Consider the following 57671-nt stretch of genomic DNA (forward strand, 5'->3'; position numbering starts at 1 on the left):
GCCGAGGGTGCCTACCCGATCGTCCTGGTGACGTACGAAGTCGTCTGCGACAAGGGCAACAAGGCCGAGACGCTCCCGACCGTCAAGTCCTTCCTGAACTACACCGCCTCGGACGCGGGCCAGAAGGTCCTCTCCGAGAACGGCTACGCGCCGATCCCGGCCGAGATCAACTCCAAGGTCCGCGAAGTCATCAACTCGCTGTCCTGATCGATGAGCCTCGGAGCCGGGCCGATCCCGTCCGATCGGCCCGGCTCCCAGGACCCTTCCCCTCCACCCGGGGGAATCCGGTGCACCGCCGCCAGGGGGCCTGACCCCCCACCCAGACCGGAAAGAACATGGCTTCCACCACACCCACCCAGATAGACCAGGCTCCGCCTGTCTCCAAGAGCGCGAGGTCCACCGGCCGAGCCGGTGACAAGATCTTCGCCGGGCTCTCCAAGGGCTCCGGAATCCTGCTCCTGGTGATCATGGCGTCGATCGCCGGCTTCCTCACCTACCGCGCCTCGATCGCACTGTCGAAGAACGAGGGAAACTTCCTCACCACCTTCGACTGGAACGCGTCGGCCAACCCGCCCGTCTTCGGCATCGCCGTCCTGCTCTTCGGCACCGTCGTCAGCTCGATCATCGCGATGGCCATCGCGGTTCCGATCGCCGTCGGCATCGCCCTCTTCATCTCGCACTACGCGCCGCGCAAGCTGGCCGCCCCCCTCGCGTACGTGGTCGACCTGCTGGCCGCCGTGCCGTCGATCATCTACGGCATCTGGGGCGCGCTCTTCCTCGTCCCGCAGCTCGGTGGCCTCAACCTCTGGCTCGACGAGTACATGGGTTGGACCTACGTCTTCGACAAGACCCAGGTCGGCGTCGCCCGCTCGCTCTTCACCGTCGGCATCCTGCTCGCGATCATGATCCTGCCGATCGTGACCAGCGTCAGCCGCGAGGTCTTCCTCCAGGTCCCGCGCATGAACGAGGAGGCCGCCCTGGCCCTCGGCGCGACCCGCTGGGAGGTCATCCGCATGTCGGTGCTGCCCTTCGGCCGCTCCGGCGTCATCTCCGCCTCGATGCTCGGCCTCGGCCGCGCCCTCGGCGAGACCATGGCCGTCGCGACCGTCCTCTCCCCGAGCTTCCTGATCTCCGGCCACATCCTGGACCCGGGCGGCGGAACGTTCGCGCAGAACATCGCCGCGAAGTTCGACGAGGCCAACGAGTTCGGGCGTGACGCCCTGATCGCCTCCGGTCTCGTGCTCTTCCTCCTCACCCTGCTGGTCAACGGCGCAGCCCGGCTGATCATCGCCCGTCGCAAGGACTTCTCGGGGGCGAACGCCTGATGAGCCACGCACTCCAGGACCAGCGGCCCGCCCGGGCCCCGAAGTCCGCCGCCCCCGCCGCCCTGACCCGCGGCGGCCTGCCCCGCTGGGCCCCGGCCGCCATCGCGGTCCTCTCAATCGCCCTCGGCTGCGGCATCGGCGTCGTCGCCGGCCTCGAAAGCAAGATCCAGTGGGGCCTGATCGCCTCGATCCTGTTCATCGCGATCACGTACACCGCCAGCTCGGTCGTCGAGAACCGCCGCCAGGCCAAGGACCGGATCGCGACCTCCCTCGTGTGGGTCTCCTTCGTCCTCGCGGTCATCCCGCTGCTCTCGCTGATCTGGACCACGGTCAGCCGCGGTCTGAAGGCCCTCGACGCGAACTTCCTCAGCCACTCGATGAACGGCGTGACCAGCTTCGAGGAGGGCGGCGGCGTCTACCACGCGCTGCTCGGCACCATCGAGCAGGTCGCCCTCGCCGCCGCGATCGCCGCGCCGATCGGCCTGCTGACCGCCGTCTACCTCGTCGAGTACGGCAAGGGCAGCCTCGCCAAGGCCGTGACCTTCTTCGTCGACGTCATGACCGGCATCCCCTCGATCGTCGCGGGCCTGTTCATCCTGACGACCTGGAACCTGGCGCTCGGCTTCGGCCCCTCCGGCTTCGCCGGCTCGATGGCCCTGTCGATCCTGATGATGCCCGTCGTGGTCCGCTCCACCGAGGAGATGCTCAAGCTCGTCCCGAACGAGCTGCGCGAGGCCGCCCTCGCCCTCGGTGTGCCGAAGTGGCGCGTGATCCTCAAGGTCGTGCTCCCCACCGCCATCGGCGGCATCGCCACCGGCCTCATGCTGGCCGTCGCCCGCATCGCCGGTGAGACCGCCCCGATCATGCTGCTGGTCTTCGGCACCCAGCTGATCAACGGCAACCCCTTCGAAGGTGCCCAGTCCTCGCTCCCGCTGTACATCTGGGAGCAGTACAAGGTCGGCAGTGACGCCTCCTACGACCGGGCCTGGGCCGCAGCGCTCGTCCTGATCGCCTTCGTCATGATCCTCAATCTGGTGGCCCGCGGCATCGCCCGCTGGAAGGCCCCGAAGACCGGTCGCTGACGCGACTGTATGAAAGCGAAGTGACCCCTCATGGCCAAGCGAATCGACGTCAGCGGCCTTTCCGCCTTCTACGGCAGCCACAAGGCCATCGATGACATCTCGATGACCGTGGAGCCGCGCTCCGTGACCGCCTTCATCGGCCCGTCCGGCTGCGGCAAGTCCACCTTCCTGCGCACCCTGAACCGCATGCACGAGGTCACCCCCGGCGGCCGCGTCGAGGGCAAGGTGCTCCTGGACGACGAGAACCTGTACGGCGCCGGCGTGGACCCGGTCGCGGTCCGCCGCACCGTCGGCATGGTGTTCCAGCGCCCGAACCCCTTCCCCACCATGTCGATCTTCGACAACGTGGCGGCGGGCCTGCGCCTGAACGGCAAGTTCAGGAAGTCCGAGCTGGCCGACATCGTGGAGCGCTCCCTCAAGGGCGCCAACCTGTGGAACGAGGTCAAGGACCGCCTGAACAAGCCCGGCTCCGGCCTCTCCGGCGGCCAGCAGCAGCGTCTGTGCATCGCCCGCGCCATCGCGGTCGAGCCGGAGGTCCTGCTGATGGACGAGCCCTGCTCGGCCCTGGACCCGATCTCCACCCTGGCGATCGAGGACCTGATCGGTGAGCTGAAGGAGCGCTTCACGATCGTCATCGTGACGCACAACATGCAGCAGGCCGCCCGCGTCTCCGACCGCACCGCCTTCTTCAACCTGGCGGCGGTCGGCCAGCCCGGAAAGCTCGTCGAGATCGACGACACGGACCGGATCTTCTCGAACCCGTCCGTCCAGGCGACCGAGGACTACATCTCGGGCCGCTTCGGCTAGGCCGAAGCCCGACGGGACATCATGCGGCTGAGCCGCGTGACGCAAACGTCCTGCGGTGCTGCATGGCGGTGCCACCGCAAGGCGAAAGGGCCGGCTCCCCCTGGGTGGGGGGAGCCGGCCCGCTTTCGTTCCGCTGCGTACGGACGGCTAGCCGACGAAGGCCAGGTCGACGATCCAGAAGCAGAGCGCGGCGACCAGGGCCGCGGCCGGCATGGTGATGAACCAGCCCATGACGATGTTCTTGGCGACGCCCCAGCGGACCGCGTTGACCCGCTTGGTCGCGCCCACGCCCATGATCGCCGAGGTGATCACGTGGGTGGTGGAGATCGGCGCGTGGAACAGGAACGCCGAGCCGAACATGATCGATGCACCGGTGGTCTCGGCCGCGAAGCCCTGCGGCGGGTCCAGCTCGATGATCTTGCGGCCGAGCGTGCGCATGATGCGCCAGCCGCCCGCGTACGTGCCCAGCGACAGCATCACGGCGCACACGAGCTTGACCCAGACCGGGATCGCGTCGCCGTTCTGCTGCACGTCGGCGATGACCAGGGCCATCATCACGACGCCCATCGTCTTCTGCGCGTCCTGGAGACCGTGGCCGAGCGCCATGCCGGCCGCGGACACCGTCTGCGCGATGCGGAAGCCGCGCTTGGCCTTGTGCGGGTTGGCCCGGCGGAACATCCACAGGATGACGACCATCACCAGGTAACCGACGACCAGGCCGACCACCGGCGAGACGAACATCGGGATGACGACCTTGTCGATCACTCCCGACCAGATGACTTCGGTGCCGCCGGCCAGCGCCGCGCCCACCATGCCGCCGAACAGCGCGTGCGAGGAGGACGAGGGAAGCCCGAAGTACCAGGTGACCAAGTTCCAGACGATCGCGCCGACCAGGGCCGCGAAGAGGATCCACATGCCCGTCTTGCCCGTGGGCGTCTCGATCAGGCCCTCACTGACCGTCTTGGCGACGCCGCTGCCCAGGAAGGCACCGGCGAGGTTCATCACCGCGGCCATCGCGAGGGCGGCGCGCGGGGTCAGCGCGCGGGTCGAGACCGAGGTCGCGATCGCGTTCGCCGAGTCGTGGAAACCGTTGGTGTACGTGAAACCGAGCGCGACACCGATGGTCACGATCAGAGCGAAGGTGTCCACGAGGTTCAGGACTCCTTGACCGCGATGGTCTCCACCGTGTTCGCGACGTGCTCGAACGCGTCGGCCGCCTCTTCGAGCACGTCGACGATCTGCTTGAGCTTCAGCACCTCGATGGCGTCGTACTTGCCGTTGAAGAGCTGGGCGAGCAGCTTGCGGTGGATCTGGTCGGCCTGGTTCTCAAGGCGGTTGACCTCGATCCAGTACTCGGTCAGGTTGTCCATCGTCCGCAGGTGCGGCATGGCCTCGGCGGTCAGCTCCGCCGCCCGCGCCAGCACCTCGATCTGCTGCTCGACACCCTTGGGGAGCTCCTCCACCTGGTAAAGGACGACCAGGTCGACGGCCTCCTCCATGAAGTCCATGATGTCGTCGAGCGACGAGGCCAGGTTGTAGATGTCCTCGCGGTCGAACGGCGTGATGAAGGAGGAGTTCAGCTGGTGGAAGATCGCGTGGGTGGCGTCGTCCCCCGCGTGCTCGGCTGCCCGCATCCGCTCCGCGATCTCGGCCCGGGCGGAGGAGTCCGCTCCGAGCAGTTCCATCAGGAGCTTGGAGCCCGTGACGATGTTGTCCGCGGATGCGGCGAACATGTCGTAGAAGCTCGTCTCCCTGGGGGTCAGACGAAATCGCACGTGAGGTCCTCGGGGTGCATTGGATTCGGTCAGGCTGATGCTAGGCGCATCCCCCGGCCACGGCTAACCGGCGGTTCCGGGCGGTTCCCCAGTGTCCTCCATCAGGCAGAGTGAGGAGCACGGGCCCCTGCCGCTCCGACAAGAGCCCGGTAACCTATACCCATGAGGGGTATGCGCCCCTCGATCCGGACCACGGGAGGACGCATGACTGCCATCGAGGCGGAGGGCTCCGGAGCCGACGTCGCCACCGGTACCGGCACGGTGCACGGCTACCACCACCAGAAGGACGAGCACCTCAAGCGGCTGCGCCGGATCGAGGGCCAGATCCGGGGTCTGCAGCGACTCGTCGACGAAGACGTCTACTGCATCGACATACTCACGCAGGTCTCGGCGAGCACGAAGGCCCTCCAGTCGTTCGCGCTCCAGCTGCTCGAAGAGCACCTGCGGCACTGCGTCGCCGATGCGGCCGTCAAGGGCGGCGCCGAGATCGACGCCAAGGTGGAGGAAGCGACGAAGGCGATCGCGCGCCTGCTGCGTACCTGAGCACCCGAGCACGGCGACCCCCGGTCATCGGCAACGGATGCGGCTACAGCCCGAGACCCATCAGGACCTCGTCGATCCGGTCCTGGCTGAGCCGCTCCTCGTCCGCAGTGGACGCCGCGATGATCAGCTCGCCGCACAGCTCGATCTCGGCGAGCGCCACGTGGTCCTGCACCGTCGTACCGCCTGCGGGAGTCACGCGTGTCACCTCAATCTGCCGTCATCGGTCATCGGTCGTAGGCGCTCTGTCCCAGCGTAGGGAGGGCGGGGCGCTGTGCGCATGACACGGATGGACCATTTCCGGATACCGGGCCATGGCCCGATCGCGCCGCCCCGGGACCGTCCGGCCGGCTACCCGGCGATCTTCCCGGCGTAAATGTCCCCGCTTGCGGGCAATACGACGGTCACCGGCGTCCCGAACCCGTAGAGCAGCGTGGTGGAGGAGACATCGATCACGCCATTGTTGACGTAGCTGAAGCGGTGCCGGACCTTCCGCAGCCGGCCCTCCTCGTCGAGGTACACGTCGAAGGGGACCGTGCCCTTGCTGAACCCTTTCGCCGCCGCCTCCAGCGCCCCCTTGACCGCCGGTGAGGCGTTCTTCGCGGCCTCGCCGATGTCGGTCGTCCCGCGGTAGTGCCGGACCTTGGTGCCCGCCACCTCGGTCTCACCCACGTACGTCGCCTCCTGCACGCCGCGCAGCAGCTCGGCGGCGGCCAGCGGGTCCGTGGCCCCGCCCGTGACCAGGTTCCCGTCCGCGAGGGTCGTCGTGTCGACGCGGACCCACTTGTCGGCGGGCACGCCCGCGCCCCGGTTCTTCATGTACAGGGCCCCGGGGACGAGCAGTTCGGTGATGGGCCGGTGCTCGTCCTTGCCCGCCGCGTCGGCCGGGAGCATCACCAGGAGCTGGCCCATCCGGTTCTTGAAGTCGACGCCGCCCTCGCCGCGGATCGTGACCCGGGTCCCGCCGGTGGCCATCTCCATCGCCGTACGGGCCTGCGCACTGCCGGTCCTGACCAGCAGGTCGGCGGCCGCCCGCACGGTCGCGGCCGGATCGGCGGGGGGCCGGTCGTCGTCCTTGTCCGCGGCCGCGCACCCACCTGTCGCGGACAAGGTCACGGCCATCCCGAGGGCGAGCACCGCCTCGCCCGCACGCCCGCGCCGCCGCCTGAGCTGGTGCTCCACCATCGCCTGCCAACCCCCAACGCATGACCGCTGTTTGCCCGAGGCCCCCACCCGCTCCGCTTAACGAGGTCCCGGGTTTCCCGTCACGGGCCACCGCGGCCCGGACCCCTTGCCGGACGCAGGTACCTTGGTGGTGTGGATTCGCACACCAAAGCGTCGCTGGTCCCTCCGCTTGAAGCCGTGCCGTTCCCCCGTCCCACGGAGCGGCCCCCCGCCGAGCACGACACGAGCACCACCGAGCGCGGCTCGTTCTGCCTGGCCCTGTGCACCTGCGGCTGGAGAGGTCCGGCCCGCCGCTCCCGCGACCTGGCCCGGAAGGACGCCACCCGGCACACCTCACCCTGAGGCCGTGTCCGCGTAGTCCCGGGGGCTCTTGATCGCCCGTTCGGACGGCCCGGCTGGCCGACGCCCCCGGGAGCGGATGCCCTGGATGCATGCCAGGACCCGCACCCCGCGTCGCCGCCCTCCTCTGGGCCCTGCTCATCGCCCTCACGCCCGCCGCCGTGGCCTCGGCGCGCCCGACGGGCTCGGCGGACGGCCCGGCCGACGTGGCCCTGGCCATCGGGGCGACCGTCATCGCGTCCGTGGCCACCGGCCTGTGGCTGCGTTCCCGGTACCGCCGCGAGGACGACTCGCAGGACCACGGCACGGAGCACGGCACGGAGCACGGCGAACCGTGAACCCGCGCCCGCGCCCCCGCCCGGCGGCGGTCCGCGTGTGCTTCGTCGTGGCCTGCCTGTGCCTGGTGGCGGCGGTCCTGCTCTCCGTATGGGACGCGTACGCAAGGACCTAGGCGGCGAGGTCGCTCTCGTGGGGGCGGCAGGCGGGCGGCGGGGTCTGGGGCTGCGCGAGGTCCACCGGGCGGGGCAGGGCGCGGCGCTTGGCGCGGACCAGTCGGCCGGCGCGCGGAGAACGGGCCACCGCCCGCACCACCGGGGTCAGGAGCGCCATCGCGAGCGGGGCGAGCACCAGGACGACGGCGGTGCCGAGGGCGAAGCCGCCGATGACGTCGGTCGGGTAGTGGACCCCGAGGTACACGCGGCAGACGCCCTCGGCGAGGGCCAGCCCGATCCCGATGAGCCCGAGCTTGCGGTTCGCGAGGAACAGGCCGACGCCCAGGGCCATCGCGAGCGTCGCGTGGCCGCTGACGAAGGAGAAGTCGCCGGGGCCGGAGTGCGGTGCGAGCACGTCGAGGCCGTCGTGTTCCATGTACGGCCGCGGCCGCGCGACGAGCGCGCGCAGCGGGACGTTCAACAGGAGGGCGAGCGCGGCCGCGAGGGGAGCCCATACGAGCGCGGCGAACGACTCGGAGGCGGTGGGCTCCTCCTGCCTGCGCATCCCGTGCCAGCACCACAAGAAGAGCAGGACCAGGGCCAGCGGGATTCCGTACGCTCCGACGAGGCCGACGGCCCGGTCGACCGCGGCCGGGGCGTGCCGGGCCAGCCCGTTGACGTCGTACAGCAGGCTTACGTCCACGTTCGGCCCACCACTTGTGAGTCCAGCCATGGCGATACGGCCCCTTAGCCTTGCTTGGTTCCCCTCGGGCGCACCCCTGTGTGCGCCCCTGAACCCCCCCGGTTGATCAAGCCTGTGTCCATGGAACGCCCGTTCTGAAGCCCACGTTCCACTCTCCACCGAATGATCACGGCAACGTTATCGAAGAGTGACTCATCGTCGCAGCTCAGGGCCCTCGGTTAACGCAGCGTCGCCAACCGTGCGGCTAAGGGGACTTGGCGTCGGCCGTACGGTCGGGCAGGGCCTCGGCCCCGTCCTTGGTGACGCGGGTCGCGCCGAAGTAGTCCGGGGTGTCGATCTTGTCGAAGCGGATCACCGCGCCGGTGTACGGGGCGTTGATCATGTACCCGCCGCCCACGTAGAGGCCGACGTGATGGATCGCCCGGGAGTTCGTCAGATCATCGGAGAAGAACACCAGGTCACCGGGGAGCAGTTCACCGCGCGAGGGATGCGGACCCGCGTTGTACTGGTCGTTGGCGACGCGGGGCAGCTCGATCCCCACCGACTCGTACGCCGCCTTGGTCAGCCCCGAACAGTCGAACCGCCCGTCCTGGTCCGGCGTCCCGTTGCCGCCCCACAGGTACGGGGTCCCCAACTGCTTCTGCGCGAAGTAGATCGCCCCGGCGGCCTGCTGCGAGGGCGCAACCCTCCCGACGGGCCGCTCGAAGCTCTTGGCGAGGGTCGTGATGGTCTTCACGTACCCCTGGGTCTCGCGGTACGGCGGCACGCCCTGGTTCTTGAGCACCGCCCCGGGGCCGGCGTTGTAGGCGGCCAGCATGTTGCTGATGGCGTCTCCGGGAACGTTCCGCACCGAGCTCGCCAGCTCGCAGTCGTACGAAGCCGCCGAGGGAATGGCGTCGTTCGGGTCCCAGATGTCGCGATCGCCGTCCCCGTCCCCGTCGATCCCGTGGGTGGCCCATGTGCCGGGGATGAACTGGGCGATGCCGCGCGCGTCCGCCGGACTCACGATGTCCGGGTCCCAGCCGCTCTCCGAGTAGAGCTGGGCGGCGAGGATGGCCGGACTCAGGGTCGGGCAGAGCACGCCCCACTTCTGTACCAGGGCCTGGTACTTCCCGGGAACGGCACCCTTGGCGAGGCCGACGGCGCGGCCGCCACCGGTCGCGATGCCCGCGGCGGCGGAGTACGTGCCGACCACGAGCAGAGCCACGAAGCACAGACACGCCCCGAAGCTGATCCCGCTGATCACCCAGAATCTGCGCACCCGTCAACCCTCCCCCATCGACCGTTTTTTCACCGGCATTCGCCGTGACGTGTCGGATTTACCCCTTTTGCGGCCCGCTGTCGAATCCGACGCAGTCGAAACTCTTGTGATCCGTATCCGAGGTGGCGTGGCGGAACACCACCGTCCACCCACCGGGATCCTGCGAGAGCGGCGGCGCCTTGACCGTCTTGCCGTTCAGCTGCATGGAGAAGTCGTCCGGGTACGTGACGTACTTCCACTCCAACTCATCACCCTCGTACAGGTCCCGGGCTTTGGCAACGAAGCCGAGCTGCCGGTTGTCGGTCACCGCCGTGGACCGGCCGTTCTCGTCGACCTCGTGCTGCGGCTTCACGACGACGGCCACGTAGTACGGCGGTACGTTGGGCAGCGCGTTCTTGACCCGGTAGCCGATCTGCACCTTGCCCGACTTCAGCTGGGGGTCGTCCAGGGTCCTGGGCAATGAGCTCTGGAAGCCCAGGATGGCGTCCTCCTCCACGGGCCGGGCGCACCGGTTGTTGACGGGGTCGAAGTCGTCCAGATTGGGCGCGGTCTGCCGGATGAACGTGGGTGGCCCGGCCGGCGCTTGCGCCGCAGGACTGCCGGTGGCCTGCCCGTCGGGACTCGGGTTCCCCTTTTGGCTCTGACTCGGGCTCGGATTCCGCCCCTGTGCGCCCGCCCGGTCGTCGGCGCCGCCACCCTGGCCGCCCAGCGGCAGCTTCCACACCGCCACGGCCCCCACCGCCGCCAGCGCGACACCGGCCGCCACCCGGACTCCCCTGCGCCCACGCCTCGGCGGAGGCGAGGCCGCGTGCTGCGTCGGCGTGTAGCCGGGTGGTGTGCCCGGGCCCTGGGTGCGCATTTCGTGGAGCGGGACCGCCTCGCCCAGCGCCCCCAGCCCCGGGTACACCGGATCGTCGATCAGCGCGTCCCGCACCCCGCACCGGCCGATCACCTCGGCCGGTGTCGGCCGCGCCGCCGGGTCCTTCGCCACGCACGCCTCGATCAGCGCCGCCAGCCCCCGCTCCACCCCGGCCACGTCGATCGGCTCGTGCACCGCCCGGTAGCCCACGGTCGCCGCCACGCCCGTACCGAACGGCGGCCGCCCCGTCGCCGCGTACGCGAGCGTGGCACCCAGCGCGAACACGTCCGCCGCGGCCCCCGCCTCCGCACCGAGCAGCACCTCGGGCGCCGTGTACCCCGGCGTCCCCGGTGCCTGGCCGTCCTGGGTGAGGGCCGTCTCGCCCACGCCGCGCGCGATGCCGAAGTCGATGAGCTGCGGCCCCTGCCCGCCGAGGATGACGTTCTGCGGCTTGAGGTCCCGGTGCGTCACCCCGTACGCGTGGACGCTGGCCAGCCCCTCCGCCAGCGCCGCGAACAACCGCCGGCAGGTGTCCGCGGGCAAGGCGCCGCGCTCCGCCACCGCACGGGCGAGCGTCGGTCCCGCCACGTACTCCGTGGCCAGCCAGAACGGCGGAGCCGCCAGCGAGGCGTCGATCAGGTTCGCCGTGTACGCCGACCGCACCGCACGTACGGTCTCGGCCTCGCGCCGGAACCGGGCGAGGGCCTCCGGGTGCCCGGTGATCTCGTCCCGGATCACCTTCACGGCCACCAGGCGCCCACCGGGCGAGCGCCCGAGGTACACCTGCCCCATTCCACCGGCACCGAGCCGGGCCAGCAGCGCGTATGCCCCGATCCGGGCGGGGTCGACGTCTCTCAGGGCCTCCACCGGCACGAGCCTGCCACACCGACTCCCGCGCCGGACAGGCGGGTTGACCACCCCCGTCGGCTAACCCCGCGGCGCGACGAACAGGCTCTGCGCGCTGCGCCCGATCGGCCCCTTCTCGTCGTGCAGCCGGGAGTCCGCGAGCCCGATCCCGGCCGCGTCGACGCTCGTACGGGCCTCCACGCACGCCCATTCGCCGACCGGGTGGCGGTGCAGGTGCACGGTCAGGTCGCTGTTGATGAAGACGTACCGGCCGAAGTCCATGACCGAGCTGATCCCGTTGCCCGAGTCCGCGGCGACCAGGACCCGGTCCAGCGGCCTGGCCTCCTCGCCGGCGATGAGCGGCACCTTCATCCGCATCCAGCAGGTGCCGGGCCCCTGCTCCACGAACGCGCCCTCGGTGAACCGGGTCTCCATCGCCGAGTGGTAGCCGGTCTCCCACGGCACCGGGAAGAACGGCGTCACCCCCACCTCCCCGGGCGGCGGCAGCTGCGGCCCCGGCGCCACGCCCGGCACGGCTTCCCCGGCCACCCGGATCCGCAGCGCCCGCGCGAGCATCACCGGCGCGGCCCCGGCCGGGGCGAGGGCGGCCTCCACCACCTCCGTGCTGCGGCCGGCCCGCAGCACGGAGGTGGTGACCTCCAGCGCGCCGATCGGCACCGGCCGCAGGATCTCGTACGTGATCCTCGCGATCCGCATGTCCGCGCGGGCTCCGTCCCGCTCCTCCACGGCCCGCCCGAGCAGCGCGGCCGGCGGCCCGGCGTGCTGCGAGCCCGGGTCCCACGGCCCGCGCGTGTACTCGGTGGCCAGGAACCGCCCGGCATCGACCCGCTCGTAGAACGCCTCGGAGATCGCCATGCCCGGCACGCTACCGACAGGTAACCCGTCTCGCCAGGCCTTCACGGAACAACCGCACCTCAGCGCGGCGCCGGCTCAATGGGCGAAGCCCAGCCCGACGCCCAGCCCCACCAACACCGAGCCGATCGCCCGGTTCAGCGTCTTCTGCGCCTTGAGCATCCGGTCGCGCAGCCGGGAGTTCGAGAAGAACAGCGCGACCGCGCCGAACCAGCCCAGGTGCGCCGCCGACATGAACAGCCCGTACCCGGCCTGCTGCCACACCGGGGTCTGCGGATCCACGACCTGCGTGAACGTCGACACGACGAACAGCGTGGTCTTCGGGTTGAGCACATTGGTCAGGAACCCGGACCGCATCGCGCCCAGCATGGTCAGCTGCGGCTTGGACTCCAGGTCGACGGTCACCTCGGCCCGCGCCCGGAAGGTCCGGATCCCGATCCACACCAGGTACGCGGCGCCCGCCAGTTTGATCGCCGTGAACAGGGTGGTCGAGGAGGCGATGAGCAGCCCGACCCCGAGCATCGTGTACGAGACGTGCACCAGCACGCCGGCGGCGACACCGGCCGCCGCGAACAGCCCGGTGGGCCGCCCGTACAGATAGCTGTTGCGGACGACCATGGCGAAATCGGCGCCGGGACTGATCACGGCGAGGAGGGTGATGACGGCAACTGCGATCACTTCTGTCATGTACGGATGCTCACCGCGCCCGCCCCGGCGATCAACCCGGTTCCGTACACCAATACTTGAGGGATGAACTCGATGCCGTCACCGCTCGCCCTGCGCCCGTTCCGCCCCGAAGCCGACGCCCCAGCCCTGCGCCGCTGGATCACCACCCGGGCCGAGCTCGTCACCTGGGCGGGACCCGCCTTCACCTGGCCCCTGGACGACGCCCAGCTCACCACATACGCCGCCGAGCCGGACCGCCACACCTGGACCGCGGCCTCCCCCGACGGAACCCCCCTCGGCCACGTCTCCGTACGCGGCACCCGCCTGGGCCGCGTACTGATCGCCCCCGAGGCACGCGGCCGGGGCCTCGGCGAGAGCCTCCTCACACTCGCCGTCGCCCGCGCCTTCGGCGAGCTCGGCCTGTCCGCGCTCGACCTCGGCGTCTACACCCACAACACCGCGGCCGTGCGCCTCTACGAGAAGCTCGGCTTCCGCGCCGGGCGCGTACTGGAGGACGTGGAGGAGGTCGACGGCGTCCGCTGGTCGGCCCTCCAGATGCACCTCACCGCCCCGGACCGTTGACAATGGACGGGTGTCTGCCACTCCCGCCGCGCCCGGCAACCCCGCTCGCCCTGCCCGCCCCGCTCGCCCTGCCCGCCCTGCCCGCCCCGCCCTGCCGGTCCTGCAGGCGGACTGCTCGAACTGCTTCGCGCTGTGCTGCGTCGCCCTGCCCTTCGCCAAGTCCAACGACTTCGCTGTGAACAAGGCCGCCGGAACCCCCTGCACGAACCTCCAGCAGGACTTCCGCTGCGGCATCCACACCCGGCTGCGCGACAAGGGCTTCCAGGGCTGCACCGTCTTCGACTGCTTCGGCGCGGGCCAGCAGGTCTCCCAGGTGACCTTCGGCGGCCGAGACTGGCGCGCGCACCCCGGCACGGCCGGTTCGATGTACGAGGCCTTCCCGGTGATGCGGCAGCTGCACGAGCTGCTCTTCTACGTCACCGAGGCACTCACCCTCACGGCGGCCGCCCCGGTCCACGCCGAGCTGCGCCGCGCGCAGACCGAGACCTCGCAGTGGACCGCGGCCGAGGCGGACGCCCTCGCCACCCTGGACGTCGGCGCCCTCCGCGGCCGCATCAACACGCTCCTGCTGCGCGCCAGCGAACTGGCCCGCGCCGGGGCCCCGGCCCGCAAGAAGAACCACCGCGGCGCCGACCTGATGGGCGCCCGCCTCGCCGGCGCGGACCTGCGCGGCGCCAACCTCCGCGGCGCCTACCTGATCGCCGCCGACCTCAGCGGCGCGGACCTCCGCCTGGCGGACCTGATCGGTGCGGACTTCCGCGACGCGGACCTGCGCGGGGCGGACCTGCGCGACGCCGTCTTCCTGACCCAGGCGCAGCTCAACGCGGCCAGGGGCGACACCGCGACCAAGATCCCCGCGACCTTGGCCCGGCCCGCCCACTGGTCCGCGTAACGCCTCAGGGCCTGATGATCGCGGTCCAGCCGGACGGGCAGGTCAGCGCACCCGTCGGCGCGTAGGTGCACTGGTTCTCGTACACCTCGCCCGTCGTCGTCAGCACCTTCACGTACACCGTGTAGATGGCGACGGCGGCGGCCGCGGTCGTGGAGGTGGCGGTACTGACCGACACCCCGCACGCGTTGCGCGGATGCCCCGGGTTCAGCTGAGTGGTGAGGTCCCTCCAGACGTACGGGCCTGCGACCGGCACCACCGGGCGTACGCCCAGGAACGTCCGGCCCCGGTGCAGCGCGGCGCTGAACTCCAGGGCGTTCTGCCCCAGCGTCGTGTCGATGTCCTCGCACGGCCCGTGCGGCCCGTGCTCACCCTTCTGACCCCGGTCGCCCTTGGGCCCCTTGTCGCCCTTGTCGCCCTTGGGTCCCTTGTCGCCCTTCGGCCCCTTGGGCCCATGCGGCCCGCGATCACCCCTGGGGCCCTGGGGTCCCCGGTCACCCTTCGGCCCGCACGGATTCGCAGGCACCGCCTTGCCGGCCTTCTTGACCTTGGCGGCCCCGGCGGCCCCGGCGGCCTTCCCGGTCTTGGCCTCCTTCGTCTTGGCCGCCTTCGGCGCCGTGGCCGGCAGCGTCCTCACATCCGGCTCCGGACATCTGCTGCTCCCGCCGGCCGCCTCGGCCGCGGTCGTGCCCTGGACTGCGGCCACCGCCGGAACCGAGGCACAGGTGAGCGCAAGCGCCAACGGAACTGCGAAACCACCAGCCAGCCGGGCCCGCCGGCCGACCTTCGATGCGGAACCCTTCGAACCCATCCGTCCACTCCTCGCGTCGTCATGCCCGAACGGTCTGGAGCATCTCCCGCAACCCGCCCTACGGATGGAACGACTGACGGAATGTCGGACGAACGTCAGCAGCTCGGCCCAACGACACGCCCACCCACTGCGCCGAACGGCCCCGCCCCGAACAGCCCCCCGCACGGCGAGAGGCCAATCATTGCCCGGGGTCACACCCCGTGATACACAGAGTGACCATACGTTCTTTCGCATACCCCACCGCCCGTGCCCAGGTCAGAGCGCGCGAGCGGGCCAAAGGGCGGGAGATCGGGTAAAGAGAGCCGTCAAGTCGACGTACGACGGCGGTTTCATCAGCGAAGATAGTACGTGACCCCTGCCGTCGGGCACGGGATACCAGAACTACCCATACAGGGGCGGTGAGTTACATGATCCTGGCAGCCGAAAAGGGCGACATCACCACCATCATCGGCGGAATCGCCCCGAACTGGGGGCCGTTCGGCAGTCTCGGCAACGAAGCGAAGGTCATGGTCGAGGTGGTCATGGCCGTCGCGATCCTCCTCTGCCTAGGCATCGCCATCTGGGGCGCGGCCAAGCAGCGCATCGGCGCGACGGCCCTGCGCGACACCTTCAGCGCGGAACAAGGCAAGGGCCTGATCGTCGCCGGCCTCACCGGCGTCTTCATCATCGGCTCCCTCGGGACCCTCTTCACCATCGTCTACGGAATGGCCGTCTAGCCGGGCCGCCCACCGGCAGCCGGACCTGATGAGGACTCACCACACCACCGTCGTACGACGCAGAGGGGGCGGACACGGAATGAGCAACGACGACCAGTACGGCGGTGGCACCGGCGGCGGCTACGGCGAGATCGGCGGCACGGGCCAGACCCGCACCCGCCTCCCGGAGTCCCCCTCGGACCCGTACGGCGCGCCCCGCCGCACCCCGCGCACCTCGCGGAGCCTGGTCACGGTGGTCGGCGTGGTGGTGCTCCTGATCGCCGCGATCGCGTTCGCGAACCAGTCGGGAGACACCCCGACCACCCCCTCGGCGGACACCCCCCCTTCCCCGTCCACCACCCAAGCCACGGGCACCCACCCGGTGGACGGCAAGAACGGCACCATCCCGAAGGGCTTCGCGCACGACGAACAAGGAGCCCAATCGGCGGCCGCCAATTACGCGGTCGCGCTTGTTTCCGCGGACATCCTGAAGCCACAGATGCGGCGCCAGATCGTCCGCCAGGTCTTCGTCGCGGACAAGGTGTCCGAGCTTGAGGCCCGGCTCGACCAGGCATACGGCAAGTCCTTCCTGGACCAAGCCGGCCTGGACGCAAACGGCAATGCGGCGCAAGGCCTCACGTACATCTCGCGGACCGTGCCGGTCGGCACGAAGCCGACCAAGTACTCCGAGGCCTCTACAACTGTCGACGTGTGGTGCACAGGCGTGTTCGGCACCGCGGGTGTCGGCTCGACCAACCCTGTCAGCAACGACTGGTTCACCATGACGCTGACCCTCCGCTGGGTGGAGAACGACTGGAAGGTCGAAAGCTTCGCCCAGAAGGACGGGCCGGCCCCTGTCCACACGGACCGCACGGCCTCCACGGCCGAGGAGATCGCAAAGGCTGCAACGGAGTTCGGAGGGTTCACCTATGCCCGGTAGCCGCACCCTCCGTGTCACTGGTGCCCTGGCCGCGCTCCAGACGGCAGCCGTGCTGCTGTCGGCCCGCGCCTTCGCTGCACCCACTCCATCGCCGTCCCCGTCGGCCTCACAGCCCAACGACAACCGGTGCGACCTGATCGTGGGCCCGGCCAAGGACTACTGCGAGCGCGGCAGTGGCGCCGCCGGGGCTCCCAAGACGGGGCTCGCGCCCAGCGACCCCGCCGACGCCCTCAACCCCCTGGCCTCGCTCGCCAAGGGCTGCGCCGACGCCGCAGCCTGGATCGTCACCGAGCTCAGCAAAGCGGTCAACGGCACGGCCAACGTCGACTTCACCAACGGCGCCTTCCTCAAGCAGTACGCCATCGTCTTCGCCGCCTCCACCATCCTCACGCTCGTCCTCTGGCTCTTCGCCGTGGCCAAGCGCGCCATCCGCGGCGTCCCCCTCACCACCGCCATCTCCGAAGCCGTCGGCTTCCTCTGGCTCACCGTCCTGGCCTCCGCCTTCACCCCCCTGATCCTCTACACCGTCGTCTCCGCCACCGACGGCGTCACCGAGGTCATCGCCTCGGCGTCCGGCGGCCAGACCGACGTGTTCTTCGGTTCCTTCACCGAGGCCCTGAAGAAGGGCGACTCCATCGGCGGCGGCCCGATCATGCTGATCGTCGTCTCGCTCGTCACGGTCCTCGCCGCCGGCGTCCTGTTCCTCGAACTGTTCATCCGGGCCGCCCTGCTCTACGTCGGCGCCCTCCTCGGCGTCGTCGTCTACGCCGGGCTCGTCGACCGGAACCTGTGGGGCCACGTCCGCCGCTGGGCCGGCATCATGATCGCCGTCATCCTCGTGAAGCCGGTCATCGTCATCGTCCTGGGCCTCGCCGGGGCCCTCGCCGGCGAGAAGGGCCCGAACGCCTTCTCCGCCGTCGTCTCCGGCCTCGCGATCATCCTCCTGGCGATCTTCGCCTCCGCGATGATCTACCGCTTCGTACCCGGCTTCGGCGACGAAATCGCCTCCGCCCGCTCGAACCGCAGCAAGGCCACCGACGGCGCCCAGGCCGCCGCCGTCATCAGCTCCCCGGCCTCCCTCGTATCCCAGGGCATCAAGACGCACAGCAGCCGCGGCGCCCACCGCGGAGGCGGTGACGGCGGCGCCTCCAGCGCCCCCCGCCCCGCCAACCCCATCTCCGGAGGCGTGGCCGCCCACAGCAGCCGCCCCACCTCCGGCGGCGGAGGCGGCGGATCTGTCCCCTCCGCCGCACCCGCGCCCCGCTCCGGATCGAGTACGAGGAACACAGGAGGTGACGGGCGTTGACGACCCAGTCCCACCAGCTGCACCCGGTCGCGCCCCGCCGCACGTATCTCATCGGCCGGGCCCGGCCGAACGCGGTCGTCGGCAAGAACCGCGAGAGCGGCGAGATCGCCCTGATCATCGTCGGCGCGTTCTTCGGCATGATGAGCGGCCTGCTCGTCCCCGACCTCACCCTGCGCATCGTCAGCCTCGCAGGCTTCCCCATGCTCGCGCTCGCCGCGGTGTACGTCCCGTACAAGGGCCGCACCTTCTACAAGTGGTTCGAGATCAACCGCAGCTACAAGCGCACCCTGCGCCGCGGTACGACGTACCGCTCCGGCTCCATGGAGGCCGGCGTACGCGCCGCCGACGGCCGCGAGGTCGAGGTCGGCCCGCCCCCCGGCATCGGCCGGATCAACTGGCTCGCCGCCCCCTTCGGCCCCGACGAGATCGCCGTCCTCCTGCACGCCGACCGCAGAACCGTCACCGCCGCCATCGAGATCGAGGGCCCCGGCGTCGGCCTGCGCGACAGCGAGGACCAGGAAGCCCTCGTCGACCGCTTCGGCACCCTCCTCAAGCACGTGGCGAACGGCGACGGGTTCGTCACCCGCCTCCAGATGCTCGCCCGCACGCTCCCCGCCGACCCGGACGCCCACGCCAAGGACGTCGCCCAGCGCGGCGACACCCGCGCCCCCGTCTGGCTGCGCGACTCCTACGACCAGCTCCAGTCGATGGTCTCCACCTCCTCCGAGCAGCACCGCGCGTACCTCGTCGCCTGTATGCACTACACGCGCGAACTCGCCGCCGAGGCCCACACCATCGCCCGCGCCGGCACCCCCCACAAGGGCCGCAAGCTCGACCGCGACGCCGGCCTCGCCATCGTGATGGCCCGCGAGCTCACCGACATCTGCGCCCGCCTCGCCGAGGCCGACATCCGCGTCCGCCAGCCCCTCGGCCAGGGCCGCCTCGCCTCCCTCGTGCACTCCATGTACGACCCGGACCACCCCATCGACCACATCCAGGCCATGACCAAGCGCAACGCCTGGCCGGCCGAACTCGACGCAGTGGAACCCACGTACCTCCAGGCCAAGACCCGCGAGTCCTCCACCCGCGCCCCCTGGTGCCACGCCACGGCCTGGGTGAAGGAGTGGCCGATGACCCCGGTCGGCGTGAACTTCCTCGCACCCCTCCTCGTCCACACCCCGGACGTGATCCGCACCGTCGCCGTCACCATGGATCTGGAGCCCACCGAGGTGGCCATCGAGCGCATGCTCACGGAGAAGACCAACGACGAGGCCGACGCCAGCCGCGCCGCCAAGATGAACCGGACCGTCGACCCCCGCGACATCGCCGCCCACGGCCGACTCGACCAAAGAGGTGAAGATCTCGCCAGCGGTGCGGCAGGAGTCAACCTGGTCGGGTACATCACGGTGTCGTCGCGATCCCCGGAAGCCCTGGCTCGGGACAAGCGCACCATCCGCGCCTCGGCCGGCAAGTCGTACCTGAAGCTCGAATGGTGTGACCGCGAGCACCACCGTGCCTTCGTCAACACCCTGCCGTTCGCCACCGGCATCCGACGCTAGCTGGAGGGAAGTGCCGCCCATGCGAGATCCCATGTCCGCTCTGACGGACGCCTTCACCAGCTTCCTGTTCGGCAAGGTCGAAACCACGCGCCTGCCCGTACGCACCTCCACCGGGCAGGCGCAGGCCGTCTACCTGCCCACCGCCGCCCCCGGGCTCGGCGACTCCGGCGTCATCATCGGCCGCGAGGTCTACAGCGGCAAGGGCTACATCTACGACCCGTTCCAGCTGTACGGCCAGCAGCTCCCGGCCCCGCACTGGTTGGTCCTCGGCGAGTCCGGCAACGGCAAGTCGGCCCTGGAGAAGACGTACGTACTGCGCCAGCTCCGCTTCCGCGACCGCCAGGTCGTCGTCCTCGACGCCCAGGGCGAGGACGGTGTCGGCGAGTGGAACCTCATCGCCCAGCAGCTGGGGATAACCCCCATCCGCCTGGATCCCATCGCCGCCAACGACGACGGGATCCGCCTCAACCCCCTCGACCCGGCGATCACGACGACCGGCCAGCTCGCGCTGCTCCGGACCATCATCGAAGTCGCCATGGGCCACGGCCTCGACGAGCGCTCCGGCTTCGCGCTCAAGGTCGCGCACGCGTACGTCGTCGACACCATCCGCGACCGCCAGCCGGTGCTGACCGACATCGTGGAGCAATTGCGCCACCCGGAGCCCGAGTCCGCCCACGCGATGAACGTCGACATAGACGATGTCCGGGCCTGGGGCCTCGACGTGGCGCTGGTCATCGACCGCCTCGTCGACGGCGACCTGCGCGGCATGTTCGACGGCCCCACGACCGTCGGCATCGACCTCGACGCCCCGCTGATCGTCTTCGACCTCTCCCACATCGACCGCAACTCCATCGCCATGCCGATCCTGATGGCGATCGTCGGCGTGTGGCTGGAACACACCTGGATCCGCCCGGACCGCAAGAAGCGCATCTTCCTGGTCGAAGAGGCCTGGCACATCATCAACAGCCCCTTCGTGGCCCAGCTGTTCCAGCGCCTCCTGAAGTTCGGCCGCCGCCTGGGCCTGTCCTTCGTCGCCGTCGTCCACCACCTCTCGGACGTCGTCGACGGAGCGGCGGCCCGCGAGGCCGCGGCCATCCTCAAGATGGCCTCGACCCGCACGATCTACGCCCAGAAGGCGGACGAGGCCAGGGCGACGGGCCGGGTCCTCGGTCTGCCCCGCTGGGCCGTGGAGATCATCCCGACCCTGACTCCGGGCATCGCCGTCTGGGACGTCAACGGCAACGTCCAGGTGGTCAAACACCTGATCACCGAGGCGGAACGGCCCCTCGTCTACACCGACCGTGCGATGACCGAGTCCTCCGCCGCCCACCAGCTCCCGGACGACTTGCTGGCCGCCGAGATCGAAGCGGAGGAGAGGGCCCTCCTCATGGAACGCCACCGCAACGGCGGCCCGGGCTCGGCGACCACGGTGGCATGACCGTGCACGAGAGCGACCCCAGACGCCAGGGCGGCATCCCGGACGGAGTCCTCGTCGGCCTCCTGGCCTTCCTCCTCGGCCTGGCGGCCCTGGTCTGGACGTCGACGGGCCTGGCCGCCCTCTTCGCCAAGGGATCCTGGCCGGCCACGGTGACCTTCACCCGCACCCCGGGGGCGGTCCGCGCCCTGATAACTCAACCGCACGACGTCCCGGGAGCCTGGCCGAACACGGACCCGGCGGCCCTCTCGGGCTGGGGCCTGTTCTGGGGCCTGTTCATCAGCCAACTCCTGGTCCTGTTCGTCCTGACGGTCTTCGTGATGGGCGTGATCGCCCGCACCAAATCCCGCCGCAAATCCCCCCACCCACCAGCCATCCCAGCCGCTCCAGCCCCGCCTGCGTTTGAGGCGCGGGCGTCCGGGGCGGGAGCCCCCGGCGGCTCCCGCCCGGCACCGCCCACCCCGAACCCGGCAACGCTGCCCTACCCGACCTCGGAAGCGGCAGCCCCCCTGCCCATCCCAGCCGCTCCAGCCCCGCCGGCGTTTGAGGCGCGGGCGTCCGGGGACGAAGCCCCCAGCGGCCCAGGCCGGATGGCGTACGGCAGCCCCGCCCTACGCCACCCCCTGGCCGCCCAAGCCCTGGCGGCAGCAGAAGGTCCGGCCCTCGTCCTCACTTCCTCCCCCGCCCTCTGGGCGGAGACGAAGGACGCCCGCGCCAAACTCGGCCCGGTCCTCCTCTACGACCCCTCGCACCTGTGCGACACCCCGGCCCGCATGCACTGGAACCCCGCCGACGCCTGCGCCGACCGCGACACCGCCGCCGCCCGCGCGATCGCGCTCCTGGCCCCCGTACGCCCGCAGGCCCGGATGGACGCCGCCATCGCCGACACGGCGGAAACGCTCCTGCGCAGCTGGCTCCAGGCCGCCGCCCTCGACGGCCGCCCGTTCAAACAGCTGCACCGCTGGGCCCAGGGCAACAGCGCCCAGGACCCGGTACGCATCCTCCGTACGCACCGCCACGCCGCCCCCGGCGCCGCCGGCGAGCTGGAGAGCGCCCTCACCGCCCACCCCGAACGCCGCGAACAGGCCCAGTACCTGACGGCCCGTGCCCTGTCGTGCCTGACGTCGATCCACATCCGTGAGGCCTGCAACCCGAACCGAACAGATGCACTGACGTTGGCTTCGTTCGTGACGGAAGGGGGCACCCTCTACGTGGTGGGCGAACCGCTGGAGGACCCCCGCACCCACCCGGGTGCGATGCCCCTGCTGACCGCACTCACCGCGAGCGTGGTCGAGCACGGCCGCCGCATGGCCGCACGGTCATCCCACGGCCGGCTCGACCCACCACTCACGCTGGTCCTGGAGGACGTCGCGGCCGTGGCCCCGATCCCCCAACTCCCGGAGCTCCTGCAGCAGGATTCCCTCCCGCTGCTCGCCCTGTGCCGCAGCCGCGAGCAGGCCCGCGCCCGCTGGCCCGAGGCGGCGTTCGAGCCCACCCACAGCTGAGCGGCGCGGACTACGGCCGCGGAAGCACGAGTTCGAGCTCCTTGGCATCCGGGTCGCTCGGTACCGGCAGGACCTGCCCGGTGGCCCGGAAACCGAAACGCCGGTAAAAGGCCCCGGCCCGCCCGTTGTCCTCGTGCACGAAGAGCCGTACTCGTTCCAGCGCCGGCCCTTCCAGCGACCAGGCCCAGTCCAGCGCGGCCTTGAAGAGGGCTTCGGTGAGTCCGATGCCCCGCTGTTCGGCCTGCACGTAGACACCCACCAGGTGTCCCTGGCTCTGCGCGACGGGCCGCTCGAAGAAGTCGGTCGTCCCGCCCTCCTCGACCAGCACGGTCACCGACCCGACCCACTGCCCGTCGGGTGCTTCGGCCACGAACTGCCGCGCGTGCCGGCCCTGCGAGGCCCGCAGCGCCCGGTCCTGCCAGAACTCGTCCGACCTGGCCCCTGCCTGCGCCAGGGTTTCGAGGAAGGCCACCGGCGCGGCCGGGTCCTTGAGCGCGGCGATCCGCAGCTGTTTGACCTTCTCCCATTCGTCCGCACGCACCGGACGCATCACATGATCGTTCATGAGCCCGGATCCAATCACAGCCTGGTGCACACTGCATCCATGAATCCCCACACGCGGGCTCTGCGCCACGTCTCCGATCTCTCCTCGGGGCCCCCGCTGGACCCGGACCTCTCGGTGACGCTCAACTTCCATCCGGACCGCCTGTTCGGTGACGGCCACATCCTGACCGCCCTGGTCGAAGAGGGCGTGTACCGCTCCCAGTTCGTCACGGGAACCAGCAACGGAGGCCTCACCGCACGTGCGGGTGGAGCACGCTGGCTCTGGGAAAGCCGCATCTTCGGTGGCGCCTACGACGATGCACCGGCCGAAACCCGCCCGGTGTACGGGGCCCTGAACTTCCGCCGCCGCCAGGTCGGGGCCGCGCCCCGCTTCGGCTCCGCGCACTTCCGTCTCACCGCGGACGCGTTGTCCCGGACGACGTTCTGCTACCCGGACAGCTACCTCGAACCGGAGTCCTTCGGCGTCGCCGACCGCATGTCCCTGATCGAGCTCGCGGAGGCCGACGACCAGGACGTCTTGGACGACTACATCGAGGCCCAGGTCCACGCCCCCGTCCGGATCGACCGCGATGTCGACGCGCTCGTACTCGACCCCAGCCATCGGGACACCGATGTCGAGGCGGCAGCGGAAAAGCTTCCCTGCGCGGTCGAATGGCACGCCGGTTTCCGCCTCACCGTCGACGAACTCCGACGGCACCCCGACTACCGGGGGCAGGCGTACGTCGACCTCGGTGAGGCGATCGCCGTCGCGGGTCTGCTGACCCCCCGCATCCTCGGCGCTGCGGCCCGCTCCGGCCGGTACGACGAACAGGCCCTCAAGCGGGTATGGCACTACCTGGCCCGTTTCGGACAGTGCCCCTGAAACGCAGAAAAGCCCCGCACCAGAAGGTGCGGGGCTTTCCCACAATGATTGTTCGGCGGCGTCCTACTCTCCCACAGGGTCCCCCCTGCAGTACCATCGGCGCTGAAAGGCTTAGCTTCCGGGTTCGGAATGTAACCGGGCGTTTCCCTAACGCTATGACCACCGAAACACTATGAAATTTGAACGCTGGCTAAAATCACAGCTGTTCGTTATTTCAGAACTAACACAGTGGACGCGAGCAACTGAGGACAAGCCCTCGGCCTATTAGTACCAGTCAGCTCCACCCGTTACCGGGCTTCCACATCTGGCCTATCAACCCAGTCGTCTACTGGGAGCCTTACCCTCTCAAGGAGGTGGGAATACTCATCTTGAAGCAGGCTTCCCGCTTAGATGCTTTCAGCGGTTATCCCTCCCGAACGTAGCCAACCAGCCATGCCCTTGGCAGGACAACTGGCACACCAGAGGTTCGTCCGTCCCGGTCCTCTCGTACTAGGGACAGCCCTTCTCAATATTCCTACGCGCACAGCGGATAGGGACCGAACTGTCTCACGACGTTCTAAACCCAGCTCGCGTACCGCTTTAATGGGCGAACAGCCCAACCCTTGGGACCGACTCCAGCCCCAGGATGCGACGAGCCGACATCGAGGTGCCAAACCATCCCGTCGATATGGACTCTTGGGGAAGATCAGCCTGTTATCCCCGGGGTACCTTTTATCCGTTGAGCGACGGCGCTTCCACAAGCCACCGCCGGATCACTAGTCCCGACTTTCGTCCCTGCTCGACCCGTCGGTCTCACAGTCAAGCTCCCTTGTGCACTTACACTCAACACCTGATTGCCAACCAGGCTGAGGGAACCTTTGGGCGCCTCCGTTACCCTTTGGGAGGCAACCGCCCCAGTTAAACTACCCATCAGACACTGTCCCTGATCCGGATCACGGACCGAGGTTAGACATCCAGCACGACCAGAGTGGTATTTCAACGGCGACTCCACAACCACTGGCGTGGCTGCTTCAAAGTCTCCCACCTATCCTACACAAGCCGAACCGAACACCAATATCAAACTGTAGTAAAGGTCCCGGGGTCTTTCCGTCCTGCTGCGCGAAACGAGCATCTTTACTCGTAGTGCAATTTCACCGGGCCTATGGTTGAGACAGTCGAGAAGTCGTTACGCCATTCGTGCAGGTCGGAACTTACCCGACAAGGAATTTCGCTACCTTAGGATGGTTATAGTTACCACCGCCGTTTACTGGCGCTTAAGTTCTCAGCTTCGCACACCCGAAAGTGCACTAACCGGTCCCCTTAACGTTCCAGCACCGGGCAGGCGTCAGTCCGTATACATCGCCTTACGGCTTCGCACGGACCTGTGTTTTTAGTAAACAGTCGCTTCTCGCTGGTCTCTGCGGCCACCCCCAGCTCACGGAGCAAGTCCGATCACCAGTGATGGCCCCCCTTCTCCCGAAGTTACGGGGGCATTTTGCCGAGTTCCTTAACCATAGTTCACCCGAACGCCTCGGTATTCTCTACCTGACCACCTGAGTCGGTTTAGGGTACGGGCCGCCATGAAACTCGCTAGAGGCTTTTCTCGACAGCATAGGATCATCCACTTCACCACAATCGGCTCGGCATCAGGTCTCAGCCTTAATGAGGGACGGATTTGCCTACCCCTCGGCCTACACCCTTACCCCGGGACAACCACCGCCCGGGCTGGACTACCTTCCTGCGTCACCCCATCGCTTACCTACTACAAGTCTGGTTCGTCGGCTCCACCACTTTCCTTTCCCCGAAGGGTCCGGAACGGCTTCACGGACTTAGCATCGCCTGATTCGATATTGGGCGTTTCAAAGCGGGTACCGGAATATCAACCGGTTGTCCATCGACTACGCCTGTCGGCCTCGCCTTAGGTCCCGACTTACCCTGGGCAGATCAGCTTGACCCAGGAACCCTTAGTCAATCGGCGCACACGTTTCTCACGTGTGTATCGCTACTCATGCCTGCATTCTCACTCGTGAACCGTCCACAACTAGCTTCCGCTGCTGCTTCACCCGGCACACGACGCTCCCCTACCCATCACAGCGGGCGTTGGCCCTATTGCTGCAATGACACGACTTCGGCGGTACGCTTGAGCCCCGCTACATTGTCGGCGCGGAATCACTTGACCAGTGAGCTATTACGCACTCTTTCAAGGGTGGCTGCTTCTAAGCCAACCTCCTGGTTGTCTCTGCGACTCCACATCCTTTCCCACTTAGCGTACGCTTAGGGGCCTTAGTCGATGCTCTGGGCTGTTTCCCTCTCGACCATGGAGCTTATCCCCCACAGTCTCACTGCCGTGCTCTCACTTACCGGCATTCGGAGTTTGGCTAAGGTCAGTAACCCGGTAGGGCCCATCGCCTATCCAGTGCTCTACCTCCGGCAAGAAACACACGACGCTGCACCTAAATGCATTTCGGGGAGAACCAGCTATCACGGAGTTTGATTGGCCTTTCACCCCTAACCACAGGTCATCCCCCAGGTTTTCAACCCTGGTGGGTTCGGTCCTCCACGAAGTCTTACCTCCGCTTCAACCTGCCCATGGCTAGATCACTCCGCTTCGGGTCTAGAGCGTGCAACTCAATCGCCCTATTCGGACTCGCTTTCGCTACGGCTTCCCCACACGGGTTAACCTCGCTACACACCGCTAACTCGCAGGCTCATTCTTCAAAAGGCACGCAGTCACGACTGTATGTGCAAGCACATACAGCGACGCTCCCACGGCTTGTAGGCACACGGTTTCAGGTACTATTTCACTCCGCTCCCGCGGTACTTTTCACCATTCCCTCACGGTACTATCCGCTATCGGTCACCAGGGAATATTTAGGCTTAGCGGGTGGTCCCGCCAGATTCACACGGGATTTCTCGGGCCCCGTGCTACTTGGGAGATTCTTAAGCAAGCCGCTGATGTTTCGTCTACGGGGGTCTTACCCTCTACGCCGGACCTTTCGCATGTCCTTCGACTACATCAACGGTTTCTGACTCGCCGACCGGCCGGCAGACCGATCAAAAGAATTCCCACAACCCCGCATGCGCAACCCCTGCCGGGTATCACACGCATACGGTTTGGCCTCATCCGGTTTCGCTCGCCACTACTCCCGGAATCACGGTTGTTTTCTCTTCCTGAGGGTACTGAGATGTTTCACTTCCCCTCGTTCCCTCCACACTGCCTATGTGTTCAGCAGTGGGTGACAGCCCATGACGACTGCCGGGTTTCCCCATTCGGACACCCCCGGATCAAAGCTCAGTTGGCAGCTCCCCGGGGCCTATCGCGGCCTCTCACGTCCTTCATCGGTTCCTGGTGCCAAGGCATCCACCGTGCGCCCTTAAAAACTTGGCCACAGATGCTCGCGTCCACTGTGTAGTTCTCAAACAACGACCAGCCACCCATCACCCCACCAGACAAGCTGGCGAGTTCACTGGGGCCGGCACTGAAGACATGACCTTACGGCCGTACCTTCAGGACCCAACAACGTGCCAAGCACGATCCCCTCCACTTCACTGTGTTCCACGCCGAAGCAGTACTTACAGAGAGTTTTGGAAACCGTGCCAACTAATCAACGTTCCACCCATGAGCTGACCGTGCAGAACATTTGTCTGCAATCGGTACTGTGCTCCTTAGAAAGGAGGTGATCCAGCCGCACCTTCCGGTACGGCTACCTTGTTACGACTTCGTCCCAATCGCCAGTCCCACCTTCGACAGCTCCCTCCCTTACGGGTTGGGCCACCGGCTTCGGGTGTTACCGACTTTCGTGACGTGACGGGCGGTGTGTACAAGGCCCGGGAACGTATTCACCGCAGCAATGCTGATCTGCGATTACTAGCAACTCCGACTTCATGGGGTCGAGTTGCAGACCCCAATCCGAACTGAGACCGGCTTTTTGAGATTCGCTCCACCTCACGGTATCGCAGCTCATTGTACCGGCCATTGTAGCACGTGTGCAGCCCAAGACATAAGGGGCATGATGACTTGACGTCGTCCCCACCTTCCTCCGAGTTGACCCCGGCGGTCTCCTGTGAGTCCCCATCACCCCGAAGGGCATGCTGGCAACACAGGACAAGGGTTGCGCTCGTTGCGGGACTTAACCCAACATCTCACGACACGAGCTGACGACAGCCATGCACCACCTGTATACCGACCACAAGGGGGGCACTATCTCTAATGCTTTCCGGTATATGTCAAGCCTTGGTAAGGTTCTTCGCGTTGCGTCGAATTAAGCCACATGCTCCGCTGCTTGTGCGGGCCCCCGTCAATTCCTTTGAGTTTTAGCCTTGCGGCCGTACTCCCCAGGCGGGGAACTTAATGCGTTAGCTGCGGCACCGACGACGTGGAATGTCGCCAACACCTAGTTCCCAACGTTTACGGCGTGGACTACCAGGGTATCTAATCCTGTTCGCTCCCCACGCTTTCGCTCCTCAGCGTCAGTAATGGCCCAGAGATCCGCCTTCGCCACCGGTGTTCCTCCTGATATCTGCGCATTTCACCGCTACACCAGGAATTCCGATCTCCCCTACCACACTCTAGCTAGCCCGTATCGAATGCAGACCCGAGGTTAAGCCTCGGGCTTTCACATCCGACGTGACAAGCCGCCTACGAGCTCTTTACGCCCAATAATTCCGGACAACGCTTGCGCCCTACGTATTACCGCGGCTGCTGGCACGTAGTTAGCCGGCGCTTCTTCTGCAGGTACCGTCACTTTCGCTTCTTCCCTGCTGAAAGAGGTTTACAACCCGAAGGCCGTCATCCCTCACGCGGCGTCGCTGCATCAGGCTTTCGCCCATTGTGCAATATTCCCCACTGCTGCCTCCCGTAGGAGTCTGGGCCGTGTCTCAGTCCCAGTGTGGCCGGTCGCCCTCTCAGGCCGGCTACCCGTCGTCGCCTTGGTGGGCCATTACCCCACCAACAAGCTGATAGGCCGCGGGCTCATCCTTCACCGCCGGAGCTTTTAACCCCCACCCATGCAGGCAGGAGTATTATCCGGTATTAGACCCCGTTTCCAGGGCTTGTCCCAGAGTGAAGGGCAGATTGCCCACGTGTTACTCACCCGTTCGCCACTAATCCACCCCGAAGGGCTTCATCGTTCGACTTGCATGTGTTAAGCACGCCGCCAGCGTTCGTCCTGAGCCAGGATCAAACTCTCCATGAATGTTTACCCGTAATCGGGTGCACACACACTTAGAGCGGGACGATCATGTCGGAATAAGACCGACCGTCCACTGCGTCCTCGCTGTGTTGTTGCCTGCCCCGAAAGACAGGACTTTTTCAAAGGAACCTCATCCACCGAAATGGACGGGGTATCAACTTCTGGCGTTGATTTTTGGCACGCTGTTGAGTTCTCAAGGGACGGACGCTTCCTTTGTACTCACCCTCTCGGGCTTTCCTCCGGGCTTTCGTTCTTCGTTTCCGACTCTATCAGACTCTTTCGTGTCCGATTCCCGGTCGAAGCGGGGTTCGCTTTCCAGGTCTTCGCTTTCGCGTTTCCCTTTCCGGCGAGTCCGACTCTATCAGAAGTTTTCCACCGGATTTCCCGGCTTCAGATTCCTGGATGAGGAGTCGAGTGCGTGCCCGAGGAATTCGATTCCGTGGGCACGCGAGGGGGGGTCTTGCGGTTGGCTGCCGAACTTGGTCGGTTCCAGGCAACCGTTCAACTCTACAACTGGCCCCCGGGGGTGTCAAAACGAGGGCAGCCCCAGGTCAGAGGGCTACGACCGCTGAGTTTTGGGGGCCACGGCGGCGAGCTCAACGGACGCGAGGGCGGCGACCTGGTGGCCATGGGCAAGCCCCGCGCTCGTACGCAGCCTGCTCGACGAGCTCCGCCCTCGCCGGGCCGCGCTCACCTGCATCGTGCCGGCCGAGTCCGAGGAAACCCTCACCGGCATCGGAGCCTGCATCCACGAGCTGGCGAACGAAGCCGGCTCCCGGAAGCAGGTCGTAAGCCCTTGGGTGACCCACCCCTTCGTCCGAGCCACGTGCCCCGCATGCGAAACCCCCTTCCCCATCGTTCGGAGGCCCTGGGCAGCGTCTTGTCGAAGTGCCCCGGCTGCTCCCGGCGCCGGACTCGGCCCGCAAGTCGGTCGACCCGCTCGGGGGACCGTGGCTTTGATCCCGCGCCTTCGAGGCGGGTGCGGAAGGCTCGGGACGAGTAGCCCTCATCCGCGATGACCCGCTCGGGCCGCAGTCGGCGCCGTGTGCTGGTGGGCCCGAACAATCGTGGAGTCGATGGCGACGAGGCAATCCACCTGCCGTCGGCCTGGGCGGCGGCCAGGAGCCGGTCGAAAGTGCCGTCGACGGCCCAACAGGCGACGCCACCGGCCACGGGCCCGGCCCACCAGCGGCAACAACGGCCCGATCACTGCCCACGCGGCATCAGACAACTCGGCATCCCTCACCACCACCCCAACGATCTGGTGATCGGAAACCCTCCTCCCTGTGCTGAGACCGGGAAGGTTCACCGCTATGGGAAGTGATGGATTTTCCGGTCCCGTTCGGGCCGTGGTGCCGCCGTCAGTTCAACGTTGAGTGCCAGCGATGAGAGCGTCGATCTCTTGCACAGCTCGACCTTGTTCTTGGCCGCCCACCGTTTCATCCGCCAGTTCGTATGGGCGGAGAGGTTGTCGAGGATCACGCCCTTGCGTCTGTGGTTGACGCCCCACATCTGGTCGTCCCCGACGGAGTAGCAGCCGTGGAAGTAGGTGATCCCGTGGGTGCGACGGAACGTTGCCGGCAGCCTGTCGGGGCGGCCTCGCTCGGCCCAGTAGGAGCCGGCGGTCGGGCGGATGCCCAGCGGGCCGAACTCGTCGAAGGCGAAGGTGCGGTCGGGCCGCTCGTTGATTGCGTACTCGATGCGGGCAAGTTCATCGAGCATGTCCGGGGCGAGCCGCCACTTGGGGCGATGGTGTTCGCCGTCGGGGATCCGGCAGGCCCACCCGCGGGCCTCGGCGTCCGGCCCGTCTCAGGCGGCGGGCAAGAACAGGCGCCAGGACAGCGGGCACGAGGCGGTGTCGGAGGCGGCGTGGACACTGACACCGATCCCGCAGTTACCCACCTTGCCCAGCGTGCCGGAGTACTGCCGAGCCACCCCCGGCGAGGAACGGCCGTCCTCAGGGAAACCTGTGTCGTCCGCGACCCACACCTCGGGCCGCACCGCAGCCACCGCCCGCCACGCCAGCATGGCCCGCAGATACAAGGCGCCTTTCTCACGCTGATCCCGCCGCACCAACGGCGCGAACACCCCAGAGGCGAACTCCTCCAACCGGACCCGACACGCCGCAAGTTCCCCAGCCCCCATGCCACCAGCGAACTACCGGACACCCACCGTGACAAGACCAGCTAACAAAGCCCTACTAGTGTCCTGCGCCGGAGATCCGTCGTTAGTTTATGTATGACTGCTTCTGCGGATGTGCCGGTGCCTCGTCGTGGTCCGAAGTTGGAACCGTTGTTGTTGTCTTCCGATGAGCGTGTGGTGTTGGAGCGTTGGGTCCGCAGGGCGTCATCTGCGCAGGCGGTGGCCTTGCGGGCCCGCATCGTGTTGGCGTGTGCCGGTGCTGATGTGCCGCCGATTGTCGTGGTGGCACGGGAGTTGCATATCGCGGCCGACACGGTCCGCAAGTGGCGTCGCCGGTTCCTGGCGGCCCGGCTGGACGGGCTGGTCGACGAGCCCCGGCCTGGCCGGCCACCCACCATCAGCGTTGATCAGGTGGAGGCGGTAGTGGTCGGCACGCTGGAGGAGATCCCGAAGAACGCCACTCACTGGTCGCGTTCATCGATGGCCGCCCGCAGTGGCCTGTCGAAGTCGACAGTGGGCCGGATCTGGCGGAAGTTCCAGCTCAAGCCCCATTTGAGCGACACGTTCAAGCTGTCGACGGACCCGCTGTTCGTGGAGAAGCTCTACGACGTGGTGGGGCTGTATTTCAACCCGCCCGAAGGAGCGGTGGTGCTGTCGGTGGACGAGAAGTCCCAGATCCAGGCTCTTGACCGCTCTCAGCCAGTGCTGCCGATGATGCCCGGCATGCCCGAGCGCCGCACTCACGACTATGTTCGCAACGGGCTGACCACCTTGTTCGCGGCCTTCGACGTCGCGACCGGTGAAGTCATCACCTCACTGCACCGTCGCCACCGGGCCGCGGAGTTCAAGAAGTTCCTCATCAAGATCGACAAAGAGGTCCCCGAACACCTTCAGGTCCACCTGATCTGCGACAACTACGGCACCCACAAAACCCCGGCCATCAAGACGTGGCTGGCCAAACACCCACGGTTCCACCTGCACTTCACACCCACCGGCTCCTCCTGGATCAACCAGGTTGAGCGATGGTTCGGCTTCCTCGCGGACCAGAAGATCCGCCGTGGCGCCCACAAGAGTGTGCGCTCCCTGGAAGCCGACATCCGAGCCTGGGTCAAGCAGTGGAACGAAAACCCGACCCCGTTCACCTGGACCAAGACAGCCGAAGAGATCCTCGACTCACTCGCCCGCTTCTGCCAACGGATCTCCGGCGCAGGACACTAGGCAGCGTTTTGTCGATCACTTGTCGAGCCAGACGAGGGTGCTGGCGAGGCTGATCGCTGCCTGGTAGCGGTCGGGGTGCTTGTCGTAGCGGGTGGCGATGCCGCGCCACTGCTTGAGGCGGTGGAAGCAGTCGTTCGACGATGTTGCGGCGCCGGTAGACGGCCTGATCGAAGCGGCAGGCCGGTTCCCGGCGCAGGGCTTGGCCCGCGAGTTGGTCGGCCCGCTCCGGGATGGTCGCTTTGATCCCACGCCTGCGGAGGTGGGCGCGGAAGCCCCAGGACCAGTAGCCCTAGTCGGCGAAGACCTGCTCGGGCCTCACACGAGGTCGTCCCGGCCCGCCGACGGCGACGCGGATGAGGCCGATGACGGGTCTCGGCCCGGGTGCAGCCGTTGCGGGTGCCCGCGGTCAGCACGAACGCCAGGGGCCGGCCGCGGCCGTCGCGGGCAAGGTGAATCTTGTTGGTCAGCCCACCGCGGGAACGTCCAAGAGGTCGTTCTTCGAGCCCCCTATGGCGGCGTATCGTCGTGGAGCCGATCGCGACCGGCCAAGCCACCGGCCACGGGCCCGGCCCACCGTCGGCAACAACGGTGCGATCACCGGCCACGCGGCATCAGACAACTCACGGCATCCCTCACCGCCACCCCAACGATCTGGTGATCGGAAACCCTCCCTAGGAACTAGAAGGGGGGGGCCAGGCCGAACCGGGGGGGGGAGGCGGGGGATTGATCCGCCTGCTGCCTCGCATCTCCAGCGGCCAACGCCGGTCGATGACGGCCGCGGCCTCCTTACAGGCCTGGCAGTCGTTGGACCATTCCGGCACCCAAGGGTGGGCGGAAGCCGACAGACCCCGCGGCTCCATGCCGCACAGGGCCGAACCGAAGCACCCGTAGCCATGGGTCACGTCCTCGGGCAACTCCGGTGATTCCGCCCGTTCCCAGCGCTGGTTCACCGGCGCGTACTGCGGTCGTGAGACCTCCAGCGGCATGTGCCCCAGCGCGGTCCATGCGCAGCACCAGGGACAGAACCACCGCTCCCTGACCCGCATGCTCCGTTCCGCCTGGGGTTCCGTCACCGGCACCCACCGCAGCTCATGGCCACACACGTCACAGGTCATGTGGTCTGTGCCCGATGACACCGCCGAGCGGAGCGGCGCTGGCGGGTCAGAGGTTCACGCGTTTGAGGTAGACGCGGTGGCGGTGGGGGATGGTCTGGTACCAGAGCATCAGGTGTTCGTCCTCGTACGTGCGCAACCGCATGGGGCTGGGATCCTCGTAGAGGCTGCCGTCCTTCGGGTCGATGGCCATCGACGCCAGGTCGACCAGCCCCTCCATGACGGCGGCGACGAGGCCTTGCTGCTCCGCCGGCATGTCGCCCAGCACCCACAGCCGGCTGGGGTCGCACTCCCACGCCCAGCCGCCGTCGTTCTCCACTGCTTCGCCCCGCGGGCTCACTGACCGATCTCGCGCTGGGCCTCGGCCAGGATGCGGCTGCTCGTCTCCATCGCTGCCTGGAACTGCTCTTCCGTGGCGGCCGGGTCACCGGCGGTGGCCTCGGCCTGGAGGAGGGCCGCCGAGCGGGCCGGCCAGCGGTGGATGGCCACGTGGGTGGCCCACTTGATCAGGAAGAAGCGGAGCGGGTTGATGGCTCCCGTCTCGGCGGCTCGGTCGAACGCCGCATGGCACTCCCTGTCGAACTCGGCGAGGTGCGGCATGTCGATCCGGCGCACGGCGTCCCGCAGGGCTTCGCGCGTCATGGCCGGCTGGGGGATGAGCGGACCCACGTCTTCGAGGTGCTGTGCTGTCATCGTGCCTCCAGGGGAACGCTGGCCACGATACCGAGCGGGTCTGCCAAAAGCCCCCTGAAACGCAGAAAAGCCCCGCACCAGAAGGTGCGGGGCTTTCCCACAATGATTGTTCGGCGGCGTCCTACTCTCCCACAGGGTCCCCCCTGCAGTACCATCGGCGCTGAAAGGCTTAGCTTCCGGGTTCGGAATGTAACCGGGCGTTTCCCTAACGCTATGACCACCGAAACACTATGAAATTTGAACGCTGGCTAAAATCACAGCTGTTCGTTATTTCAGAACTAACACAGTGGACGCGAGCAACTGAGGACAAGCCCTCGGCCTATTAGTACCAGTCAGCTCCACCCGTTACCGGGCTTCCACATCTGGCCTATCAACCCAGTCGTCTACTGGGAGCCTTACCCTCTCAAGGAGGTGGGAATACTCATCTTGAAGCAGGCTTCCCGCTTAGATGCTTTCAGCGGTTATCCCTCCCGAACGTAGCCAACCAGCCATGCCCTTGGCAGGACAACTGGCACACCAGAGGTTCGTCCGTCCCGGTCCTCTCGTACTAGGGACAGCCCTTCTCAATATTCCTACGCGCACAGCGGATAGGGACCGAACTGTCTCACGACGTTCTAAACCCAGCTCGCGTACCGCTTTAATGGGCGAACAGCCCAACCCTTGGGACCGACTCCAGCCCCAGGATGCGACGAGCCGACATCGAGGTGCCAAACCATCCCGTCGATATGGACTCTTGGGGAAGATCAGCCTGTTATCCCCGGGGTACCTTTTATCCGTTGAGCGACGGCGCTTCCACAAGCCACCGCCGGATCACTAGTCCCGACTTTCGTCCCTGCTCGACCCGTCGGTCTCACAGTCAAGCTCCCTTGTGCACTTACACTCAACACCTGATTGCCAACCAGGCTGAGGGAACCTTTGGGCGCCTCCGTTACCCTTTGGGAGGCAACCGCCCCAGTTAAACTACCCATCAGACACTGTCCCTGATCCGGATCACGGACCGAGGTTAGACATCCAGCACGACCAGAGTGGTATTTCAACGGCGACTCCACAACCACTGGCGTGGCTGCTTCAAAGTCTCCCACCTATCCTACACAAGCCGAACCGAACACCAATATCAAACTGTAGTAAAGGTCCCGGGGTCTTTCCGTCCTGCTGCGCGAAACGAGCATCTTTACTCGTAGTGCAATTTCACCGGGCCTATGGTTGAGACAGTCGAGAAGTCGTTACGCCATTCGTGCAGGTCGGAACTTACCCGACAAGGAATTTCGCTACCTTAGGATGGTTATAGTTACCACCGCCGTTTACTGGCGCTTAAGTTCTCAGCTTCGCACACCCGAAAGTGCACTAACCGGTCCCCTTAACGTTCCAGCACCGGGCAGGCGTCAGTCCGTATACATCGCCTTACGGCTTCGCACGGACCTGTGTTTTTAGTAAACAGTCGCTTCTCGCTGGTCTCTGCGGCCACCCCCAGCTCACGGAGCAAGTCCGATCACCAGTGATGGCCCCCCTTCTCCCGAAGTTACGGGGGCATTTTGCCGAGTTCCTTAACCATAGTTCACCCGAACGCCTCGGTATTCTCTACCTGACCACCTGAGTCGGTTTAGGGTACGGGCCGCCATGAAACTCGCTAGAGGCTTTTCTCGACAGCATAGGATCATCCACTTCACCACAATCGGCTCGGCATCAGGTCTCAGCCTTAATGAGGGACGGATTTGCCTACCCCTCGGCCTACACCCTTACCCCGGGACTACCACCGCCCGGGCTGGACTACCTTCCTGCGTCACCCCATCGCTTACCTACTACAAGTCTGGTTCGTCGGCTCCACCACTTTCCTTTCCCCGAAGGGTCCGGAACGGCTTCACGGACTTAGCATCGCCTGATTCGATATTGGGCGTTTCAAAGCGGGTACCGGAATATCAACCGGTTGTCCATCGACTACGCCTGTCGGCCTCGCCTTAGGTCCCGACTTACCCTGGGCAGATCAGCTTGACCCAGGAACCCTTAGTCAATCGGCGCACACGTTTCTCACGTGTGTATCGCTACTCATGCCTGCATTCTCACTCGTGAACCGTCCACAACTAGCTTCCGCTGCTGCTTCACCCGGCACACGACGCTCCCCTACCCATCACAGCGGGCGTTGGCCCTATTGCTGCAATGACACGACTTCGGCGGTACGCTTGAGCCCCGCTACATTGTCGGCGCGGAATCACTTGACCAGTGAGCTATTACGCACTCTTTCAAGGGTGGCTGCTTCTAAGCCAACCTCCTGGTTGTCTCTGCGACTCCACATCCTTTCCCACTTAGCGTACGCTTAGGGGCCTTAGTCGATGCTCTGGGCTGTTTCCCTCTCGACCATGGAGCTTATCCCCCACAGTCTCACTGCCGTGCTCTCACTTACCGGCATTCGGAGTTTGGCTAAGGTCAGTAACCCGGTAGGGCCCATCGCCTATCCAGTGCTCTACCTCCGGCAAGAAACACACGACGCTGCACCTAAATGCATTTCGGGGAGAACCAGCTATCACGGAGTTTGATTGGCCTTTCACCCCTAACCACAGGTCATCCCCCAGGTTTTCAACCCTGGTGGGTTCGGTCCTCCACGAAGTCTTACCTCCGCTTCAACCTGCCCATGGCTAGATCACTCCGCTTCGGGTCTAGAGCGTGCAACTCAATCGCCCTATTCGGACTCGCTTTCGCTACGGCTTCCCCACACGGGTTAACCTCGCTACACACCGCTAACTCGCAGGCTCATTCTTCAAAAGGCACGCAGTCACGACTGTATGTGCAAGCACATACAGCGACGCTCCCACGGCTTGTAGGCACACGGTTTCAGGTACTATTTCACTCCGCTCCCGCGGTACTTTTCACCATTCCCTCACGGTACTATCCGCTATCGGTCACCAGGGAATATTTAGGCTTAGCGGGTGGTCCCGCCAGATTCACACGGGATTTCTCGGGCCCCGTGCTACTTGGGAGATTCTTAAGCAAGCCGCTGATGTTTCGTCTACGGGGGTCTTACCCTCTACGCCGGACCTTTCGCATGTCCTTCGACTACATCAACGGTTTCTGACTCGCCGACCGGCCGGCAGACCGATCAAAAGAATTCCCACAACCCCGCATGCGCAACCCCTGCCGGGTATCACACGCATACGGTTTGGCCTCATCCGGTTTCGCTCGCCACTACTCCCGGAATCACGGTTGTTTTCTCTTCCTGAGGGTACTGAGATGTTTCACTTCCCCTCGTTCCCTCCACACTGCCTATGTGTTCAGCAGTGGGTGACAGCCCATGACGACTGCCGGGTTTCCCCATTCGGACACCCCCGGATCAAAGCTCAGTTGGCAGCTCCCCGGGGCCTATCGCGGCCTCTCACGTCCTTCATCGGTTCCTGGTGCCAAGGCATCCACCGTGCGCCCTTAAAAACTTGGCCACAGATGCTCGCGTCCACTGTGTAGTTCTCAAACAACGACCAGCCACCCGTCACACACTCCCTAAGGAATGCTTTACCGGGGCCGGCACTGAAGACATGACCTTACGGCCGTACCTTCAGGACCCAACAACGTGCCAAGCACGATCCCCTCCACTTCACTGTGTTCCACGCCGAAGCAGTACTTACAGAGAGTTTTGGAAACCGTGCCAACTAATCAACGTTCCACCCATGAGCTGACCGTGCAGAACGTTTGTCTGCAATCGGTACTGTGCTCCTTAGAAAGGAGGTGATCCAGCCGCACCTTCCGGTACGGCTACCTTGTTACGACTTCGTCCCAATCGCCAGTCCCACCTTCGACAGCTCCCTCCCTTACGGGTTGGGCCACCGGCTTCGGGTGTTACCGACTTTCGTGACGTGACGGGCGGTGTGTACAAGGCCCGGGAACGTATTCACCGCAGCAATGCTGATCTGCGATTACTAGCAACTCCGACTTCATGGGGTCGAGTTGCAGACCCCAATCCGAACTGAGACCGGCTTTTTGAGATTCGCTCCACCTCACGGTATCGCAGCTCATTGTACCGGCCATTGTAGCACGTGTGCAGCCCAAGACATAAGGGGCATGATGACTTGACGTCGTCCCCACCTTCCTCCGAGTTGACCCCGGCGGTCTCCTGTGAGTCCCCATCACCCCGAAGGGCATGCTGGCAACACAGGACAAGGGTTGCGCTCGTTGCGGGACTTAACCCAACATCTCACGACACGAGCTGACGACAGCCATGCACCACCTGTATACCGACCACAAGGGGGGCACTATCTCTAATGCTTTCCGGTATATGTCAAGCCTTGGTAAGGTTCTTCGCGTTGCGTCGAATTAAGCCACATGCTCCGCTGCTTGTGCGGGCCCCCGTCAATTCCTTTGAGTTTTAGCCTTGCGGCCGTACTCCCCAGGCGGGGAACTTAATGCGTTAGCTGCGGCACCGACGACGTGGAATGTCGCCAACACCTAGTTCCCAACGTTTACGGCGTGGACTACCAGGGTATCTAATCCTGTTCGCTCCCCACGCTTTCGCTCCTCAGCGTCAGTAATGGCCCAGAGATCCGCCTTCGCCACCGGTGTTCCTCCTGATATCTGCGCATTTCACCGCTACACCAGGAATTCCGATCTCCCCTACCACACTCTAGCTAGCCCGTATCGAATGCAGACCCGAGGTTAAGCCTCGGGCTTTCACATCCGACGTGACAAGCCGCCTACGAGCTCTTTACGCCCAATAATTCCGGACAACGCTTGCGCCCTACGTATTACCGCGGCTGCTGGCACGTAGTTAGCCGGCGCTTCTTCTGCAGGTACCGTCACTTTCGCTTCTTCCCTGCTGAAAGAGGTTTACAACCCGAAGGCCGTCATCCCTCACGCGGCGTCGCTGCATCAGGCTTTCGCCCATTGTGCAATATTCCCCACTGCTGCCTCCCGTAGGAGTCTGGGCCGTGTCTCAGTCCCAGTGTGGCCGGTCGCCCTCTCAGGCCGGCTACCCGTCGTCGCCTTGGTGGGCCATTACCCCACCAACAAGCTGATAGGCCGCGGGCTCATCCTTCACCGCCGGAGCTTTTAACCCCCACCCATGCAGGCAGGAGTATTATCCGGTATTAGACCCCGTTTCCAGGGCTTGTCCCAGAGTGAAGGGCAGATTGCCCACGTGTTACTCACCCGTTCGCCACTAATCCACCCCGAAGGGCTTCATCGTTCGACTTGCATGTGTTAAGCACGCCGCCAGCGTTCGTCCTGAGCCAGGATCAAACTCTCCATGAATGTTTACCCGTAATCGGGTGCACACACACTTAGAGCGGGACGATCATGTCGGAATAAGACCGACCGTCCACTGCGTCCTCGCTGTGTTGTTGCCTGCCCCGAAAGACAGGACTTTTTCAAAGGAACCTCATCCACCGAAATGGACGGGGTATCAACTTCTGGCGTTGATTTTTGGCACGCTGTTGAGTTCTCAAGGAACGGACGCTTCCTTTGTACTCACCCTCTCGGGCTTTCCTCCGGGCTTTCGTTCTTCGTTCTTGCGTTTCCGACTCTATCAGATCCTTTCGGGCCTGACCCCCAGTCAGCGGGGTTTGTCTTCCGGGCTGTTGGGCCCTTCCGACTCCCAGAACTCTAGTGGATTTCCCGGCTGATTCATAATCGGCCTTCGGAAATTAATTCGGGCATGCCGAATGCGTTCCCGGTGGGAGATCGTGCTGAGTTGGATGCCGCAACGAGGCGGCGGGATCGTCGTCGCCAAAACCTTCCGGCTCTGGGACAACTCGAAGAACCTTACGGACCTGCGGGGGCGGTGTCAACTCCACAGCTCACGAGCTGGTCAGCTCCGCGACTGGAGGTCTTCCACGCGGTCCAGGAGTCGGGTGAGCATGTCGCCCAGCACGCCGCGTTCCGCCGTGGAGAGGTCCTGGAGGAGGTCCTCCTCGAAGACCGTGGCCGCGCGCATCGCGTCGAGCCACTTGCTGCGGCCTTCGTCCGTGAGTTCCACGATCACGCGGACCCGGTTGGACTCGTCCCGCTCGCGCGTCACCAGTCCCTCCGCCGTCATCCGGTCGATCCGGTGGGTCATCGCAGCCGGCGTGAGGCCCAGCTGCTTCGCGAGTTCGCTCGGGCCCATCCGGTACGGAGCTCCGGAGATGACGAGGGCCTTGAGGACCTCCCACTCCGCGTTGCTGATGCCCAGTGCGGCGGTCTGGCGTCCGTACGCGACGTTCATGCGGCGGTTCAGCCGGCTGAGCGCCGAGACCACCTTCTCGACCTGCGGATCGAGGTCCTGGAACTCGCGCTGATAGACGGCGATCTGCTCGTCGAGGCTCGGCTCGTGGACGGGCGCGGTGCCGTCGGGGGTGTCACCCATGCTTCGAAGTATCTCATGAGCCCGTTGGCGTCTAACTCCTTCGATGTGTAAAGTTAAGGGTCGAAGTTTAGGTGTGAAGTCTTCGGACTTCAGTTCTCAAAGGCAGGTGAGAAGTGACCAAGGTGATGGGCGCTGCGCTGCGGCGGATCCAGGCCGGCAACGCGCTGACCGCGTTCGGCATCGGTTTCACGGTTCCGTTCCTCTACATCTACGTGGCGCAGGTGCGAGGTCTCGGTTCCATGGCGGCCACGAGCGCGTTCGTGGCCTTCGCCGTGAGTGCCCTGGTCGCGCTGCCCTTCACCGGTCGGGTCATCGACCGCCGGGGTCCCGTCCCCGTGGTCATCGGTGCGGCCGTCGCGGCCTCGGTCGGCGCCCTGTCGCTCGGGCTGTCCACCGGCATCGTGCCGATCCTGCTGTCCGCCCTGGCGCTCGGCGCCGGGCAGGCCGTCATGCAGCCCGCGCTGGCCACGATGATCGTGTGGTGCTCCACCCCGAGCACCCGGACGCGTGCCTTCGCCCTCCAGTTCTTCATGCAGAACCTGGGCCTGGGCATCGGCGGTCTCATCGGCGGCCAGATCGTCGACGAGAGCCGGCCCGCCAGCTTCACCCTGCTGTTCGGCATCGAGGCCGTGATGTTCCTGGTCCTGGCCGGGGTCATCCTCACCGTGCGGATGCCGCACGCCCCGAGCATCAAGGACGCCGTGCCGCGGGACGAGTCGCGGGCGGGCAGTGCCTGGAAGCGGCTGCTTGAGCACAGGGCCATGGTGAAGCTGCTGGTGCTGGGCTTCGTGATCTTCTTCGCCTGCTACGGGCAGTTCGAGTCGGGTCTCGCCGCCTTCGGTACCGAGGCCGCCGGGATCACCCCGTCCACCCTCGGTTTCGCGCTGGCCGCCAACACTGGTGCGATCGTCGTGGCGCAGTTCGTCGTGCTGAAGCTGGTCGAGAAGCGCCGCCGGTCCCGGGTGATCGCGCTGGTCGGCCTGATCTGGACCGTGGCGTGGGTGATCGCCGGGTTCTCAGGCCTGGGGCACGGCAGTGCGGTGATGGCCGCCGCGGCGTTCATCACGACGTACGCGCTCTTCGGCATCGGCGAGGCGATGCTGTCGCCAACGCTGGCGCCGCTGGTGGCCGACCTGGCGCCCGAGGGCTCGGTGGGCCAGTACAACTCGGCCTTCGCGCTGGTCAAGCAGATGGCACTGGCTCTCGGTCCGCTGGGTGTGCCGCTGGGTGCGGGTGTGCCGATGCTGTACGTCGGGGTGTTCGTCGTGGTCTCGCTGGGGATCGCGGGGCTGGCGCTGCGGCTCGGCAAGCAGCTGAGCGCGGTGCAGGACAAGCCGTCGCTGCTGAAGGGCGACGTGGTGACGGTGGTCGTGCCGGCCGCCGAGCCGGAGCGCGTTCCCGCGTGATCAGCGGATGACGGACGTGCGGAAGGCCCGGTCCCTCGGGGGACCGGGCCTTCCGCACGTCCGGGCGCGGCTACTTGTCCGGCAGGGCGAACTCGCACCAGACGGCCTTGCCGCCTCCCGGGGTGCGGCGGGAGCCCCAGGAGGAGGCGATGGTCGCGATGATCGAGATGCCGCGGCCGGTCTCGTCGGCCGGTTCGGCGCGGCGGCGGCGCGGGAGGTGGTCGTCCCCGTCGGTGACTTCGATGATCAGGCGGCGGTCGGTGCGGCGCAGCCGTAGCCGCATGGGCGGGGTGCCGTGCTGGAGGGAGTTCGCGACGAGCTCGCTCGCGGCGAGGACGCCGAGGTCGCACAGTTCGACCGGGAAGCGCCAGGAGGCGAGCACTCCGGACGCGAAGGCGCGGGCGCGGGGGGCGGCCTCGACGCCGCCGAGGAGCTCCAGGGCGGCGTTGTGGAAGAGCTCGGCGTCGGCTCCGGTGCGGCTCGGCTGCTGGAGGACCATGACGGCGACGTCGTCGTCGTGGTCGGCGTCCACGCCGAGGGCGCGCATCAGGCGGTCGCAGATGACGGCGGGGGTGCCCTGCGCGCCGGAGAGGGCGCGTTCGAGGGCGGCGACGCCCTCGTCGATGTCCTCGCCGCGGCGTTCGACCAGGCCGTCGGTGTAGAGGACGGCGGTGGAGCCGGGGCCCAGGGCGATGGTGCCCGAGGTGTGGAGCCAACCGCCGGTGCCGAGCGGCGGGCCGGTGGGGTCGGCTGCGCGGCGTACGGTGCCGTCCTCGTCGCGGACGAGGATCGGGAGGTGGCCGGCGGAGGCGTACGCGAGCAGGCCCTCGTTGGGGTCGTGGACGGCATAGACGCAGGTGGCGATCTGGCTGGCGTCGATCTCGGCGGCGAGGCCGTCGAGGAGCTGGAGCACCTCGTGCGGGGGCAGGTCGAGGCGGGCGTAGGCGCGGACGGCGGTGCGCAGCTGGCCCATGACGGCGGCGGCGCGCACGCCGCGGCCCATGACGTCGCCGATGACGAGGGCGGTGCGGCCGGCGCCGAGGGTGATGACGTCGTACCAGTCGCCGCCGACGGCGGCTTCGGTGCCGCCGGGCTGGTAGGTGGCGGCGATGCGGAGGTCGTCGGGCTGTTCCAGTTCCTGCGGGAGGAGGGAGCGCTGGAGGGTGACGGCGGCTTCGCGCTGACGGCGCTCGCTGGCGCGCAGCCGTTCGACGGCTTCGGCGTGGTCGGTGACATCGGCGAGGTGGATCAGGACCCCGGTGTGGTGGGGGTCGGCGTCGCCGTCGGTGGGGGCCTTGGGGAATTCGACGGGGGTGCAGGTGACCGTGTACGAGCTGGTGCCGCCGGGGGCGGTGCGGTTCTTGGCGGTGCGGGGCTTGCCGCTGCGCTGGACCTGGTCGAGCAGCGGGAGGAGGCCGAGCTCGCCGAGTTCGGGGAGGGCGTCGTGGGCGGGTGCGCCGGTGGGGCGGGGGCCGAAGCCGGCGGTGTAGGCGTCGTTGACGTAGGCGACACGGTGTTCGGGGCCGTGGACGAGGGCGACGAGGGCGGGGAGCAGGCCGAGGACCTCCCGTACGGAGAGCTCGTCGGGGGAGGGCGCGGCGGCGGGGAGGCCGGTGCCCGGGCCCGCGCCGCTGCCCGTGCCGGAGACCGTGGGGTCCGCGGGGCTGTCGTCGGGTGCCGTGGCCGGGCGGGCGGCGGCACCGCGGGCTGCCGGGACGGCGCCCTCACCCCGCTTGGCCTGGGCGGCGGCGTGTTCGGACCGGGCGGCGGCGCGGCGCTGCGTTCCGGGAAAACGGGCGCTCCAGCGCGTGAAGTTCACTGCGTTCAAGCCTCGTGGTGTCGCAAGTGGTCGCTGTGCTTCTCGTGGTCGATCGCTGGCCTGTGTCGCTCGGCGGGGTGACGGTGGCAGCCACGGTGAATGTCACTGTGTGCAGGGGTGAGCCCACCTATGGTCACACGTCCAGTGTGGCCGACCGCACTGACAACGTCAGCCCTGGCTGTCCTTCGGGGGGTTGGGGGCGGGCGGGGGCGGGGGGTGCCTGTGGCCGTGTCCGGCGGCGAGTTCGAATTCTGCCCTGGGGTGTTCGAGGGAGCCGAGGGAGACGATCTCACGCTTGAAGAGGCCCGAGAGGGTCCATTCGGCAAGAACGCGCATTTTCCGATTGAAGGTGGGGATCCGGCTGAGGTGGTAGGAGCGGTGCATCAGCCAGGCGGGGTAGGCCTTGAGCTTGCGGCCGTAGATGTGGGCGACGCCCTTGTGGAGGCCGAGGGAGGCGACGGAGCCCGCGTATTTGTGGGCGTACTCGGTCAGGAGCTCGCCGCGCAGGGAGGCCAGCAGGTTGTCGGCGAGGACCTTGGCCTGGCGGACGGCGTGCTGCGCGTTGGGGGCGCATTCGCGGCCGGGCTCGTCGGCGGTGATGTCGGGGACGGCGGCGGCGTCGCCGGCGGCCCAGGCGTGTTCGACGCCGTCGACGGTGAGGAAGGCGGTGCAGGTGAGGCGGCCGCGTTCGTTGCGCGGGAGGTCGGAGGCGGCGAGGACCGGGTGCGGTTTGACGCCGGCGGTCCACACGACGGTGCGGGTGGGGAAGCGGGCGCCGTCGCTGAGGACGGCGACGCGGTTCTCGCAGGATTCGAGGCGGGTTTCCAGGCGGACGTCGATGCCCCGGCGGCGCAGTTCGCGGATCGTGTAGACGCCGAGTTCGGGGCCGACCTCGGGGAGGATGTGGTCGCTGGCCTCGACCAGCACCCACTTCATGTCCTCGGGTTTGACGTTGTGGTAGTACCGGGCCGCGTAGCGGGCCATGTCCTCCAGTTCGCCGAGGGCCTCGACGCCTGCGTAGCCGCCGCCGACGAAGACGAAGGTGAGGGCGGCGTCGCGGAGGGCGGGGTCGCGGGTGGAGGAGGCGATGTCCATCTGTTCGATGACGTGGTTGCGCAGGCCGATGGCCTCTTCCACGGTCTTGAACCCGATGGCGTAGTCGGCGAGTCCGGGGATGGGCAGGGCGCGGGAGACGGATCCGGGGGCGAGGACGAGTTCGTCGTACTCGATCTCCTGGGCGCCGGTGCCCTCGTCGGCGGTGGCGAGGGTGGTGACGGTCACGGTCCGCTTGGCGTGGTCGATGGTGCGTGCCTCGCCGATGACGATGCGGCATTTGCCGAGGACGCGGCGGAGCGGGACGACGACGTGGCGTGGGGAGATCGAGCCGGCGGCCGCCTCGGGGAGGAAGGGCTGGTACGTCATGTAGGGCTCGGGACTGACCACCGTGACCTCGGCTTCGCCGGCTCTGAGCTTTCGCTGGAGCCGGAGCGCCGTGTACATGCCGACGTAGCCCCCGCCGACGACGAGGATGCGCGTACGGGGCGGGGTACCGGGGTCCGTGCCCCGGGAGTTAGCAGCCTTCACCATCCCATGACGCAACGTGGCCGGGAGTTTGTCCACAGGCCTGACACATTGTGTGACTGGAGGGAGCGGGGGTACGGGCTTGCCGGATGGCTTGAGTGGGGGTGGAGTTCCGCAGGTCAGGAGGTGCGGAGGGGGTGATTCCGGGGGCTTGGATCGGAAAAGTGGGGACGAATGCTCCGATCGGGCGGTGGTCCGTCCGAGGCTGCCTCTTCTGAATTGACTCTGGCTCAACTATGTTCGTATCTCGTCGAGGAGTAAGACCGGGGCCCACCTGACCGTGGCCCACCTCGACACGAAGGCGGGGAGTGTCTCCGGGGGGAGACAAATGATTACCGGGGGATACATATGAACATTTCCGATTTCCATGGTTCTGCGACCGCTCTCTCGACCGAGAGCAACAGTCGCCTGATGACGGGCGCCACCACGCACGGCGTGGGCCGTTCCACGCCGCTGCGCGTCGACGCCCAGCGCAACCTGGAGCACGTGCTGCGCGCAGCGCGCGAGGTCTTCGGCGAGCTGGGCTACGGGGCTCCGATGGAGGACGTGGCGCGGCGCGCCCGTGTCGGCGTCGGCACCGTGTACCGGCGCTTCCCGAGCAAGGACGTCCTGGTCCGGCGCATAGCCGAGGAGGAGACCGCCCGGCTCACCGAGCAGGCCAAGGCCGCGCTGGGCCAGGAGGAGGAGCCGTGGCAGGCCCTGTCGCGGTTCCTGCGCACCTCCGTGGCCTCGGGCGCCGGGCGGCTGCTGCCGCCGCAGGTGCTGCGGGTCGGGTCGGCGGCCGAGGACGGCGACGACGAGGCGGAAGCGGCGCGGGTGCCGCACCAGCGTCAGGCCGGTGTGACCGGCGGCGCTCCCGAGCTGCGCGTCGTGGGCTCGCGGACTCCCGTCGAGGACGAGCCCTCCGAGGACGCCGGCGCGGGTGCGCTGCTCGAAGTGGTCGGCCAGCTGGTGGACCGCGCCCGGGAGGCGGGTGAGCTGCGTGGCGACGTCACGGTGGCCGATGTGCTGCTGGTGATAGCGACGGCCGCTCCGGCACTGCCCGACGCGGCGCAGCAGGCGGCGGCTTCGTCCCGGCTGCTCGACATCCTGCTCGAAGGACTGCGCTCCCGGACGGCCTGAGCCGACCGGGGAAACGGTCCTAGCGGAGGTTCCCGCAGGGGGCGCGCTCGGCTGCCCTTCCCCACCTGCCGGTCTGCCGGCCGGCTCGTCGAACGGTCCCCCGAACGACTGCTCGCCCGAAAGGGTGAGGATCGGTACGGGGTTTCACCGGGCGCTGCACGGACGAGTGGATGGTGTGGAGTGCGGCTCGGCGCGCGCCCCCCGTGTGACAGGCTTGAACGGTGTACCGGTTGAGTGTGTCGTGCGGGGGCTTCCGCGATGAGCGTTGACGGTCGGGAAGAGCCGCTCGGTGGTGCCGGAGGCGAGGTCGGGGCGGACAACCCGGTCACACGCCAGGTCCCGGCCCAGCGCGCGCCGCGGCGCGGGCGGCACGCGGCGCCGGGGTATCCGGGAGCAGAGCTGCCGCCGTCCGACGGGGACTTGATCGCCCGGATGCGCGGGGGCGACGACGGCGCCTACGAGGAGCTGTTCCTCCGGCACGCGGACTCGGTACGGCGCTACGCGCGGACCTGCTGTCGCGACGGGCACACGGCCGATGACCTGACCGCCGAGGTGTTCGCCCGGACGCTGCAGGCGGTACGGGGCGGGGCCGGGCCGGACCAGTCGGTGCGGGCGTATCTACTGACCACGGTGCGGCGGGTCGCGGCGGCGTGGGCGAAGACGTCCCGGCGCGAGCATCTCGTCGAGGACTTCGCCGTGTTCGCGGAGCAGGCGGCCTCGGGATCCGAGGGTGGTGGCGGGCTGTCCGGGCTGTCCGGGGGCGACACCCTCGAACTGGGCGCGGACGTCCGGGCGATGCGGGAAGCCGAGCAGTCGCTGGCCATGGAGGCTTTCCGGAGCCTGCCCGAGCGGTGGCAGGCCGTGCTGTGGCACACCACCGTCGAGGACGCCTCGCCGAGCGCGATCGCACCGCTGTTCGGGCTGAGCGCGAACGCGACCGCCGTGTTGGCCAGGCGGGCCCGGGAGGGGCTCAAGCAGGCCTATCTGCAGGCGCACGTGAGCTCGGCGCTGAGTGCGGGCGGGGACTGCTCTCGGTACGCGGACCGGTTGGGCGCGTACGCCCGCGGCGGGCTGCGGATGCGGGCGGAGCGGGGGCTGCGCAAGCACCTGGAGGAGTGCGCGAAGTGCCGGCTGGCCGCCGGGGAGCTCAAGGACGTCAATGCGGGGATTCCCGCGCTGCTGCCGGTCGCGGTCATCGGGTGGTTCGCCGCCGGGTACGCGGCGAAGGCGGCCGGGGTGGTGGCCGGCGGGGCCGTCGCCGCCGGGGGCGCTGGGGCTGCCGCCGCGGCCGCGGGCGCGGGCGGGTCGACCGCCGGGGCGGGGGCCGGGGCCGCTGGTGCCGGGGCCGCCGGTGGGACTGCGGGTGCGGGGGCCGGGGCGGGGGCTGCCGGGGGCGGTGCCGCGGGCGCCGGGTCCGGGGTCGGCGGTGCGGTGGTGTCCGAGGGGATCGGGCTGCCGGTCAAGGCCGCCATCGCCGCCGGGATCGCCGTCGCCGCGGCCGCAGGGGTGGTGTTCGCGCTGGCCGGGGACGATCCCGTGCCGGGGGTCCAGGCTCAGCCCGCGCCGAGCGCGGCGGCGCCCGTGGTGCCGCTGGTCCCGGCTCCGCGCACGCCGGCTCCGGTCGATGCACAGCCGCCGAGCGCGCAGGGCTCCGTACCGTCCGGGCCGGGAACTGCGGCTGCGCCTACCCCTGCGAAGCCGAAGGCCCCGGCTCCGGCCCCGCCCGGGTCCCCGGCGCCCGTGCCCTCGCCGACGCCGAGCCCGGTACCGAGCGGGAGCCCGGTCCGGCCGACCCCGAGCCCGACCCCGTCGCGGCCCGTGCCGAAGCCGCCGCAGGGGTTCAAGCTGGCGGGGCTCGAACACTCCGTGTTCGGCGACCACAGCGGTCCGGAACTGGAGACCTCGCGCAGCAGCTGGGTGTGGCAGCGGTGGGGGATGCGGATCGCGGACGGGCGGTTCGCGCAGGGAATCACCGTGAACTCCCGTTCCTCCGTGGAGATCACCCTCAACCGGCAGTGCACCGCGTTCTCGGCGCGGGCGGGCGTGGACGCCCTGTCGCTGTTCACGGACGGCACGGTGCGGTTCTCCGTGTATGCCGACGGGCAGCGGCTGTGGCGGTCGGGCGCGCTCGGGTTCGACGATCCGGCCGCCGCCGTGGACGTCCCCCTGGCCGGGCGCAAGACGCTGCGGCTGGTGGTGGAGCAGGCCGGCCAGGGCAGTCTGCCGACGTTGGCGAGCTGGGCCGACGCGGTGATCAGCTGCCGTTGACGACGGCGAGGAGCGCGACGACCTCGGCCGGGGACAGCTCCGCGCCCGCCGTCTCCTCCGCCCGGTGGCGGTCGGGGCCGAGCACGGCGCGGGTGCGGTCGGGCAGTGCGGCCACGGCGGCCTGCTCCGGGACCGAGCGCGGATGGCCCGCACGCCAGGCGGTGGCCGCGGCCAGGGCCCGTACGGCCTCCGCGTCGCGGCCGGCGTCGGCCAGCAGGACGGCGGCGGTGTCGGAGAGCGAGGCCAGGACGCGCTCGGCGCAGTGCGCGGCGACGGCCGCGGCCAGGGCCGGCCCCAGCGTGGCGAGGCCCGCTTCGGGCCCGTGTTCGTGGGCGGTGAGGATGGCGTCGACGTTGTCGAGCCCGGCGGTGAGCTGCGGGGGCGCATTGATCTTTCCGCAGGCGGCACGGGCGAGTTCGGCCTCGGTACGGGCCCGCCCGAGGTCGCCGCGGACGAGGGCGAGGAGCGCCGTGAGCATCCCGCCGTAGGCCCGGGCGTCGTACACCCCGCCGTGGCGGTCGACTTCGTTGGCGGCCTCGGCCAGGAGCTGCTCGGCGCCGGTGAAGTCCCCTGAGCAGAAGGCGGACTCGGCGATCCGGGCGATGGCGAAGGGCACCTCGATGTGGGCCCCGACTTCGCGGGCGAGGCGCAGGCAGTCCTCGTACTCGGCGCGGGCCCAGTCGTACCGGCCGCGGGAGAGCGCGACCTCGCCGGCGGCGCTGGCGACCTGGGCACGCAGCCAGCGGTCTCCGACGCGGCGGGCGATCTCGTGCAGTTCGTTGAGGTCGGCGTTGACGGAGGGCAGGCCTCCGGTGAAGTCGATGGCCACGTGGGTGCGCAGCAGGAGGGTGATGCCCAGTTCCCAGTCACCGCCGTGCCGACGGCAGTTGTCGACCGTCTCGTCGAGCCCTTCGAGGACGGAGCGGGTGTCGCCGGTCAGGAAGGTGGTCATCGGCCAGAGCATGCCCGGGAAGCGGGCGGTCTCGGGGGCGGCGCCCCGGAAGATCTGCTGGATGCCGTCGGCGAGGGCGATGTTCTGCGGGGTGCGGAACTCTTCGGGCGAGTGGCCTTCGGCGAGCAGCAGGACGTGCAGCATCTGCGTACGCATGAAGCGCCAGTACGCGGGGGTGCCTTCGGGCGGCTTCGAGGGGCTGCGCTCCATGATCCGGGCGGTCCATTCCACCCCCTCGGCGCGGTAGTTGCGCAGCCACCAGAACCAGCCGAGGGCGAGGACGAGCCGCTCGGCGGTTTCGGTGGGGCCGCTCCGGGTGGTGTGGAGGAGCGCGGCGCGGAGGTTGTCGAATTCGGTCTCGATGCGCCGGATCCAGGGGAGCTGGGCGGCGCTGCGCAGGAGCGGCTCGGCCTCCTCGGCGAGGGCCAGGAAGTGTGCGGCGTGGCGGTGGGCGGCGGCGGCCCGGTCGGCTTCCTGCGCGGCCGCGCGTTCGGCGGCGTACTCGTGGATGGTCTCCAGCATGCGGTAGCGCATGCCGGCGCCGTCCGGCCCGGGGGCGGCGACGACGAGGGACTTGTCGACGAGGGAGCCGAGGATGTCGGCGACGTCCTCGGCCGCTCCGCCGGTGCAGACGGCTTCGGCGGCCGGGAGGTCACAGCCGCCGGCGAAGACGGAGAGGCGGCGCAGCACCGTGCGTTCCCGGTCGTCGAGCAGGTCCCAGGACCAGTCGACGACGGCGCGCAGGGTCTGCTGGCGGGGCAGTACGGTCCGGGCGCCGCTGGTCAGGAGCCGGAATCGGTCGTCGAGCCGGTCGGCGATCTGGCGGGGGCCGAGGAGGCGCAGCCGGGCCGCGGCGAGCTCGATGGCGAGCGGCAGCCCGTCGAGGCGGGCGCAGATCTCGACGACGGCGGCCGGGTCTTCGGCGGGGGTGAAACCGGGGCGGACGGCGGCGGCGCGGTCGGCGAAGAGGCGGTGTGCGGGGTCGGGCGGCAGGGGGTCGACGGGGCGGACCGTTTCGCCGGGTACGCCGAGGGGTTCGCGGCTGGTGGCCAGGATGCGGACGCCGGGGCAGTGGGTGAGGAGGTGCTCGGCGAGTACGGCGGCGGCGCCGATGACGTGCTCGCAGTTGTCGAGGACGAGGAGCAGACGGCGGTTCGCGCAGTGCTCGACGAGCTGGGCGGCGGGGTCGTCGGCGGGGGTCTTCTCGCGGGCCACGAGGGTGTTCTCGCGCAGGCCGAGCGCGCTGAGGACGGCGCCCGGGACGGCGGCGGGGTGGTCGAGGCGGGCGAGCTCGACGAGCCAGGCCGGTTCGGGGTGGGCGGCGGCCGCGTGCTCGGCGAGTCGGGTCTTACCGGAACCACCGGGGCCGATGAGGGTGACGAGGCGGAAGCGGTCCAGGTCGCCGTGGAGGGCCGCGAGCTCGGGCTCGCGGCCGACGAAGGAGGTCAGGCGGGGGCGGAGGTTGCCGGCGGGCGGGGTCGGGGGCTCGGGTTCCGCGGGCGGCTCGGGCGCGGGGCGGAGCAGTTCCGCGTGCAGGGCGGCGAGCTCGGGCCCGGGGTCGGCGCCGAGGGCGTCGGCGAGGGCGCGGCGGGTGCGTTCGTACGCGGCGAGGGCGTCGGCGGTGCGGCCGGCCGAGCGGAGGGCGCGCAGCTGCTGGGCGCGCAGCGGCTCGTCGTACGGGTGCTCCCGGATCAGCGCCTCGATCTCCGGGAGGAGGGACGCCGGGTCGGCGCAGCCGCTGCGGAGCTCGGCGTCGATCCGGTCGCGGAGGGCGGCGCCGCGGCGCGCGTCGGAGGCGGAGGCGTGTGCGGTGCGGGCGGGCTCGGGCAGGTCCGCGAGGGCGGGGCCGCGCCACAGGGCGAGGGCGGTGCGGAGGGTTCCGGCGGCGGTGGCGGGGTCGTCGGCCAGCTGCCCGGCGCCTTGGCGGGCCAGCCGGGTGAATCGGTGGAGGTCGACGTCGTCCCGGTCGGCGACGGCGAGGCGGTAGCCGCCGGCGGGATCGGCGGGGACGGTGTCCCGGCCGCCCAGGGCCCGCCGGAGCCGTCCGACGAGGGCCTGGAGGGCGCCGGGGGCGTCCTGGGGCGGGTCGTCGCCCCAGACCTCGTCGACGAGATCGGCGACGGGTACGGGGGCCGGACCTCCGGCCCGGAGCGCGAGGGCGGTCAGGAGCGCGCGCAGGCGGGCGCCGCCGATGGTGAGGGGGGCGCCGGTCTCGTCACGGGCCTCGGTGATGCCAAGGATGAGATACCGCACCGTGCAATTCTGCCCTTGCCCCGGCCGGGCGTGGGTGGGTGGGTGGGTGGGTGCGGCGCCGTTGTGCGGGGGCGCTGCCCCCGAGCCCCCGCGCCTCAAACGCCGGCGGGGCTGGATCTACCGGGCGGCGGGTGGGGGGAGCGGGTTAGGAGAGGGCCGGGCGGCGGGTGGGGACGCCTTGGGGGACTGCTCGGCGGCGGGGGGTGGAGGTGCCCGTCCAGCAGGTGCCGCGGCGGGCGAGGAGGCGGCCGAGCCACAGTTCCATCGAGACGAGTTCCGCGAGGCCGTCCAGCGGGATCGGGTGGCCCTCCGCCGCGTCCAGCAGGGCCTGTTGGACCACCCGGGCCTCGATCAGGCCGGCGTCGGCCAACAAGGGGGCGGTGAACAGGGCCAGGAGGGAGGTGAGCGCCGTGCGCAGGCCGACGCGGGTGGCCGTCTCGTTCGGGGTGTGGGCGGGGGCGCCCCAGCCGGGCGGGAGTTCGCGTACGCCCGCCGAGGACAGCACCGTGCGCAGGATCGCGGCCCGCGCGCCCGGCTGGACCCGCAGGGATTCCGGGAGGGCCCGGGCGGCGCGTACGACCTGGTTGTCGAGGAACGGGGCGTGCAGCCGCTGGCTACGGACCTCCACGGCCTGTTCGAAGACCCGGTGGTCCGCCGCGTGGCGGGTCAGCGCTGCGCGGGCCCGGGCCTCGCCGGGGCGCAGCGAGAGCGGGGGGCGGCCCGCGGCGGTCCCGAGGCGGATCGATACTTCCGCCAGGGCTTCGCCGGTCAGCCAGGCCGCCGCCGGTCCGGGGCGGGACCAGGTCAGGGCGGCCAGTGAGGCGTCGACCGGGTTCGAGGCGCCGCCCGCGACGGCCCCTTCGCGCAGTCGGGCCGCCGCGGCCTCCATGCCCGCGCGGTACGGGGTACGGGCGAGCCGGCGGGCGGCGGAGTAGACGGAGAACGGGACCAGGAGGGACAGGGCGGAGTCGCCCGGGGCGGAGCGGGCCAGGGCGGCGACCGGGCGCAGCAGGTGGCGTCGGCGGCGGTCCATCAGGAGGTCGGCGAGGCGGGCCGGGTGCGCGTCGAGGACCTGACGGGCGCCGTGGCCAACGAAGTGGTCCGCCGAGCCGGCCGCCAGCCGGCGCCGCTCGCGGGCGGCGGTGACCAGGGAGGGGCCGGGTTCGTCGGTGAGGGGTCCGTCGAGTTCCGCGTACGGGAGGGCTTCCTCGGCGGCGGCGACGACCACGTGGTGCAGGCGGGGGTTGGCAGCGATGGCGCGGGCGCGTTCGAGTTCGGCTTCGCGGCCGTGGGGGGTGGCCAGGTCGTTGAAGGTGACGGCGAGGAGGCGTTCGCCTGTGCGGTTGACGATCGTGCCGGGTGCGCCGGGGAGGCCGGCGGCGAGCAGTGCGAGGGTCGCGGAGGCGCTGCCTCCGGAGAGGTCGGCGCCGACGCCGGGTGCGGGCGCGGGCGCGCCCCGGGCCGCGCGCCGGTCGGCGGGGCCCATTCCTGGCACCGGGCCGGGGTCGTGGGGCAGCGTGTCGGGGGCATGCCGCGGCGCCGTGAGCCGGGCGCGCACCGCATTCACCAACGCTTCGCGTACGCCCTCCACCGCGCGCTCGGGATCGGCCGCGGGGGCCGCCACCGCGAGGGAGGCCACCGGTTCGTACCCGGTGATCTCGCGGGAGCCCTCGCGCAGGATCAGCGCGTGCCCGGGCGGGATGCGCCGTACGCCGACGTACGGTGTGCCGTCGCCCAGTGCTTCCGGGCTGTCGGGGCAGGCGAGCAGGGCGGCGAGGTGGCCGATGTCGAGCTGTGCCTCGATGAGGTCGGCGAGGGGCAGTGCGGCGGTGGCGTACGCGGTCCCGCCGGCCCAGGGGGTGTAGAAGACGGGCCGCGCGCCCGCGAGGTCGCCGACGACGGTGATCCTGCGGCCGGTCTGGACGACGGCGGTGTAGCTGCCGGACCACTGGGTGAGGTGGCGCAGGGCTCCGCCGCGGGCTGCGAGGAGGGCGCTGCGCAGTTCGGCGTCGGTTGCGCCGCAGCAGCCGAGGACGGCGAGCCGGGTGAAGGCGTCGGCGGGGTCGGCGGCGAGGGTGCGGATCTCGTCGGGGCGCCAGTCGCCGACGGCCCAGAGGGGGTCGGGGTCTCCCCAGAGCAGTTGGGCGCCGACCGGCACGACGGTGCGTTCGGCGTCCTGGGCTGCCGGGTCGTCCGGGTGGTCGGCGTCCGCGATGCCGCCGCTCAGGGGCCCGTCGGCGCCGGATCCGCCCTGGCCGTGGACGCGGCCGGCCGTGCCGAAGCTCGCGGCGATACTGCTCCACCCCACCAACCAGCGCACCGCCGCCTCCCCAGCCCGTGGGCAATTGACCGGGGCACGAACGGTGTGGTCAGCGCGAAGGGCGCGGCCGCCGGGGCCCCGGGTGGCTCGGGGTCCATGCTGCCACGAGACAGGCGCACGGGAGTGTCCAAGGAGGGCGCACGTGCAAACGAACACGCCTCGGTCACGCGGTATTTGGCGTTCCGTTCCCACCGCCCCATAGGTCGGTTTCGGCCATTCTTCGGCCGTACTGAGGCCGTACTGAAGCCGTACTGAGTGCCGTCGCGCGCCCTGGGGCGCCCGACCGCGGCGGCCCGCGGGCGCGGCCCGAGGGGCGGGACCCGCCCCCCGAACCGTTCCGCCACCCGCGGGGATTGGGGCGGCGGCATCCCCCGGCCCGCCGGATCCACGCAGCGGGCCGACCCACGCACGGCACATCGAATCGCCGGGCCCGCTGACCGGCCAGAGCGCACGGGCGGGCGCACGGCCACACGCACGGAGCACGAAAGGGGGCGTGCGCCTGCGGCGCGGGCCCCTGCCCGACTGTGCGGGCGGACAACAATCCCGCCATACGGAAGTCGGGGCCTTAACGCTTGGGAGGCGGGGAACTACGCTGGGTTTACGAAATGCCGGGCAACTATGCCTCGGCGGCGTATGCGTTGTGTGCGTTCCGCGTGTGACGAGGGGTGGCGCATGTCCAGGGAGCTCCGCGAGCCCAACGAGAAGCTCGGCGCCGTCCTCGCCCTCGCCGGCATCAGCAACGCCGGACTGGCCCGGCGCGTCAACGACCTCGGCGCACAGCGCGGCCTGACGCTTCGCTACGACAAGACCTCGGTGGCCCGGTGGGTGTCGAAGGGGATGGTGCCGCAGGGCGCGGCCCCGCATCTGATCGCCGCCGCGATCGGCACGAAGCTGGGGCGGCCGGTACCGCTGCACGAGATCGGGCTGGCGGACGCGGACCCGGCGCCCGAGGTCGGCCTGGCCTTCCCGCGGGACGTGGGCGAGGCGGTGCGCTCGGCCACCGATCTGTACCGGCTCGACCTCGCCGGCCGCAGGGGCGGTGGCGGGATCTGGCAGTCGCTCGCGGGCTCCTTCGCCGTGTCCGCGTATGCCACGCCCGCCTCGCGCTGGCTGATATCTCCGGCGGACGGTTCGGTGGCGCGCGAGCCCGCCGCGTCCCGCGAGACCGTGGCGTCGCGCGAGCCGGTGGCGGACACGGCGTCGCCCGCGGCCCCGGCGCAGGGTCCGACGGCGTCGCCGGCTTCGTCGTCGTCAACGGGTCTGCCCGCGCAGTCTTCGGGCGAAACGCCGCACGCTCCGCACGCCCCGCCCGCGCCCGCGTTGCCGGCCGCCGTCATGGGACTGCACGACCCGTCGCCGCAGCGCGTGGGCCACAGCGATGTGACCAAGCTGCGCGAGGCGGCCGAGGACGCGCGCCGCTGGGACTCCAAGTACGGCGGCGGGGACTGGCGTTCGTCGATGGTGCCGGAATGCCTGCGCGTCGACGCGGCGCCGCTGCTGCTCGGCTCGTACAGCGACGAGGTGGGCCGCGCACTGTTCGGGGCGACCGCCGAACTGACCCGGCTGGCCGGCTGGATGGCCTTCGACACCGGCCAGCAGGAGGCGGCCCAGCGCTACTACATCCAGGCGTTGAGGCTGGCCCGCGCCGCCGCGGACGTACCGCTCGGCGGTTACGTGTTGGCGTCCATGTCGCTGCAGGCGACGTACCGGGACTTCCCGGACGAGGGCGTGGACCTCGCGCAGGCCGCCGTGGAGCGCAACCGTGGCCTGGCCACCGCGCGCACCATGAGCTTCTTCCGGCTCGTCGAGGCGCGGGCGCACGCGAAGGCGGGCGATTCGGCGGCGGCCGGGGCGGCGCTGCGGGCGGCGGAGGGCTGGCTGGAGCGGGCGCGGGCGGGCGATCCGGATCCGACCTGGCTGGGTTTCTACTCGTACGACCGCTTCGCGGCGGATGCGGCGGAATGCTACCGGGACCTCAAACTCCCCCGGCAGGTGCGGCGCTTCACCGAGCAGGCGCTGTCGCGGCCGACGGAGGAGTACGTGCGCTCGCACGGGCTGCGGCTGGTGGTGAGCGCGGTCGCCGAGCTGGAGTCGGGCAATCTGGATGCGGCGTGCGCGGCCGGCACCCGGGCGGTGGAGGTCGCGGGCCGGATCTCCTCGGCGCGGACGACCGAGTACGTACGGGACCTGCTGCACCGGCTCGAACCGTACGGGGACGAGCCGCGCGTGGCGGAGCTGCGCGAGCGGGCACGGCCGCTGTTGGTGGCCCCCGCGTAGCCCCTTTGTCAGTGGCGGGGTGCAGTATGCAGGGGTGGGAGGTGGCAGCTTGGGCGGCGGCATGGGCAGTGTGGGCAGGGTGGACTGCGATGTGCTGGTGATCGGTGGTGGCATCGTCGGCCTGTCGACGGCGCATGCCCTGGCGCAGCTGGCCCCGGGGACGCGGGTGGTGGTGCTGGAGAAGGAGTCCGGCCCTGCCCGCCACCAGACGGGCCGCAACAGCGGGGTGATCCACAGCGGGATCTACTACCGGCCGGGGTCGCTCAAGGCGCGCTTCGCGGTGCGCGGAGCCGCCGAAATGGTGAAGTTCTGCGCCGAGCACGGGATCGACCACGAGGTCACCGGGAAACTGATCGTCGCCACCGGGCGGGACGAGCTGCCCCGGCTGCACGCGCTGGTGCAGCGGGGCCGGGAGAACGGCATCCCGGTGCGCGAGCTCGGCCCCGCGCAGATCTCGGAGTACGAGCCGGAGGTGCGCGGCCTGGCCGCGATCCACGTCGGAACCACCGGGATCGTGGACTACGGGCAGGTGGCGCGGCAGCTCGCGGAGTCCTCGGGGGCAGAGATCGTCTACGGCGGGGCGGTAGACCTGATCTCGCGGCGGGCGAGCGGGGTCGCGGTGCGGACGACCGCGGGGCTCGTGGTGCGGGCGCGGGTGCTGGTGAACTGCGCGGGCCTGCAGTGCGACCGGATCGCGCGGCTGGCCGGGGACGACCCGGGCATGCGGATCGTGCCGTTCCGCGGGGAGTACTACGACCTGGCGCGGCCCTCACTGGTCCGGGGGCTGGTCTACCCGGTCCCCGATCCGGCGTTCCCCTTCCTCGGCGTACACCTCACGCGGGGCATCGGCGGCGGCGTCCACGTCGGGCCCAACGCGGTGCCGGCGCTGGCCCGCGAGGGATACGGCTGGGGCGTGGTCCGGCCGCGGGACGTCGCGGACGAGCTGGCCTGGCCGGGGTCCTGGCGGATGGCCCGGCGGCACTGGCGGTACGGGGCGGGCGAGATCCACCGGTCCCTGTCCAAGCAGGCCTTCACGGAGGCGGTGCGCAGGCTGCTGCCGGGGGTTTCGTCCACGGACCTGACCCCGGCGGGCTCCGGGGTCCGGGCGCAGGCCGTCCTGCGGGACGGGACGCTGGTGGACGACTTCCTGATCAAGGAGGGGGCGCGGGCGGTGC

General features: G+C 68.7%; 42 protein-coding genes, 6 rRNA genes and 1 pseudogene (2 of these 49 cut by a window edge). 22 read left to right on the plus strand and 27 right to left on the minus strand.

The features are described from left to right. The 4 genes from pstS to pstB form a co-directional block, all read left to right on the plus strand. Positions 1–207, plus strand: the end of a protein-coding gene (pstS, locus tag OHA65_RS17815) for a phosphate ABC transporter substrate-binding protein PstS (RefSeq protein WP_327284093.1). The gene continues 930 nt to the left of window position 1, outside the view; only the last 207 of its 1137 coding nucleotides appear in the window; the start codon falls outside the window, past its left edge; the stop codon is at positions 205–207. 128 nt (positions 208–335) lie between these two features. After that, complete coding sequence (gene pstC / locus OHA65_RS17820) at positions 336–1325, plus strand: phosphate ABC transporter permease subunit PstC (protein ID WP_327284094.1); 990 nt, start codon at positions 336–338, stop codon at positions 1323–1325. Beyond that, on the plus strand, positions 1325–2407 hold the full coding sequence (gene pstA, locus OHA65_RS17825; protein ID WP_327284095.1) for a phosphate ABC transporter permease PstA: 1083 nt from the start codon (positions 1325–1327) through the stop codon (positions 2405–2407). The genes pstC and pstA overlap by 1 nt, the downstream gene beginning before the upstream one ends. 30 nt (positions 2408–2437) lie before the next feature. Then, entirely contained in the window at positions 2438–3214 is a 777-nt protein-coding gene (pstB, locus tag OHA65_RS17830) for a phosphate ABC transporter ATP-binding protein PstB (RefSeq protein WP_327284096.1), read from the plus strand. A gap of 147 nt (positions 3215–3361) precedes the next feature. Here pstB and OHA65_RS17835 read toward each other — a convergent pair whose 3' ends face one another. After that, complete coding sequence (locus OHA65_RS17835) at positions 3362–4363, minus strand: inorganic phosphate transporter (RefSeq protein ID WP_327284097.1); 1002 nt, start codon at positions 4361–4363, stop codon at positions 3362–3364. Positions 4364–4368: 5 nt separating this feature from the next. After that, positions 4369–4989 carry a DUF47 domain-containing protein gene (locus OHA65_RS17840; RefSeq protein WP_030157116.1) on the minus strand — a complete coding sequence of 207 codons (621 nt, stop codon included), beginning with the start codon at positions 4987–4989 and terminating at the stop codon, positions 4369–4371. Between the two features lie 204 nt (positions 4990–5193). Here OHA65_RS17840 and OHA65_RS17845 point away from each other — a divergent pair, with 204 nt between their 5' ends. Further along, the gene (locus OHA65_RS17845; protein ID WP_054220707.1) at positions 5194–5532 is read left to right on the plus strand and encodes a metal-sensitive transcriptional regulator; all 339 of its coding nucleotides are present in this window, start codon (positions 5194–5196) and stop codon (positions 5530–5532) included. A gap of 43 nt (positions 5533–5575) precedes the next feature. Here the strand turns inward: OHA65_RS17845 and OHA65_RS17850 are convergent, their stop codons facing one another. Together OHA65_RS17850 and OHA65_RS17855 are read right to left on the minus strand one after the other, a co-directional pair. Then, on the minus strand, positions 5576–5728 hold the full coding sequence (locus OHA65_RS17850; RefSeq protein ID WP_327284098.1) for a hypothetical protein: 153 nt from the start codon (positions 5726–5728) through the stop codon (positions 5576–5578). A gap of 152 nt (positions 5729–5880) precedes the next feature. Then, positions 5881–6714 (minus strand): hypothetical protein, encoded by an 834-nt coding sequence (locus OHA65_RS17855; protein ID WP_327284099.1) that lies wholly within the window; start codon positions 6712–6714, stop codon positions 5881–5883. A gap of 177 nt (positions 6715–6891) precedes the next feature. Here OHA65_RS17855 and OHA65_RS17860 point away from each other — a divergent pair, with 177 nt between their 5' ends. Together OHA65_RS17860 and OHA65_RS17865 are read left to right on the plus strand one after the other, a co-directional pair. Then, on the plus strand, positions 6892–7056 hold the full coding sequence (locus tag OHA65_RS17860; RefSeq protein WP_327284100.1) for a hypothetical protein: 165 nt from the start codon (positions 6892–6894) through the stop codon (positions 7054–7056). A gap of 89 nt (positions 7057–7145) precedes the next feature. After that, on the plus strand, positions 7146–7391 hold the full coding sequence (locus OHA65_RS17865; protein ID WP_371643964.1) for a hypothetical protein: 246 nt from the start codon (positions 7146–7148) through the stop codon (positions 7389–7391). Positions 7392–7500: 109 nt separating this feature from the next. Here OHA65_RS17865 and OHA65_RS17870 read toward each other — a convergent pair whose 3' ends face one another. From OHA65_RS17870 to OHA65_RS17890, 5 genes are all read right to left on the minus strand, one after another. Then, positions 7501–8217: a phosphatase PAP2 family protein gene (locus tag OHA65_RS17870; RefSeq protein WP_327284102.1), complete on the minus strand. Its 717-nt coding sequence runs from the start codon at positions 8215–8217 to the stop codon at positions 7501–7503. Positions 8218–8431: 214 nt separating this feature from the next. Continuing rightward, on the minus strand, positions 8432–9448 hold the full coding sequence (locus tag OHA65_RS17875) for an NlpC/P60 family protein (RefSeq protein ID WP_328763122.1): 1017 nt from the start codon (positions 9446–9448) through the stop codon (positions 8432–8434). 58 nt (positions 9449–9506) lie between these two features. Beyond that, entirely contained in the window at positions 9507–11174 is a 1668-nt protein-coding gene (locus OHA65_RS17880) for a serine/threonine-protein kinase (protein WP_405762123.1), read from the minus strand. Between the two features lie 60 nt (positions 11175–11234). Further along, complete coding sequence (locus OHA65_RS17885; protein WP_329313887.1) at positions 11235–12029, minus strand: thioesterase family protein; 795 nt, start codon at positions 12027–12029, stop codon at positions 11235–11237. A gap of 75 nt (positions 12030–12104) precedes the next feature. Continuing rightward, entirely contained in the window at positions 12105–12713 is a 609-nt protein-coding gene (locus OHA65_RS17890; protein WP_329313888.1) for a LysE family transporter, read from the minus strand. Positions 12714–12776: 63 nt separating this feature from the next. Here OHA65_RS17890 and OHA65_RS17895 point away from each other — a divergent pair, with 63 nt between their 5' ends. Both OHA65_RS17895 and OHA65_RS17900 read left to right on the plus strand, forming a co-directional pair. Further along, positions 12777–13274 (plus strand): GNAT family N-acetyltransferase, encoded by a 498-nt coding sequence (locus OHA65_RS17895; RefSeq protein WP_405762125.1) that lies wholly within the window; start codon positions 12777–12779, stop codon positions 13272–13274. Positions 13275–13365: 91 nt separating this feature from the next. Further along, positions 13366–14166, plus strand: coding sequence for a pentapeptide repeat-containing protein (locus tag OHA65_RS17900; protein ID WP_327285702.1), 801 nt, complete (start codon positions 13366–13368; stop codon positions 14164–14166). Between the two features lie 4 nt (positions 14167–14170). Here OHA65_RS17900 and OHA65_RS17905 read toward each other — a convergent pair whose 3' ends face one another. Then, positions 14171–14800 (minus strand): hypothetical protein, encoded by a 630-nt coding sequence (locus OHA65_RS17905; RefSeq protein ID WP_405762127.1) that lies wholly within the window; start codon positions 14798–14800, stop codon positions 14171–14173. 581 nt (positions 14801–15381) lie between these two features. Here OHA65_RS17905 and OHA65_RS17910 point away from each other — a divergent pair. The 6 genes from OHA65_RS17910 (at position 15382) to OHA65_RS17935 (ending at position 22414) form a co-directional block, all read left to right on the plus strand. Further along, the gene (locus OHA65_RS17910; protein WP_136213834.1) at positions 15382–15690 is read left to right on the plus strand and encodes a hypothetical protein; all 309 of its coding nucleotides are present in this window, start codon (positions 15382–15384) and stop codon (positions 15688–15690) included. 79 nt (positions 15691–15769) lie between these two features. Beyond that, positions 15770–16609 carry a hypothetical protein gene (locus OHA65_RS17915; RefSeq protein ID WP_405762129.1) on the plus strand — a complete coding sequence of 280 codons (840 nt, stop codon included), beginning with the start codon at positions 15770–15772 and terminating at the stop codon, positions 16607–16609. Beyond that, positions 16599–17915 (plus strand): hypothetical protein, encoded by a 1317-nt coding sequence (locus tag OHA65_RS17920; protein ID WP_405762131.1) that lies wholly within the window; start codon positions 16599–16601, stop codon positions 17913–17915. The genes OHA65_RS17915 and OHA65_RS17920 overlap by 11 nt, the downstream gene beginning before the upstream one ends. Continuing rightward, a complete protein-coding gene (locus OHA65_RS17925) occupies positions 17912–19474 on the plus strand; it encodes an SCO6880 family protein (protein ID WP_327284110.1) in 1563 nt (520 codons plus the stop codon). The genes OHA65_RS17920 and OHA65_RS17925 overlap by 4 nt, the downstream gene beginning before the upstream one ends. 19 nt (positions 19475–19493) lie before the next feature. After that, a complete protein-coding gene (locus OHA65_RS17930; RefSeq protein WP_327284111.1) occupies positions 19494–20912 on the plus strand; it encodes an ATP-binding protein in 1419 nt (472 codons plus the stop codon). Beyond that, positions 20909–22414 carry a type VI secretion protein gene (locus tag OHA65_RS17935; protein WP_405756345.1) on the plus strand — a complete coding sequence of 502 codons (1506 nt, stop codon included), beginning with the start codon at positions 20909–20911 and terminating at the stop codon, positions 22412–22414. The genes OHA65_RS17930 and OHA65_RS17935 overlap by 4 nt, the downstream gene beginning before the upstream one ends. 10 nt (positions 22415–22424) lie before the next feature. On the opposite strand, the gene OHA65_RS17940 is transcribed toward OHA65_RS17935, so the two are convergent. After that, positions 22425–22979: a GNAT family N-acetyltransferase gene (locus OHA65_RS17940; RefSeq protein ID WP_405756346.1), complete on the minus strand. Its 555-nt coding sequence runs from the start codon at positions 22977–22979 to the stop codon at positions 22425–22427. Between the two features lie 39 nt (positions 22980–23018). On the opposite strand from OHA65_RS17940, the gene OHA65_RS17945 reads away from it, so the two are divergent. Next, positions 23019–23840 (plus strand): DUF3626 domain-containing protein, encoded by an 822-nt coding sequence (locus OHA65_RS17945; protein WP_405756347.1) that lies wholly within the window; start codon positions 23019–23021, stop codon positions 23838–23840. Positions 23841–23890: 50 nt separating this feature from the next. Here OHA65_RS17945 and rrf (OHA65_RS17950) read toward each other — a convergent pair. The 5 genes and pseudogenes from rrf (OHA65_RS17950) to OHA65_RS17970 all read right to left on the minus strand — a co-directional run bounded on the left by rrf (OHA65_RS17950) (position 23891) and on the right by OHA65_RS17970 (position 31099). Then, positions 23891–24007 (minus strand): 5S ribosomal RNA (gene rrf, locus OHA65_RS17950). Positions 24008–24084: 77 nt separating this feature from the next. Further along, a 23S ribosomal RNA gene (locus OHA65_RS17955) occupies positions 24085–27207 on the minus strand. 282 nt (positions 27208–27489) lie between these two features. Continuing rightward, positions 27490–29014: ribosomal RNA gene (locus tag OHA65_RS17960) — 16S ribosomal RNA — on the minus strand. The 16S, 23S and 5S rRNA genes sit together here, the layout of an rRNA operon. Before the next feature lie 1347 nt (positions 29015–30361). Beyond that, positions 30362–30751 (minus strand): annotated as a pseudogene (locus OHA65_RS17965) (IS630 family transposase); the annotation flags it as partial. A gap of 69 nt (positions 30752–30820) precedes the next feature. Next, on the minus strand, positions 30821–31099 hold the full coding sequence (locus OHA65_RS17970) for a transposase (RefSeq protein WP_371643977.1): 279 nt from the start codon (positions 31097–31099) through the stop codon (positions 30821–30823). 150 nt (positions 31100–31249) lie between these two features. Here OHA65_RS17970 and OHA65_RS17975 point away from each other — a divergent pair, with 150 nt between their 5' ends. Next, positions 31250–32371, plus strand: coding sequence for an IS630 family transposase (locus OHA65_RS17975; protein ID WP_327280728.1), 1122 nt, complete (start codon positions 31250–31252; stop codon positions 32369–32371). A gap of 15 nt (positions 32372–32386) precedes the next feature. On the opposite strand, the gene OHA65_RS17980 is transcribed toward OHA65_RS17975, so the two are convergent. From OHA65_RS17980 to OHA65_RS18010, 7 genes are all read right to left on the minus strand, one after another. After that, on the minus strand, positions 32387–32620 hold the full coding sequence (locus tag OHA65_RS17980; RefSeq protein ID WP_405762133.1) for a hypothetical protein: 234 nt from the start codon (positions 32618–32620) through the stop codon (positions 32387–32389). 912 nt (positions 32621–33532) lie between these two features. Continuing rightward, on the minus strand, positions 33533–33802 hold the full coding sequence (locus OHA65_RS17985; RefSeq protein WP_327284116.1) for a hypothetical protein: 270 nt from the start codon (positions 33800–33802) through the stop codon (positions 33533–33535). 17 nt (positions 33803–33819) lie between these two features. Further along, entirely contained in the window at positions 33820–34176 is a 357-nt protein-coding gene (locus OHA65_RS17990) for a DUF6247 family protein (protein WP_327284117.1), read from the minus strand. Between the two features lie 108 nt (positions 34177–34284). Further along, a 5S ribosomal RNA gene (gene rrf, locus OHA65_RS17995) occupies positions 34285–34401 on the minus strand. 77 nt (positions 34402–34478) lie between these two features. Then, a 23S ribosomal RNA gene (locus tag OHA65_RS18000) occupies positions 34479–37601 on the minus strand. 279 nt (positions 37602–37880) lie between these two features. Beyond that, positions 37881–39405, minus strand: a 16S ribosomal RNA gene (locus OHA65_RS18005). 556 nt (positions 39406–39961) lie between these two features. Continuing rightward, positions 39962–40498: a MarR family winged helix-turn-helix transcriptional regulator gene (locus OHA65_RS18010; protein ID WP_134073164.1), complete on the minus strand. Its 537-nt coding sequence runs from the start codon at positions 40496–40498 to the stop codon at positions 39962–39964. Between the two features lie 113 nt (positions 40499–40611). On the opposite strand from OHA65_RS18010, the gene OHA65_RS18015 reads away from it, so the two are divergent. After that, positions 40612–41904, plus strand: coding sequence for an MFS transporter (locus OHA65_RS18015; RefSeq protein WP_328763134.1), 1293 nt, complete (start codon positions 40612–40614; stop codon positions 41902–41904). A 70-nt stretch (positions 41905–41974) separates the two neighbouring features. On the opposite strand, the gene OHA65_RS18020 is transcribed toward OHA65_RS18015, so the two are convergent. Then, the gene (locus tag OHA65_RS18020; RefSeq protein ID WP_328765207.1) at positions 41975–43723 is read right to left on the minus strand and encodes an ATP-binding SpoIIE family protein phosphatase; all 1749 of its coding nucleotides are present in this window, start codon (positions 43721–43723) and stop codon (positions 41975–41977) included. 168 nt (positions 43724–43891) lie between these two features. Then, positions 43892–45310, minus strand: a complete 1419-nt coding sequence (locus OHA65_RS18025; RefSeq protein WP_327284119.1) for an NAD(P)/FAD-dependent oxidoreductase — start codon at positions 45308–45310, stop codon at positions 43892–43894. A gap of 342 nt (positions 45311–45652) precedes the next feature. Here OHA65_RS18025 and OHA65_RS18030 point away from each other — a divergent pair, with 342 nt between their 5' ends. Together OHA65_RS18030 and OHA65_RS18035 are read left to right on the plus strand one after the other, a co-directional pair. Next, entirely contained in the window at positions 45653–46426 is a 774-nt protein-coding gene (locus OHA65_RS18030; protein WP_327284120.1) for a helix-turn-helix domain-containing protein, read from the plus strand. 258 nt (positions 46427–46684) lie between these two features. Next, positions 46685–48694 carry a sigma-70 family RNA polymerase sigma factor gene (locus OHA65_RS18035; RefSeq protein WP_327284121.1) on the plus strand — a complete coding sequence of 670 codons (2010 nt, stop codon included), beginning with the start codon at positions 46685–46687 and terminating at the stop codon, positions 48692–48694. On the opposite strand, the gene OHA65_RS18040 is transcribed toward OHA65_RS18035, so the two are convergent. Continuing rightward, a complete protein-coding gene (locus tag OHA65_RS18040) occupies positions 48681–51899 on the minus strand; it encodes an ATP-binding protein (protein ID WP_405762135.1) in 3219 nt (1072 codons plus the stop codon). The genes OHA65_RS18035 and OHA65_RS18040 overlap by 14 nt on opposite strands. A 145-nt stretch (positions 51900–52044) precedes the next feature. After that, positions 52045–54219 carry an asparagine synthase-related protein gene (locus OHA65_RS18045; protein WP_405762137.1) on the minus strand — a complete coding sequence of 725 codons (2175 nt, stop codon included), beginning with the start codon at positions 54217–54219 and terminating at the stop codon, positions 52045–52047. Between the two features lie 672 nt (positions 54220–54891). Here OHA65_RS18045 and OHA65_RS18050 point away from each other — a divergent pair. Together OHA65_RS18050 and lhgO are read left to right on the plus strand one after the other, a co-directional pair. After that, on the plus strand, positions 54892–56496 hold the full coding sequence (locus OHA65_RS18050; protein WP_327284124.1) for a sporulation protein: 1605 nt from the start codon (positions 54892–54894) through the stop codon (positions 56494–56496). 61 nt (positions 56497–56557) lie between these two features. Then, a protein-coding gene (lhgO, locus tag OHA65_RS18055) for an L-2-hydroxyglutarate oxidase (protein ID WP_327285704.1) crosses the window boundary here: on the plus strand, positions 56558–57671 show its 5' portion. It continues 95 nt past the right edge of the window; 1114 of the gene's 1209 nt are visible here — the first part of the coding sequence; it begins with the start codon at positions 56558–56560; the stop codon falls past the right edge of the window.

It is taken from the genome of Streptomyces sp. NBC_00045, from assembly GCF_045041095.1.
GTDB lineage: Bacteria > Actinomycetota > Actinomycetes > Streptomycetales > Streptomycetaceae > Streptomyces.

Bases quoted from the DNA above. Each gene is read 5' to 3' on its own strand.
- pstC (WP_327284094.1), top strand. From the start codon at position 336: ATGGCTTCCACCACACCCACCCAGATAGACCAGGCTCCGCCTGTCTCC.
- pstA (WP_327284095.1), top strand. From the start codon at position 1,325: ATGAGCCACGCACTCCAGGACCAGCGGCCCGCCCGGGCCCCGAAGTCC.
- pstB (WP_327284096.1), top strand. From the start codon at position 2,438: ATGGCCAAGCGAATCGACGTCAGCGGCCTTTCCGCCTTCTACGGCAGC.
- OHA65_RS17845 (WP_054220707.1), top strand. From the start codon at position 5,194: ATGACTGCCATCGAGGCGGAGGGCTCCGGAGCCGACGTCGCCACCGGT.
- OHA65_RS17855 (WP_327284099.1), bottom strand. From the start codon at position 6,714: ATGGTGGAGCACCAGCTCAGGCGGCGGCGCGGGCGTGCGGGCGAGGCG.
- OHA65_RS17865 (WP_371643964.1), top strand. From the start codon at position 7,146: ATGCCAGGACCCGCACCCCGCGTCGCCGCCCTCCTCTGGGCCCTGCTC.
- OHA65_RS17870 (WP_327284102.1), bottom strand. From the start codon at position 8,217: ATGGCTGGACTCACAAGTGGTGGGCCGAACGTGGACGTAAGCCTGCTG.
- OHA65_RS17885 (WP_329313887.1), bottom strand. From the start codon at position 12,029: ATGGCGATCTCCGAGGCGTTCTACGAGCGGGTCGATGCCGGGCGGTTC.
- OHA65_RS17890 (WP_329313888.1), bottom strand. From the start codon at position 12,713: ATGACAGAAGTGATCGCAGTTGCCGTCATCACCCTCCTCGCCGTGATC.
- OHA65_RS17895 (WP_405762125.1), top strand. From the start codon at position 12,777: ATGAACTCGATGCCGTCACCGCTCGCCCTGCGCCCGTTCCGCCCCGAA.
- OHA65_RS17910 (WP_136213834.1), top strand. From the start codon at position 15,382: ATGATCCTGGCAGCCGAAAAGGGCGACATCACCACCATCATCGGCGGA.
- OHA65_RS17915 (WP_405762129.1), top strand. From the start codon at position 15,770: ATGAGCAACGACGACCAGTACGGCGGTGGCACCGGCGGCGGCTACGGC.
- OHA65_RS17920 (WP_405762131.1), top strand. From the start codon at position 16,599: ATGCCCGGTAGCCGCACCCTCCGTGTCACTGGTGCCCTGGCCGCGCTC.
- OHA65_RS17930 (WP_327284111.1), top strand. From the start codon at position 19,494: ATGCGAGATCCCATGTCCGCTCTGACGGACGCCTTCACCAGCTTCCTG.
- OHA65_RS17935 (WP_405756345.1), top strand. From the start codon at position 20,909: ATGACCGTGCACGAGAGCGACCCCAGACGCCAGGGCGGCATCCCGGAC.
- OHA65_RS17940 (WP_405756346.1), bottom strand. From the start codon at position 22,979: ATGAACGATCATGTGATGCGTCCGGTGCGTGCGGACGAATGGGAGAAG.
- OHA65_RS17945 (WP_405756347.1), top strand. From the start codon at position 23,019: ATGAATCCCCACACGCGGGCTCTGCGCCACGTCTCCGATCTCTCCTCG.
- OHA65_RS17975 (WP_327280728.1), top strand. From the start codon at position 31,250: ATGACTGCTTCTGCGGATGTGCCGGTGCCTCGTCGTGGTCCGAAGTTG.
- OHA65_RS17990 (WP_327284117.1), bottom strand. From the start codon at position 34,176: ATGACAGCACAGCACCTCGAAGACGTGGGTCCGCTCATCCCCCAGCCG.
- OHA65_RS18010 (WP_134073164.1), bottom strand. From the start codon at position 40,498: ATGGGTGACACCCCCGACGGCACCGCGCCCGTCCACGAGCCGAGCCTC.
- OHA65_RS18025 (WP_327284119.1), bottom strand. From the start codon at position 45,310: ATGGTGAAGGCTGCTAACTCCCGGGGCACGGACCCCGGTACCCCGCCC.
- OHA65_RS18030 (WP_327284120.1), top strand. From the start codon at position 45,653: ATGAACATTTCCGATTTCCATGGTTCTGCGACCGCTCTCTCGACCGAG.
- OHA65_RS18035 (WP_327284121.1), top strand. From the start codon at position 46,685: ATGAGCGTTGACGGTCGGGAAGAGCCGCTCGGTGGTGCCGGAGGCGAG.
- OHA65_RS18050 (WP_327284124.1), top strand. From the start codon at position 54,892: ATGTCCAGGGAGCTCCGCGAGCCCAACGAGAAGCTCGGCGCCGTCCTC.